Here is a 57,434-nt window from a genome sequence, read left to right as displayed (position 1 = left end):
CGGGTTTTGCACCACCATGTGTACGATGAAGAACCAGGTGTTGTTCCACAGTGCGTTCCAGAAACTATCCGCCCAGCGCTCGTCGCCGAACAGCGTGGCGAAATTTTTCAGGCCGACAAATATTTGCCGGTTGTCGACGGTGCTGAACAGGGAAAGCTGCAGCGTGCCGAACAGCGGAATGATCATCACCGCGGTGTAGATCAGCACGGCCGGCGCCAGGAACACGGCGATGTGCCAGCGGGTCGGTCTGCGGTCTGCGCGTTCGCCTGCCATGCGCCTGTCCCCCGGAGACGGGCCGCCCGGAGGCGGCCCGGAAGTTCAGTTTCGATCCGAGCCTATTTCTGCGGATCGTACCAGCTTGCGAGCCCCTTCTGCAGCTCGGCAGCGGCGGCTTCCGGCGTTTCGGTGCCGTTGATCACATTGGCCGATTTGACCCAGGTCTCGTTTTCGAGATTGGGGGTGCCACGCGACAGTATCTGGTAGGTCGAGCGAATCGTCGATTCGCAATTCTCACGCCAGGACACGAATTCCTGCGCCAGCGCGTCCTCCATCTCGACCGGGGTCGAGGACAAGGAAAAGAAGCCGGGCAGGGCGTTGGCGTAGATGGTCGCGAACTCGGGCGAGGCCACCCACGACAGGAAGGTCTTGGCCGCGTCGGCGTTCGGGCTGTTGGCGTTGAGGCCGATGGCGATGTCGTTGTGGTCGGAGATGTAGCAGGTGTCGCCGGCGGCCTTCACCGGAGGCGCGAACGCGCCCATCTCGAAATCGGCCTGGGTGTTGAACAACGAGATCTCCCACGAGCCGGCCGGGTAGATCGCCGCGCGGCCGAGCGTGAACAGGTTCTGGCTGTCGGGGTAGGACTGTGCCTCGAAGCCATCGCCGAGATAGTCCTTCCATTTGGCGAGCGCGGCGAACGGCTCAACCCATTGCGGGTCGGTCAGCTTCTGCTCGCCCTTGATGAGGGCCAGGCGGCCTTCCTCTCCCTTCCAGTAGCTGGGGCCGATGTTCTGGTAGCCCATGGTGGCGGCTTCCCAAAGATCCTTGGTGCCCATCGCCATCGGGATGTAGGTGCCGTCTTGCTTGAGCTTGTCGAGGGCGGCGAAGAATTCGCCTTCGGTCTTGGGAACCTCGACGCCGACTTCGGCGAAGGCGTCCTTGTTGTAGATGAAGCCGTGGATCACCGAGGCCATCGGCACGCAGAAGGTAGCGGCGCCGTCGTCGGTCGACCATGCCGATTTGGCGACGTCGGTGAAGTTTTCCATGCCCGCGAGGCCGGCGAGATCGGCGAGAAGGCCCTTATCATAAAGCTCGAGCGAGGCATCGAACGGCCGACAGGTGATCAGGTCGCCTGCCGAGCCGGCGTCGAGCTTGGCGTTCAGCGCGGCGTTGTATTCGGTCGGCGCCGACGGCGAGAACACCACCTTGATGCCGGGATTCTTGGCCTCGAAGGCCGGGATCAGCTTTTCCTGCCAGATGGCGAGATCGTCGTTGCGCCAGCTTTCGATGGTCAGCGTGGTGTCCTGGGCCTGCGCCTGCCCGGCAAGGCCGAAAATGCTCGTGCCGAGCAAAAATGCGGTCAATGTCTTGCGTGTCATGGATTATCCTCCCTGTTGGCCCTTTCAGGTTGCATGCTTGCGGGCGTGGGCTTCGCCCCTGAGCATCGAAAGCGCCGGTCGCAATCGCCAGCCGGAGCCTTCGAGCAAATCTTCAGCCGCCGCGCGCGACGCCGCGCCGGCCGCCAGAAGCGTGGCGATCTTGACCGAGCCGCCGGCCCGGTCGAGAAGAGCGCCCGCCTCGTCCTCGCCGCAGCCGGCGATCGTTGCCACGATGCGCGTGGCACGCGCCTGCAATTTGTGATTGTCGGCCTTCAGATTGACCATGAAACCGTCATGTACATGACCGAGCCGGATCGCCATCAGCGTCGACAGCATGTTGAGCGCGATCTTCTGCGCCGTGCCCGCGCCCATCCGGGTCGAACCGGCGACGATTTCCGGCGGTGTCGCGAGCACGATCGGGATGTCGGCGAGCCCGAAGGCCGGCGTTCCGGCATTGTTGGCGATGGCGATCGTGCGGACGCCGCGGGCGCGCGCCTCCTCGAGCGCGGCGAGCGCATAGGGTGTCGAGCCGCTCGCCGTGACCGCGATCAGGCAGTCGGCAGGGCCGAGACCGGCCTCGCGAACCGCCCGCCCGGCCTCGTCCCCGTCGTCCTCGGGGCCGCCCGCCAGGGTATGCAGGGCGGCGGCGCCGCCAGCGATCAACACCGCGATGCGCTCCGGCGCGATACCGAACGTGCCGGGCAATTCCAGCGCGTCGGCCAGCGCCATCAGGCCGGAACTGCCGGCGGCGGCATAGGCCAGCCGGCCGCCCTTTTCGATGGTTTCGGCGGCGAGCATAGCGGCCCGGGCGATCGGTTCGAGCGCGTCGCGGACGCTGGTCGCGGCGTCGAGTTGCGATTCCGCCAGCCGCGCAAGCACGTCCTCATCAGGCAACAGGTCGATCCCGTCAGCCTTGGGGTGCCGCTGTTCGGTCCGGCGAAGCGCCATCCAATCCTCCTCTTCGCGCTGACAATACCAAAAAAATACCACTTGTCCAGAAGATGTTAACGATTTTCTGGAGCCTTAAAACGAACTTTTCTATTATATCAATGAAAACAACATATTGCACGAATCACACCCGGTCCGGAAATTAAGCCTTGGATATTGGTATTTTATTGGTATTATATCGATCCAGGAGGACCATGGCGTGAAATGGGTGTTGGGCATTGACGGCGGCGGCACGAATTGCCGGGCGGGACTTGCCGCGGCGACCGGCGAGATTCTCGGCCGGGGCCAGAGCGGCGCGGCCAATGTAATGACCGATCTCGACGGCGCCTGCGCCAGCATCGTGGAGGCCGCGCACGCCGCGTTCGAGGCCGCCGGCCAAGTGCCCGCATTCGACCAGGCGGGCGCGGTCCTCGGCCTGGCCGGCGCCAATGTCGCCGATGTCGGACGGCGGCTCGCCACGCAGCTGCCATTCGGCGAAAGCCGCGTCGAGAGCGACGCGCTGATCGCGCTCGAAGGCGCGCTCGGCGGCCATGACGGCGCGATCGCCATCATCGGCACCGGGTCGGTGTTCATGGCGCGGCACGGCGAAACGATCAGATCGATCGGCGGGTGGGGTTTCCAGCTCGGCGATCTCGGCGGCGGCGCCCGCCTCGGCCGTCAATTGCTCGAGGAGACCCTGCTCGCCCATGACGGGATCCGCCCGCAAACGGCGCTGACGGCGGCCGTTCTTGCCCGTTTCGAGACAGATCCGCGCCGGCTGGTAACCTTCGCCGCCTCGGCCAGGCCGCGTGATTTCGGCGCCCTGGTCCCAATCGTTTTCGAGTTCGCGGACCAGGGCGATCCCCTGGCCAAAAGCCTGCTGGACGAGGTGGCGTCGCATGTCGAGGCGGCGCTGACCGCCCTTGGCCTGCGCCAGACCGACCGGCTTTGCCTGCTCGGCGGCCTCGGCGAACGCATCGCGGCAAGGCTGGGGGCACCATTGTCGGCAATGCTGCAGCCGCCGATCGCCGATGCGCTGGGCGGCGCCGTGGCGATGGCGGCGCGCCGCTTCGGCGCGGCGACGGGGCGCTAAGATGACCGCGCTGACCCGGCACATCCTGGCCGGCCTGCGCGCGGGCGAGGGGCAAGGCACGCCGCTCTACCTGCGGCTGCGGCGCAGCATCGAGGATGCGTTGAGCCACGGCGTCATCAGGCCCGGCGACGCCCTACCGTCGGAACGCGAGATCGCCGCGCGCACCGAGATGTCGCGCGTGACCGTGCGCAAGGCCGTACAGGACCTTGTCGCCAGCGGGCTTTTGATCCAGCGTCATGGCTCGGGCACCTTCGTGGCTCCGCGGGTCGACCGGGTCGAGCAATCGCTGTCGCGGCTGACCTCCTTTACGCAGGACATGGCGCGCCGCGGCATGACCGCGCATTCGGAGTGGATCGATCGCGGCATCTACCCGCCCTCGCCCGACGAAATGATGGTGCTGGGACTGTCCTCGCGAGAGCTCGTCGCACGGCTGTCGCGGTTGCGGCTTGCCAATGACACCCCGCTGGCGATCGAGCGCGCCACGCTGTCGAGCGACGTGTTGCCCGATCCGGGCACGGTGACGAGTTCGCTCTATACGGTGCTGCAAAGAACCGGCAAACGCCCGGTGCGCGCCGTCCAGCGCATTTCCGCAACCAATCTCGAGGAGGCCGACGCCGCGCTTCTGAGGGTGCCGGCCGGCGCGGCCGGTCTCAGCATCGAACGCATCTCCTACCTTGCCTCCGGGCGGGTGATCGAATTCACGCGCTCGATCTATCGCGGAGACACCTATGATTTCGTGGCCGAGTTGCGGCTGGCCGAAGCCGACGAGCCCGGCAGCACGGAGGCACGATGACCAGGCCGACCCATATGTGGCGGGAAATCCGCGAAATCCCGGGCGCCGCTGCGCACCTGCTGCGCGACGGCGAAAAGACCCTGACCGCGGCCGGAACCGCCCTCGCCGCGCATGATCCGCGCCTCCTGGCCACCGTCGCGCGCGGCTCGTCGGATCACGCGGCGTCGTTACTGAAATACGCTACCGAACTCACCGCCGGCGTCCCGGTCGCCTCGCTCGGCCCTTCCATCGCCTCGATCTACGGCGCCCGGCTGAGGCTGGCCGGGGCGGCCGCGATCGCGATTTCGCAATCGGGCAAGAGTCCCGACATCGTCGCCATGGCCGAGATGGCGCGCGCGGCGGGGGCGCTGACGATCGCCGTCACCAACACGGCCGGCGCGCCGATCGGCAGCCATTGCGACCACACCGTCGACATCCTGGCAGGCGAGGAACGCAGCGTCGCCGCCACCAAGACCTTCGTCAATTCCGCGCTTGCCGGCCTGTCGATCCTCGCGCACTGGACCGGTTCGGACGAACTTTCCGCCGCGTTGCGGTCGTTGCCGTCCCATCTCGAAAAGGCGGTCGGCTGCGACTGGACGCCGCTTGCCGCCGCCCTGCTGCGAAACGAATCGCTTTACATCCTCGGGCGCGGCCCAGGCATGGCGATCGCCCAGGAAGCGGCACTCAAATTCAAGGAGACCAGCGGCGTGCACGCGGAAGCCTATTCGGCGGCCGAAGTCATGCACGGGCCGATGGCGCTGGTGAAGCCCGGTTTTCCGGTCCTGGCGCTGGTCGTGCGCGACAAATCCGAACCGTCGATGCTGCAGGCGATCGAGAGCCTGGCCGCGCGCGGCGCCACCGTCTTCGCGACCAGCGAGAAGGCGGGCCGCGAGGCGGCGTTGCCGACCGCGCCGACCGGCCACCCGCTGACCGATCCGCTCGCCCTGATCGCGTCGTTCTACGGTTTCATCGAGGCCTTCGCCCGGGCGCGCGGCCTCGACCCCGACCAGCCGCCCAATCTGCGCAAGGTGACGGAAACCCTATGATGACGACGACCGCCTTTGTCGGGGCCGACATTTTCGACGGCGAGCGCCGCCGCCAGGGCATGGCTCTGATTGTCCGCGACGGCACAGTCGCCGACATCGTTGCGGACGGCGAGGTTCCAGCCGAGGCCGAAACCGTGCGGTTCGACGGCGGCCTGCTGGCACCCGGGTTCGTCGATCTTCAAGTCAATGGCGGCGGCGGCGTGATGCTCAACGACCGCCAGGATGTCGCGACGATCCGCGCCATCTGCGCCGCCCATGCCGGTTTCGGAACGACGGCGCTGCTGCCGACCCTGATCACCGATACGCCGGCGGTAAGCCGGGCAGCGGTCGACGCGGTGGTCGACGCCGTCGGAGACGGTGTGGCTGGCTTGATCGGGCTTCATCTGGAAGGCCCCCACCTGTCGTTGGCACGCAAGGGCGCGCACGACCCGGCGCTGATCCGGCCGATGAACGACAACGACGAAGCCTTCCTCGTCGAGACGCGGGAAAAACTGCCGGCATTGCTGGTGACGATGGCACCGGAGGCGGTCGCGCCCGAGCGGATCGCGCGGCTTACGCGGGCCGGCATTGTCGTCAGCCTCGGCCATTCCAACGCCACCTATCAGGCGGTGGCGGCGGCAACGGCGGCCGGTGCGAGCATGGTCACGCATCTGTTCAACGCGATGAGCCAGATCGCCAATCGCGAACCCGGCCTGGTGGGCGCCGCAATCGATCTCGGCGCCCTGTCGGCCGGGTTGATCGCCGACGGCATCCATGTCGATCCGGCCAATATCCGCACCGCAATCAAGGCCAAATCGATGCCGGGGCGCATCTTTCTGGTCACCGACGCCATGGCCACGATCGGCACGGCCATGGAAAGCTTCACGCTGAACGGCCGCACCATTCGCCGAAGCGAGGGACGGCTGACGCTGGAGGACGGTACACTCGCCGGCGCCGACCTCGACATGATCTCGGCGGTCCGGTTCATGCACAGGCGGATCGGATTGTCGCTCGAGGAAGCGTTGCGCATGGCCTCGCTCTATCCGGCCCAGGCGATGGGCGTCGGCGATCGTTACGGGCGGCTTGCCACCGGCGCGCGCGCCGATATGGTGCACCTCACCGACGCGTTGGAAATCGCCGGCGTGTGGATCGGCGGGCGTGCGGTCGGGCGCTGAACGCGCGGCGTATGCTTCCGCCTCGACCGCTCTTGCCGGCTCCTACCGCCTCACCCAATGTGACCTGGAGACTCCCAACGTGATGGAACCCGGCAGGCCGAGCCCAGCCCGCGCCACATTTCGGCCATAGCCGGCTTTCGAGAAAAATCGCCTGGGACAATCCACGTCAATGACATCGCGCATGAATTCATTCGCCGGACGCCTGATCGCCGGCGGCATCGCCGTTGCCGCGTCAACAGGTACGGCATCGGCCGATTGCGGGCGTGCCTCCTGGTATGCCCTCACCTCCAAGACCGCCTCGGGCGAACGCATGAACCCCGCGGCGATGACCGCCGCGCACCGCACCCTGCCGTTCGGCACCAGGCTGAAAGTGGTCAATCAGCGCAACGGCCGTTCGGTGGTGGTGCGGATCAACGACCGCGGCCCATTCATCCGCGGCCGGGTGCTCGACCTTTCCAAGGCCGCCGCCCGGCAGCTCGGCTTCATCAGCGCCGGCCACACCAAGATCTGCATGAAACGCGTCGGCTGATCGCCCGGGCGTTATCCGGCGCGAATACTGCCCGGATCAGGCGATCTTCACCTTGGGCTCGAAACGCCCACATACCGGCATGTCGATCAGAAACGTCTTGCCGGCGTCAGGCTCGGCCCCGCGCTGCCGTTCGCTCTTGCCCTTCCAGGCCGAGGTCGCGACGAGCCGCGACGCGTCGGCACCGGCAAAGGCCGGACATGTCGCCTGCGCGGCGGGAACGGCGATGGTGCGCAGCCGGCGCCCGTCCGGCGCCCAGGCATCCACGGCCCCGCCGGCCCAGCGCGCGTTCCACAACACCCCCTCGGCGTCGACCACCGAACCGTCGATGAAGCCGTCGCTGCCGCGCCAGTCGACGAAGACGGCCGGCTCGCCCACCGGCAGGCCGGTTTGGGGATCGCAATCGACCCGGTAGAGCAGGCCGCGCGGCGTGTCGGTGAAATAGGCGATGCGCCCGTCGGGCGAAAAACAGATCGAGTTGGGGATCGACAAGGGTCGATAGAGCGGGCGCAACTCGCCCCGGAAGAACCAGTAGATCGCGCCCCGGTCGCGGCTTTCGTCCTTGGCCATCGTGCCGATCCAGAACGCGCCGCACGGATGCACTCTGGAATCATTGGCCCGCGTCAGCGCGTTGTCGGCCTCGATCGGTTGCACGAGCGACAGCGCCCCGGTGGCCGCGTCACGCACATGCAGACCGTTTTCGGCGGCAAGGAGCTGCCGGCCGGCGTCGATGACGGCGATCGCGCTCGCCATGAAGGGCAGGTCGTGCACCACCGTCTCGCCGTCCGGAAACGGTTTTTCCAACAGCCTTTTTCCGGTGATGTCGAACCAGAACAACCGGTTGGTTGCGGGATCGTAGGACGGCCCCTCGCCGAGTTCGCAGGCGATGTCGCACAGGATCGAAACGTGGTCGGTCATCTGGTCGGCCCTTTCGGTTCCGCGTCGGATTGCAAAAAACGTCCGGGTATCTGACCCTAGAACCGTTATACTATTCGCGGAATCGCAGATCGGCTCTAACTTATTGTTTTAACGCGCCTGTGAACGGCGACCCGGCTTCCACTTCGCCTGGAAACGCTCTAAAGCGACCCCGCATCGACGATCAGCGTTTGGGCGGTCACCATGCGCGCGGCCGAGGAGGCGAGGAACAGGCACGGACCGACCATGTCGGCCGGCGCGATTTCCTGTTTCAGGCATTGTCGGTCGATATGCGCCTTGAGGCCGGCTTCCGTCACCCATAGGTCGCGCTGGCGTTTCGTCATCACCCATCCCGGCGCGATCGCGTTCACGCGGATGCCGAACGGGCCGAGCTCACCGGCGAGCCCCTTCGTCAGCCCGATCACGCCGGCCTTGGCGGCGGTATAGGAGGCAAAGCCGCCACCATTGATCATGTAGGAGGTTGAGGAGAAATTGACGATCGCGCCGCGGCCGGCGGCCTTCATCGCCGGCACCGCCGCCTGGATGGCGAAGAAGTGCGGCCTGAGATTGACCGCCTGGTTGGCGTCCCAGAACTCCGGCGTCACATCCTCGACCGCGTGGCGGTCGTCACGCGCGGCATTGTTGACGAGCACGGCGGCCGGACCGTGCGCGTCGGCCGCCTGCGCCACGGCCGCGCGCAGCGCAGCGACATCACGCAAATCGGCAGGAAGGAAAAGCGGCCGGCAGCCCGTCTCCTCCTCGAGACGCTCGCACAGGGCCCGGCTTTCGGCTTCGGCGATATCGAGGAAGGCGACCCGTGCGCCCTGGCGCGCGAAGCCTTCCGTCAGGCAGGCGCCGATCCCCGTCCCACCGCCGGTGATCACCACGGCGGCATCGCGCAAATCCGGAAAGATCGCATCGGTCATGGTCGCTCGTTTCCCTCTCCTGGCGGTCCGAGCGGCAGACTTTCGGCAATCGCGCGCCGCGTGACAAGCCCCGTATCTGGCTTCGTGGGGCGTGTAGCGAAATCCGCTTCGGCCTCGCACGAGAGCCATCCGCGGCGGGGTCCGCGCCGGTGGGTGCCGCCTTCAGCCGGGCGCGAGGCCGGTCACGTCAGGACGCTGCCGGCAGTTTGGCGAAGGTGGTCAGATGACGCATCGTGGCGGCGGCGGCGGCCGGCCTGCCAAAAAGATAACCCTGCCCGCCCCGGCATCCGAACTCGACCAGGCGGGCGGCCTGCTCCTCGGTTTCGATGCCCTCGGCCACCACTTCGATATCGAGGCCCTCGCACATCGCCAGGATCGCTCGAATGATGTGCTCGGAGGCGCGGTCGTCGAGAATGGAGGCGACGAAGGCCTGATCGATCTTCAGCTTGTCGAAATGGAATTCACGCAACCGGCCGAGGCTCGACTGTCCCGTGCCGAAATCGTCCAGTGAGATGCGCACCCCTTCGGCGCGCAGATCCTGGACGATCTTTTCCGCCGAGGCGGGATCGCTCATCATGCCGGTTTCGGTGATTTCGACCTCCAGCCGCCGCGGGTCGAACGAGGCGCGGGCGAGCGTGGTCAGGATGTGGTCTGCCGTATTCTGGTCGACCAGTTGCGACGGCGACAGGTTGAACGAGAGGAAGAGATCGCCGGGCCAGTCCTGGGCGGCGCGGCTCGCCTTGCGCAAAAGCAACTGCGAAAGCGCGCCAATGATGCCGCGTTCCTCGGCGATCGGAATGAAGACGCTTGGGGACACGAAGCCCAGATCGCGATCGGTCCAGCGCGCGAGCGCCTCGAAGCCGACGATCCGGCGCGTCGCCAGATCGACGATCGGCTGAAAGTAGGGCTGCACCTCCTCGGCCGAGACCGCACGCCGCAGCGCCTGCTCGATGCGTGTGTCGCGCTTGGCCGCATCCTCCATTTCCTGCGTGTAGACGACCACGCGGCCCCGGCCGTTGCGCTTGGCGTGGTAGAGCGCGGTTTCAGCCTTGCGGACCAGATCTTCCGCGCTCTCGCCGCCGACGTAAAACAGCGCACAGCCGACGGAGGCCGAAAGCCGCGCGCCGCGCTCACCCAGATCGTAGGGCGCCGACAGGATCTCGATCAGCATGCGCGCCTGCTCGGAGACCGCGGCCTCGCTGAAGGTCATCGGGAAGAGAAAGGCGAACTCGTCGGCCCCGATCCGAGTGATGGTGGAATGCTTGTCCATCGCCGCGTGAAGTCGCAACGCCACCTGCATGAGGATTTCGTCACCGGCGGCGCGTCCGAACAGATCGTTGATCGGCTTGAACCCGTCGAGATCGATGATGCCGATCGCGAACGGCGCCGGATCGTCGGCCCGCTCGCCGATCAGACGCTTGATCTTGGTAACGAAACGCCGGTTGTTGCCGAGCCCGGTCAAGGGATCGGTATACGCCAGATCGCCGCCGTCCCTGCTTTCATTGATGCCTGGCATCGGCCCGTTCATGAAACTTTCTAGCTTTAGACTTGCCTGATTGAGCGTATTCTTGCGTAAAACCGTTTAGGAAGCGTATCGCCCGCTTGGTCCCGGCCACAATCAAGACGCGTGGACCGGCGGATTGGCTTTCGCGCCGGAATTGGATAGATGGCTTCACCCCTTGTCGCCTTGGGGCCCAGACGCGGAGTCGCCGATGTCCTTGAAAATCGCCGTCCAGATGGACCATGTTTCGACCGTCACGATCGCGGGGGATACGAGCTTCGCCCTGGCGCTGGAAGCGCAACGGCGCGGCCACCAGCTTTTCCACTACACGCCCGATAGTCTGTCGATGCGCGACGGCGGCGTTTTCGCCTGGGCCGAGACGATGACGGTGCGCGACGTTGCCGGCGACCATTTTTCGCTCGGCGAACCGCGCCGCCTCGACCTTTCCGAGGTCGACGTGGTGCTCTTGCGCCAGGACCCGCCATTCGACATGAACTACATCACCACCACGCATATCCTGGAGCGTATCCATCCCGCGACCCTGGTGGTCAACGATCCAGCCTGGGTACGCAACAGTCCCGAAAAGATCTTCGTCACCGAATTCCCCGATTTGATGCCCGAAACGCTGATCACCAAGGATCCGCGCGAGGTCGCCGCGTTCCGGCGCGAACACGGCGACATCATCGTCAAGCCGCTCTACGGCAATGGCGGCGCCGGCATCTTCCACCTGCACGAGGCCGACCGCAATCTCGCCGCGCTGCTGGAGATGTTCGGCCAGATGTTCCGCGAACCCTATATCGTCCAGCGCTACCTCAAGGCGGTGCGCGCCGGCGACAAGCGCATCATCCTGATCGACGGCGAACCGGTCGGCGCCATCAACCGGGTGCCGGCCGAACATGATTCGCGATCCAACATGCATGTCGGCGGCCGGGCCGAACATGCCGAGCTGACCGAACGCGAGCGCGAGATCTGCGCGCGGATCGGCCCGGCGCTGAAGGAGCGCGGATTCCTCCTCGTCGGCATCGACGTGATCGGCGGCCTGCTGACGGAAATCAACGTCACCTCGCCGACCGGCGTGCGCGAGGTGAAGAAATTCGGCGGCGCCGACATCGCCGCCCTGTTCTGGGACGCGGTCGAGGCGCGACGGGCATAAGCGGTCGCGTTGCCGTTCCGTTCACGGCAATGCAACCAACTGCAACCTAGATACACGCGAAGCGCTAGGTTGTTCTCGTAATGTTCTTGCGAGCGATAGACATTTGTGCTTAATTCGGCGCGAGGGCGGCACCCGAACGAACGCATCGGTTGTATGCCGCTCCCGTGGTCGGGGAGAAGCGGAGATGGTTTCGCGGGTCAGCACCGTCGCCTTTCAGGGCATCGAGGCGGTTCCGGTCGACGTTCAGGTGATGATCGCGCCGGGCAAGATCAACATGCAGATCGTCGGCCTGCCCGACAAGGCGGTGGCCGAGAGCCGGGAACGGGTGCAGGCCGCGCTTCATGCCTCCGGCCTGTCGATGCCGCCCAAGAGAGTGACGGTTAATCTCGCGCCCGCCGACCTGCCCAAGGAGGGCAGCCATTACGATCTGCCGATCGCGCTCGGCCTGATGGCCGCGCTCGGCGCGGTGCCGGCCGACGCGCTGGAGGGTTTCGTCGTGCTCGGCGAATTGTCGCTCGACGGCACGATCGCGCATGTGCATGGGGCGCTGCCGGCCGCGATCGGCGCCAACGGTCTCGGAAAGGGGCTGATCTGCCCGCACGCCGCGGGGGCGGAGGCCGCCTGGGCCGACGGCGAGATGGAAATCCTGGCGCCGCGCAGTCTGATCGCGATCGCCAACCATTTTCGCGGGTCGCAGGTCCTGTCGCGTCCCATCGCCGAAATCCGCTCCGCCTCAGGAACCCTGCCGGACCTCGCCGACATCAAGGGCCAGGAGACGGCGAAGCGCGCGCTCGAAGTCGCGGCGGCCGGCGGCCACCATCTCTTGATGTGCGGACCGCCCGGCGCGGGCAAGTCGATGCTGGCCCAGCGCCTGCCGTCCATCCTGCCGCCGCTGGCGCCGCGCGAATTGCTGGAGGTCTCGATGATCCAGTCGATCGCCGGCGAACTCGCCGAGGGGCGCCTGTCGGATCGCCGGCCGTTTCGCGCGCCGCACCATTCCGCCTCGATGGCGGCGATGGTCGGCGGCGGCCTGCGGGTGCGTCCCGGCGAGGTGTCGCTCGCCCATAACGGCGTGCTTTTCCTGGACGAGCTGCCCGAATTCACGCCTGCCGTGCTGGATTCGCTGCGCCAGCCGATCGAATCGGGCCAGGCGGTGATCGCGCGTGCCAACAACCGCGTCTCCTATCCCGCCCGTGCGCAGCTCGTGGCGGCGATGAACCCGTGCCGGTGCGGGCGCGCCGGTGAGCCGGGCTATCGCTGCGCCCGCGGGCCGCGCTGTCGCAGCGACTACCAGGCGCGGATTTCCGGCCCGCTGCTCGACCGGATCGATTTGCGGATCGAGGTTCCGGCCGTGTCGCCGCACGAGCTCTTCCATATCCACGGCGGTGAAGCGAGCCAGGCTGTCGCCGGCCGCGTCGCCGCGGCGCGCGCGATCCAGCGCGACCGGTTCGCGCGCCTCGGCATGAAGGATATCGCAACGAACGCCCTGTGCTCGACCGGGCTGGTCGAGGAGATCGCGCGGCCGGACGAGGCAGGCGCGGCGCTTTTGCGCGATGCCAGCGAAAAGCTCGGCTTTTCGGCGCGCGCCTATCACCGCGTTTTGAAGGTCGCGCGCACCCTGGCCGACCTCGACGGCAAGGACGCGGTCGGCCGCATCCACCTAGCGGAGGCGATCTCGTACCGGATGGGCACAGACGGGTTCGCCCAGGCCGCTTGAACAGCCGACCTATCCCGACCAAAACCGAGCGACCCGCCTTTCTTCCGTCGGGCTCGCCGGCGGAGGAGGCGGTCCATGCGCGCGGCACGCCGCGGACGAACGAACCGGCCGAAATCAGCCAGGGCGCCCCCGGTATCCGACGGGCCGTCACACGCGGAAACCATCAGTGGCTATGTCCGGAACGGCGCGACAGTTGAAAAACGGTCTTCCAGCCTGCCGCCGCCCGCGCTATCGCTTTAAGCTCACAGGACGGTCAACCCAGATCATTCCCGGAGCGTTTCGTGGCCCCATCCTCAAGCAGACTGCGCATCGCCGTCTTGTTCGGCGGACGTTCCGCCGAGCATGACGTGTCGGTGCTTTCGGCAACCAATGTCATGCGCGCGCTCGCGCCGGCGCGCTACGATGTGGTGCCGATCTTCATCACCCGCGAGGGGCGATGGCTGTTGAGCAGCTTCGAGGATGGCGCGCCGGGGCAGCCGTCGCGCGGAACGCAGATTTGCCTGGTGCCGGGCGGAGAAGGACGGATACTGGCAATCCCGCCCGAGGGGGCGCCCTTCGCCCTGCCGAAGATCGACATGATTTTTCCCGTGCTGCACGGGCTTCATGGCGAGGACGGCGCGGTGCAGGGGCTGGCGGCGGTGGCGCGCGTGCCGCTGGCCGGCTGCGCTATTCTCGGCTCCGCGGTCGCACTCGACAAGGACATCACCAAACGCCTTCTCGCCGAAGCCGGGCTGCCGATCGCGCGATCCGTGACGATCGTCCGCGACGCCGTGCCGACTTTTGCCGAGCTGCGGCGAGCGTTCGGGCTTCCGCTTTTCGTCAAACCGGCGCGCCAGGGCTCTTCCGTCGGGGTGAGCAAGGTGGCGAGCGAGGAAGACTACCAGGCGGCGCTTACCGAAGGCTTCAACAACGACCGCACGCTGCTTGCCGAAGAGTTCATCGACGGCCGCGAGATCGAATGCAGCGTGCTGGAGGACGGGCAAGGCGACCTGTTCGTCTCGCGTCCCGGCGAGATCGTGACGGCGCGGAGCCACGGCTTTTACAACTACGAGGCAAAATATGTCGACGCGGACGGCGCGGTGCTGAAAGTGCCGGCGGAACTGCCGGACAGGATCGAAAGCGAAATCCGCGCGACGGCGGCCAGGGCCTTCCGCGTCGTCGGCTGCGACGGCATGGCGCGGGTGGATTTCTTCCTCACGCCGGACATGCGTTTCCTGATCAACGAGCTCAACACCATTCCCGGCTTCACCGACATCAGCATGTATTCCAAGGCGATGGCGGCAAGCGGCGTGAGCTATCCGGACATTCTCGACCGGCTGGTGGCGCACGGGCTGGCGCGAGCCGGCCGCGATGCGTAAGCTGCGGGCCAGCGCCGGGGCGACAAGCCCGTGGTGCCGGATGGAGGCGGCCCGGCGCCGGCGCAACGGTCGAGGCGCCTCGATCAGGAAACGTCACCGTGTTTCGGGTCTGCGATCGAACCCCGGATCGTGGCAAAGATGACCTCGCCGTTACGTCCCGGAACATGTCATTTGCGATTGCCCGACAAAAGATACTTCACCAGCGCCGCGGCGCCCAGCACAAGCACGATGACGACGAGGAGCCACACGAAGCCCATGCCCCACATCGCCATTCCGCCCATGCCGTCCATCATATTGCCTTGAGCGTTCATCATCGTATCAATCCTTTCGCGTTGTGACAGTTGATTTCCGTCCGCACCTTAACGGCGTGCGTAGACGCCGGTGATTTCGCCGGATTTCGAGATTTCGAGGATCTCGAACGCCGCCTCCTTCGTCCCGCCCATACCCGGAGAGCCGAGCGGCATGCCGGGCAGCGTCACACCCTTGATGTCAGGACGTTCGGTGAGCAGTCCCTTGACCACGTCGACGGGGACATGACCGCTCACCGCATAACCCTCGATCATCGACAGGTGACACCCCTGGACATCATTGGCCACGCCGGCCGCGCGGCTCATGGCCGCTAGTTCGTGGGTCGGTTCGACGGTGACCGTAAACCCGTTTTGCCGCAGATAGTCGGCATAGGCTTCGCAGCAGCCGCATTGCGGGTTCTTGTAGAGCATGACCGCCTGTGCCGCGGCCGGCCCCGGCGAAAGCAGGTAGGCCGCCGCGCCGCCGGTGATCAGGACGGTTGCCGCCAGAATGTGGATCGATCCGCGCATTGTCTTCTTCCTTTTTCGTTCCGTTCGGCGTCAGGCGACGCGAATGACGCCCATCATGCCCGACATCTGATGTTCGAGAATGTGGCAGTGGAACATCCAATCGCCGGGATTGTCGGCCACCAGAGCGATCTCCACCGTCTCGCGTGGCGCCATCAGCACCGTGTCCTGCCATTCCCGGTGGGTCGTCGGTTCGCCGTCGCGGGAAATCACGCGGAACGAGTGGCCGTGCAGGTGGATGGGATGAGGCCAGGCCGTGGCGTTGGTCATCGCCAGGACATGGCTCCGGCCGCGCTCAAGCGTCAGCATCGGGTCGAGCATGGGTCCCTCGGCCGCCACCCCGTTGACGAACCAGATGCCTTTGCCATGCATCATGCCCATCATCGAGCGCATGCCGCCCATCATGCCGCCACCGGAGCCGCCGCCCGCCATGCCTCTGGCCATGTCCTCCATTACCATTTGGCCCATCATGCCGCCGGTGAAGGTCACCGTATGACGGGTGGCGAGCGCGACATCGGGTTCGGCGAGCGGATTGGCGGGCAGGTCGAGCGGCCAGTCGGGCGGACCGTCCCGCAATGGCTGGTCGCCATAGGCGAGTTCGATCAGGCGGTATTCCAGCCCTTCGTAAAACCGGTCGACGACGGCGGCACGGCTGCCGACCGGGCCAGCCAGATCGAGGACGAGATCGACGCGCATGGCCGGACCGAGCACGACACGCCCATCGGCGGGCCGATGTGGCGTCACCGGCTGGCCGTCCAGCGCGACGACGACCGGCTCGTGGTCGGTGAAATCGAGCGCGAAGATCCTGGCATTGGCGGCGTTGATCAACCGCAGTCTGATGCGTTCGCCCTTGCGCACGGCGAAACTGTCCGGCACGCGGCCATTGATGGTGACCGTGTTGCCGACCCTGCCGCCATGCATCATGTCATGGCGGCCGCCGAAATCGTTCGTGATCGCGGCGTCGTCGCCAAGGCGCCAGTCGTCGATGACCCAGGTGACCTCCCGGTCGACGCGAAGCGGTTCGGCCTCTTCCACGATCAGCGGACCGTAGAGGCCGCGGCCCACCTGTTCGAAGCTTCGCTGGTGGGGATGATACCAGAAGGTTCCGGCATCGACGGCGTCGAACTCGTAGAGGAAGGTTTCGCCCGGGGCGATCGGAGGCTGGGTCAGATGGGGAACGCCGTCCATGGCGTTGGGCGTCCGCACGCCATGCCAGTGGACCGTCGTTTCCTCATCGAGCCCGTTTTCGACCGAAATACGCAGGCGTTCGCCCTGCCGCACGCGGATTTCCGGACCAGGAACTGTGGCGTTGAAGCTCCAGACGGGCGTCTGGCCATTGGGCGCGGGCAGGAGGCGGAACCGGCCCGGGGCGGCGCGCAAGGCGAAATCGCGAACGGGCAGTGCGCCGGCCAGGCCGCGTTTGGCAGGTAGGATCGAGGCAGCGGCGATACCCGCCATACCGGCGAGCAGGGTCCGACGCGTCAGCGTCGGCAGATGGAGGGGGGTCATGTTTTTCATCCCGAAAAGTGACTGAGATCGCGCAAGGCGGCGCAAGGGCCGCGTGTGCGACTTGATCACCGGCGGCGCTGACGCCGTCCGTGATCATATCGGCGGATCCGGACCAGGTCCGTTGCCGTCGGTTCGGGATGTTTATCGCGGAGGGTGCGGCTCGGGCGGTCCGGATCGACCGACAATCACACGCGCGATCGAGCGACCGATATCGGCGGCGAGACCATCCATCGACATGACTTGCGGCGCCGGGAGGGCGGTCAGCGACTGGACGCAGGCTTGGTCGCAATTCATGCCGGCGACATCCATGCCGGCCGCGTCCATCCCGACGCAACCCTGGCAGACGCCCACCTTGCCGTTCACGCCGACCGCCGACATGCCAAGCGACATCTCGGTCTTCATCGCCGCATTCGCGACGTTGCCCGCCGCGAAAGCGGCGAGCAGGAGAACGGCAAGCGTGCGCAGAAAACTTTGCATCGACGTGATGTTAGTGCGGCCGGCGCGAGCTGTCCACGGCTCGATTGCCGCAGGGCCGGGTCAGGCCTTGAGCGGACGCCTATAGAGCCACAATTGCGCCGGCGGCAGGTTGCGGACGATGAAATCCAGATGCTCGACCGTGTAATTGCCGCGTCGCGGCGGCACCGGCGATAGCGGGCCGTAAGTGATCTGCACCATCGGCCGGCCATCGGGAATCCGGTCAAGAACCTGCTCGACGAAGCTAATGCGCTGCTTGACCGGAAAATTGAGGAGAGGAACGCCGGACACGACAGCGTCGAACATCATCCCTGGATAAGGCGACAGCACGGTATCGAGGTCGAAGGCGTCGCCATGCAGGATATTCGCGGCGGGAAAGCGTGTGCGCAGATGCTCGACGAAATCGGCCGCGTATTCGACCGAGAACAAATCCTGCGGTTTGACGCCGCGGTCGATGATCGCCTTGGTGATGACACCGGTGCCGGCACCGAGTTCGAGAACCGGCAAGCCAGACCCGAGATCGATAACCGAAGCCATCTTGCGGGCGGTGACGGTGCTGGTTGGCACCACCGATCCGACGGCCTTGGGCTTGTCGATCCATCCCTTGAAAAAGCGGATCTCCTCGTCAAACCGTTCCGTCAGCGCCCTGCGCATATCTGAACCGCGCATCCTGTCTCCCATTCCCGGGCACGCCGGCCGCGCCCTAGCCATCTACATAATATATAATAGGTTGAAGCCGTAATCGAAACCTCGTTGCGACTTGGGGCGAAAACAATCGCGGCCGTTTCTCCCTAATCGCTGAAGGATTCGAAAAAATCCTTCATGCGCGCAAAAAAACCGCTCGACTGCGGACTGTTGTCCTTGGAGGAAAGCTGCTCGAATTCCTCGAGCAATTCGCGCTGTTTTTTGCTCAAATTCTGGGGCGTTTCCACCGAAACCTGGATGATGAGATCGCCCACGGCGGGCTGACGCAATACCGGCATGCCCTTGCCGCGCAGGCGGAAGCGGCGCCCGTTCTGTGTGCCCTCGGTCACTTTGACCCGGGCCTGGGAGCCGTCGAGCGTGGTGACCTCGAAGGCACCACCAAGCGCGGCCGTCGTCATCGAGATCGGCACGGTGCAATAGAGATTTTCACCGTCGCGTTGGAAAAATTCATGCGGCGTCACCGACAGGAAAATATAGAGGTCGCCGGATGGGCCGCCGCGCAAACCGGCCTCGCCCTCTCCGGCAAGCCGGATGCGGGTCCCGTCCTCGATGCCGGCGGGGATATTGACCGATAGCGAACGCTCTTCCACCACGCGACCCTGGCCCGAGCATTTCTTGCACGGATCGGCGATGGTCTGGCCGCGACCGTGGCAGGTCGGGCAGGTGCGCTCGATGGAGAAGAAACCCTGGGCGGCGCGCACGCGGCCAGAGCCCGAGCACATGGTGCAGGTGACGGGCTGGGTTCCCGGCTCGGCGCCGGTGCCCGAACAGTCGTCGCAGGCGACGGAGGACGGTACGCGGATCTGGGCCGTCTTGCCGCTGAAGGCTTCCTCGAGCGCGATCTCCATATTGTAGCGCAGATCGGCGCCGCGATCGCGGCCGCCGGACGAGCGCCGCTGACGCCCGCCCATCATCTCGCCGAAAATGTCCTCGAAAATGTCCGAAAAGCCGCCACCGCCGAAACCGGGCCCACCGCCGGCGCCGCCATTTTCGAAGGCGGCATGGCCGAAGCGATCGTAGGCGGCCCGCTTCTGCGGGTCCTTCAGGACCTCATAGGCCTCGTTGATCTCCTTGAAGCGACGCTCCGCCTCGTTGTCGTCCGGATTGCGATCGGGATGACACTGCATGGCCAGCTTGCGAAAGGCCGCCTTGAGGTCCTTTTCGTTGGCCTCTTTGCTGACTCCAAGGGTCTCGTAAAAATCGGCCTTCATTTCGTCCCGCGATTAATCCTGCTGACAAGCGTCGAGCGATGCTGCTGGTCTGACGGCGTGCCCCCGATTTAGTGAGGCTTGGCCGGCAGCGCCATAGCATGTCTGGCCTTGCATGCAAATTTTTCGCCGATCACGGGCCGGCGCCGCGGCCGGAACAGGTGGTACCCGAAAGACAAAACCCCCGAACCGCTCGGCTCCGGGGGTCTTGTCGTTGCGGCCGATCGGAAAAAGGTCTACTGCGCGCCCGTCTTCTGCGCGATCCAGTCGCGGAATTCGGACAGGCGGGTGTAGACGCCATAGGCGTTTTCATGCCCGCAGGCGATGTTGGAGCTCAACGGGCCCTCGCCCCAGCTCACGATACCGACCTGGGTCGGACCGCCATCGCCGGTCGTGAAAAGCGGGCCGCCGCTGTCGCCATTGCAGGCGTCGCGGGCGCCGCTCGGCACGCCCGCGCAAATCATGTTGCCGGTCAGCGGATCGGCCATCGTGCCGGCGATCAGCGAGGTCGCCCGTTCGATGCCGTCCTGCGAAATACGCATGCGCCGGCCATAGTCGCTCAGCACGAGCTTAAGGTCACGGGCGTAGATGTCCTTGATGCCGGCATTGCAGGCATCGTTGGAAAACAGCTCGACGTCGGCCTGCATCAGCGTGTCGGGAAAACCGCCATTTTCCATCTTGCCCCAACCGATCACCCGCGCCGCGCCGGTTTCGACATTCTCGCTCGTCATGCGGATCGGCGCCTGGGTTGCCGGTCGCGCAAGACGGATCAGGCCGACATCATTGTCGAAGGCCTGCGGATCGTAATTTTCATGCGCGACGATCTCGGCCACCTCGATACGCTCGCCGCCGACCAGCTCGGTCGCGCCGACCAGCGCGGTGACGCTGTCGGGTTTGACGAGTTCGCCGAACTGGAACAGGCAATGCGCCGCCGTCAAAACCCATTCCGGGGCGATCAGACTGCCACCGCAGAACTGAGCGTCGAGATGGGTCAGCGGGTTGGGATCGAGCAGACCGCTGCTCAGCAGCGCGACCTGGAACGGATAGGCGTCTTTTTCGGCCGCAGTGCCGCCGATCACGCGCGAATCCTCGCCGCTTTCGCGCTGGGCCTTGCGCAGATCCGGCACACGACCGATCGGCGAGGTTTCGGCTTTCGCGCCCGCCCGCGCGCCGTCCTGCCCAAAAGCCGGCCCCGCCGGCGACAATGCGGCCAGGGTCAACGCCGTGGCCGCGGCGAAAGCGAAAAATCCCTTATCGCGCTTCATTGTTATCTCCTGAGACGATCCGGCGCGCTGCCGGCAATTTCCAAACCCGGGCACATCTAAAGCGCGGGCCCGGCCAAACGAAAGCGATTTCTTGACCCGAACGAGGAAATATTACGGCGAAACGGGTGCTCGTCGCCGTCGCGTTGGCTGACGCCGAACGTCCGAAATCGGCGGCCAAACGATTGCACCATCATGATCACGATATAGACATTTTTTGTCTGTTGTGTTCGATTTCTCATTGGGCTTGGGAGCTTACTCAACATGACAAACAACATTATCGCAATTCTTGCCGGAACGTTCCTCGTGTCGGCAGGTCTACCGGCGGCCGCCTTTGCCGACACCGTATCCGGTGGCCAGGGCAACGGCGAATCCGCCCGCGGCGTATTGGACGAGATGCCGGATCTTTCCAGCCGCAGCATCGTCGACCTGAAACCGCCGCGCATCAAGACCGACGAGGCCAGCCGCGACTTCTCCATGCCAACGGAAGAGGAGTTGCAAAAGGCGTTCTCGACGCGCTCGCGCTCCGGCGACGGCGCGACAACCCCGCCGAGCGAGGAGCTGAAGGAGATCATCCGAGGCCTCGTCAACGGCGACGGCGCGGATGCCGGCGACAGCCGCGAACCGGCGGCCGATCCCATCCTGGACGAAGCGTCCCGGCAGGTGATCGGCGAAGACGACCGCGTCCAGATCACCGAGACGAAAAAATACCCCTTCAACGTGATCGGCCAGATCTGGTCGCAGACGAAGGCCGGCGACTGGGGCATCTGCACCGGCACGCTGATCGGCAAGCGCGCCGTCTTGACGGCGGCGCACTGCCTCTACAATCACGACGCCGGCGGCTGGCTCGCCAAATACGAGTTCTTTCCCGGCCTCAACGGCCAGAACGATGCGCCGTACGGGCGTTACAGCTTCGTCGACGCCTATATTCTGGAAGGCTACATCACCAACTATCAGGGCGTGTACGGCTCGGTCGTCCCGTGGGATCTGGGCATCCTGATCCTCGACAAGCCGGCCGGCGAGGAGATCGGCTGGCTCGGCTACGCCACCTACGATCCGCCGTATCCGTTCACCGCCAACATCATCGGCTATCCGGGCGACAAGCCGCAAAGCACGATGTGGCAGGCCAGTTGCGACGTCGATCCGGGCACCGCGTCGCAGAACAATTTTTCCTATCTGTGCGACACCTATCCGGGATCGAGCGGTAGTGCAGTCTACCACTATGACGGCAAGACCCAGGAGCGCTACATCGTCGGCGTCAACATTGCCGAAACCGAAAAGGAAAACATCGCCCTGCGGCTGAACGGCCCCTATTTCAACTGGGTGCGCAGCATCGCCCAGGAATAGGATTTCAGGACGAATTTTCGGTTCAAACGGGCGGCGGCCGCATCAAAGCGGCCGCCGTTTTCTTTCGCCGTCCGTCGGACCACAGGACACACAAGCCAGTTGCCTCCGATATCCGGAGCGGTCTTTAATAGGGCGCGATGCGGCGTATCGGGGGAACGAAACATGATCCGTGTGCGGATGGCGGGGTTCGCCACCTGTTTGTTTGTCGTATTGACCGCCACGCTGGCTGTCGCCGAGCCGCAACGGGGGCGCTGGAGCGAGCGGGCGCAGGTCTTTCTCGACAGCGCCACCGGCAGCGTCCACCGCGAAACCGTTCGGGTCTGGGACGCCCATCCTGAAAAGAATCTCGATTTTGTCTGGCAACCGGCCGCCGGCGCCGATGTCGCACTCGGCGAGGACGGCGCGGTCTTCGGGCGGGGCAAGCTCGTCTGGCGGGTGCGCGGCGCGGCCAGCTACGATCCGGCGGCCGTCTTCGCCAGCTATCAGGGCGCGATGGCCGGGGGCCGCCCACACGGCAGGGGACGTTTGGTCTACCGCAGCGGCGAACGCTTCGAAGGCATTTGGTCGAACGGCGTGCTCGAGGGAGCCGGCGTGCATGTCGACGAACGGGGCAACCGCTACGAGGGTGAGTTCCGTTCCGGTGTCCGGAACGGCAGCGGGCGCCTGCTTCTGGTGAACGGCGAAATCTACCAAGGGCCCTTCGCCGACGGCAAGCGCCATGGCGAAGGCCGCACCACCCTGCCCGGCGGCACCAGCTACACGTCGCTTTGGGAAGAAGGCCACGAGATCGGCGAGCGCCCGGACATGGTCGCCGACGCAGATACCGGCGGCCTCATCAAGGTGCAGACCGGCCAGGACGCGGCGGCGCGCGCCGACTTTGCGATCACGGTCGACGAACGCATGAACCAGCGCTCCGAGGCGCGTTATGTCCATTTGATGCGCGACGAGGATATCGCCATCTATCCCGAGGCGCAGGACATGAACGACGCCTGGAACGGGACCGGCGAGATCTCCGAGTTCGACCACTCGTTTACCAGCATCGACTGGGACAATTCGCCGGCCTTCGTAGAGGCCGAGCTTGCCACGACCGACAAGTCGCGCGTGCGCGTCGACACCATCGCGCTGGAGGTCGCCGACAGCCTCGCCTACCGCAAGCCGATGCTGGCGATCCAAAGTCATCGCGGCTGCGTCGGCTTCCGGCCGAGCTTCTCCTTCGTCAATCATGGCTGGGGCCGGGCCGAAAACGCCACGATCTCGGTGCGCTTCACCGAGGAAAAGAGCTACGCGGAAAACTCGCCGCCGCAAAAGACGACGCGGGAATTCACCGGCGAGATCGCCGATTTCGACGAGGGTGTGGACGTGTCGCTACGCGCCATGATGGCCGAGGCCGGGGTCGACGTGAACGCGCTCGAAACCGAACGCTTTTCCTGTCCGTCGATCGACAGCCTGGCCGTGTGCAAAAGCCAGGTGTTCAATTCGGTCGGTTTCGGCGAGCTGACCGACGTGGTGTGGGGCGACCGGTTCCTGTCGACCCGAGCCGTCGGCACCGTCAGCTACGACTGGTCGGACGATCGCGGCAACCGGCAGCGGGCGAGCGAGGCGTTTTCGGTGGACGTGTCACTGGCCGTCATCGAGATGGAGGAAAGCACGGCCGAATGCGGCGACGGTTTCGGCGGCTCGCCCGAAGCGTTGCGCTATATCGACGTCAAGCTTCCCGTCGAACAGCAGAATTACGCCATCGATATCCCGATGCGCGGCAATCGCAATCTGCGCAGCTACACCGCGCGGCTGAAGATGTCGGCCGAGATGTCGTCGCTGCACCAGTTCCGCGCCGTGGCGCATTTTGCCGACGGCAGCGTGCGGCGCAGCAAGCCGGTGTCGCTGTTTTATTTCCGGCCGCGCCAGGTCGACTATGTGCCGACGGTGCAAACGCCGGCCTGCTATCTGTCGGACGACGATTTGCCGTCCTGCTGAGCCCCGGCTTCGGCCCGCGCCAGCTCGAACAGGTTGGGCAAGGGCATCAGCCGGGCAAAGACGGTGCCCTGGTCGAAGGCGGTGAGCTCGACGAGCGCGCCGGACGCTTTGTCCGCGCCCTGGTCGAACAGGAAATTGCCGAGCGAATAAAGATGCAGCGTGTCGCCGCCGGCCAGCGCCTGCATGGCGGGGCTGGCGGCATGCGAATGACCACCGAACAGGCCTGCAACCCCGCGCCGCGACAGCTCGTCGGCGAGATAACGCTCCCGCGCGCCGGGATCGGTCGCATATTCGCGGCCCCAATGAACCAGCGCGACCAACGGCCGCTCGGCCGGCCGGCCCGACAGCCGGGCGAGCACGTCGGGCGTGATCAGGTCGTTGCGATAGGAGCCGTTGACGTCGAGGTCGGTCAGCGCCACCAGCTCGACATCTTCGATCACGGCCAGCTCGCCCTGGCCGAGAGCGACGATGCCGGCGGTTTCGAGCGCGCGTCTGGTTTCGGCGAGCCCGCCCTCGCCCAGATCGCGCGCGTGATTGTTGGCCAGGCTCACCGCCGCGACGTTCAGGCGTTTCAGCCAGGCAAGCGTCAAATCCTGCGGCATGGCGAGGGTCATGTGACCGAGCCCCTCCGGCAGGTTGGGCAGCACGACGCCCTCCAGATTGACGACCAGCGGCCGACCCTCGGTACGCTGCAGGATTTCGGTTTCGATGCGCGCGCTCGCCCGCTCGTCAAGCAGCGCCTTCATCATCGCGCGGCCGAAACTGGTATCGCCGCCGAGATAAAGATGCCGGGTGCCGCGCCGGGCGGGGGCCGGTTCGTCCTGAGGTATCGGGCCGAACAGCACCACCATGTAGCTGGTGGTCTCGTCGGCCGGCAGCGGATCGTATTGCTGCGAGTTTTCGTTGGCCACAACCAGCGCCGCCGCACCGTGGACCTCGCGCTGCAATTTGAGCTGGACATAAAGCGCACCGAGCGAATCGACATGCTCGGGCTGGCGCAGCCGCGCGATCTGGTCGAACGTGCCGGCGGCGATTAGGTTGAGCGTCTGCTGGTCGTGGCGGCGCGCGGCGTGGTGCGGCAAATAATGCGAAAAATCGGTCGACTGGACGATCAGCGTGTCGGCATCGGCGAGCGGACCGAGAGCGGCGGCGAGACGCTCCCAGTCCCGGCGGCGGCTCGCGATCGAGACCGCGACCGGCACGACGCGGACACCGGGCAGGAAATGGCGCAGGAAAGGCAGGATCGCCTGCAGGCCATGGTCGCGGCCAAACAGGCACGAGCGCGCGTCGATCACCTCGCCGCCCCGCGCGAGCAGACCGGCAACCGCCTCGCCGTCGATGGCGAGACGGCCGAAGACCGTGTCGAAATCGCGCCGAGTGGTCGCAAACATCGTTTCGGTGTCCCGGAAATGGTCCGGGAAGAGCACGACCGCGCGCTTGTAGCGCACACCCGACACCGCCTTGATGCCCTCGGCAATCAGATGGCCTGCCAGGAGATGGTGCGGCACCGTGACGCCGCTCAGCCGGCGAGGGGAAACGGACGCGTTTTCGGCATCGGCAAGCGCCTGCCGGAACAAGTCGTCGCGCTGGTAGAGCGAGGCGAAGGCCGGGCCGTCGCCGCCGCAATCTTCGTCCCCGGCATAGGCTCCCGACGACAGCGTTGCGACAAGCAGGCCGACAAGCAGCGGCAGAAAATCGCGCAGAAGACCCCTCGCGACCCTCACAGCGAGCCGGAGCACGGCGGCGCTCACGGCTTGGCCACGACGAAATTGTCGATCTTGGCGATATAATATTCCGGCACCTGGCGGGCATTGGTGAGCCGGCGCACCTCGCGGTCGATATAGTCGGCCAGCGCCAGGAGCCGCACGCCCTCGCCGGTGGGGTCGGCGCCGCCCTTCAGGCCGGCGAGCAGCGAGTGGGTGAAGACGCCATGGCCGAGTTCCGGCAGCTCGGCGGCGGTGTTGTTGGCCGCGGTCGCCGAAAACACGATGATGCGCGCGTCCTCGGCGTCCTTTTCCAGGCGCGGGTTGAACGCATTGGCCGCGTGGCAGGTGTCGAGCAGCATGAAGCGGCGCCCCTTGGCGCGCTCGACGCCGCGCTGAATCGTCTCCCAGTCGACCAGCGAGCTGCGGCGCCAGCGATCGTCGCGTTTGCGGCCGTCAGTGGGGATGAAATAATAATCCTCGTCGATATTGATGCCGTGACCGGCCACGAACACGATGGTGGTGTCCTGTGGCCCGGCCTGATCGAGAAAATCCTCGATCTCGTCGAGAATGGTGTCGCTTTCCGGCTCCAGCACCCTTGTGTCGGCGGGCAGCGCCGCAAGGGCGGCGTCGAGCTCCGGGCTTTCCTCCAGCACCGAGCGGTTGACGAAGAGCTGCGCCTTCATGCGCTCATAAAGCGGGGCGGCCTTTTCCGCGACCAGGCGCGCGAACTGGACCGCATCGTCGACCGGATAGGCGAGATCGCAGGCGCGCCCGCCGCAGGCCGTCGGCAACAGCGGATAGGTCTCGACCCCGATCGCCAGCAGGTAGAGCGTGCCGGCGCGCTCATTTGCCTGCGCCTTGCGGCCGACCGCCTTGACCGAACGTTCGGTCAAATAGCCATATTCGTTGACGCCCGAGATGACGATCTCGTTGTCGCCGTCCTCGACGGGAACCTCCACAACGATGGCGTCGCCGCCGCCCGCCGCCGAGCGGGTGGCGAAGGACGCGACCCGGCGCGCATTCGACAGGATCGCGAAATCGGCGACGCTGGTGCCGGCCTGCTCGGCGCCGCTGATTTCGATCGAGACAAAACCCTCGCGGGCCTCGTCCTGGTTGTCGACAAGCCGGACCTGGAATTCCGGCGGCTTGCGCGCAAGCAGCCGGTCGAGCTCGGCGTCGGTGCCGCGCAGTTCGCGGACGGCCGCGGCCGAATCGGCAAGCACGATGGCGCGGCGCACGATTTCGGGACTGAACAGATATTGCTTGAGCTGGCGCGCCCTGACGAAGCGGGCCTCGCTGTCAGGACCCTGGTTGACGTGCCAGCCGACCAGGGCGTCGCCGCCCGGCGAGGAATAATAATAGCCCTGCGGCACCCAGATGATCCATTCCGCCTCGGCGAAGAACATGCTGGCGATCAGCGTACGGGTCTTCAGGCTCCACAGGCGCACGGTCTGGTCGGCGCTGCCGGTCAAGAGAAGTCCGGCCTCGGCCGCCTCGGCGATGGCATGGATCTCGCCGGTATGGCCGTCCAGAAACTCGCCGCGATACCGGCCGGTCTGAAGCGCATAGTCGATCAGCGTACCGTCCGTGCCGCCGGTGACGAGCCCGGCACCGTCGGCCAGCAACGAGAAGGCGGCATGGGCGAAACCGGTGGTGGCGTCGTTCTCGATCCTGTGCTGCGCCGCACCGGCGCGCTCGATGTCGAGCACGGCGTTTGCAAGCTCGGCGTCGCCGCCGGCACTGGCGGAAAGCCGCCAGGCGCCGGCCTCGTGCACGGCGCGGGCAAACCGCGACAACGCCTCGCCGGCCGGCGCCGGCCGCTCGAAGAACCGGTCCCCGGTCGGCAAGAGGAGCCGGTCGGTCAGGTCGCCCTGCAGTTCGGGACAGGCGGTGCGATCGGGACAGGGATTGGCGTTGCCCCAGGCGATCTCGCCGCCGTCGCCGGTGATGCCGACCGCGGTGACCGGCCGGCCGCCACCCAGGAGCAGCGCCGCGACCTCGCCGCCTTGCGGATCCCAGACGTGGATTTCGTGGCGCGACCCGCCCGCGGTGGCGACCAGGCCGAGGGCCTGCGAGGCGGCGCTGGCATAGACGGTGCCGTCATGGCCGCGATAGTCGAACAGCGTCTCGCCAGTGCCGCGCGCGATCACCTGCTGGCCGTTGCGGCCGGCGCAACGGTAACCGCAGGAGACGACCAGCCGGGCGCCGTCGGGCGAAAAGGCCAGCGCGGCGACCAGATAGTCGCGCCGCGGCAGAGCACGCTCCAGACCGCCATCGACCGCGCGCCACAGATGGAGATCGCCGCCGTCGCTGCCGGTGGCAAAGCTGTTGCCATCGGGGGAGACGGCCAGTGCGCGCACCGGCACGTCGCGCAGCGCCTCGGCCTGTGTCGAGGCAAGCGTGACCTCGGAAAGATCGCCCATGTCCCACAGCCGAATGCCGTTGTCGGCCGTCGCCGCGATCAGGCGCGCGCCGCCCATGGCGAAGGCGATTTTTTCGATGCGGAAGGAATCGGCGTCGAGACGCGTTTCCGGCAGCCAGTCGCCCGCGTCTCCAGCCTTCCACAGATAGACGAACCCGTCCTGCCCGCCGGCGGCCAGACGTTTGCCATCGGGTGAAAAATCGAGGTCGTAGACGACATAGTCGTGGCCGGACAAAACCGCCGTCAGCGCGCCGCTCTTCAGGTCGAACACCCGCACATCGCCGAAAGGCGGTTCGGCGCCCGCGCTGTCGCCATACCAGCCCGCCACCGCCAGCGAGCCGCCGTCGGGCGAGATCGCCAGGGCGAAGTTCTTGCCGTCCTGTCCCGCGCCGATCTGACCGCGAATGGTGCGGACGGTCACGCCGGCGCGCCAGTCCCACACCCGCACGGTCTTGTCGTCGGACGCGCTGACCAGCAATTCGCCGTCGGGCGTGAAGGCCAGATCCTTGACGAAGGCGCGATGGCCGCCAGTGTCGAGATCGAGGAAGAATTCCGGCCGCTCCTGAGCCAAAAGCGGCGCGGCGACAAGGAGCATGATCGCCAGGCCGAGCACGAGCACGGCCGGCAACGTCGCGCCGGGCCCGACGGCCGCATGGACCGAAAGGCGAGAAGCGGCCCGTCTCGCCGCGCGCGCCATCGCGTTGTCACCCGCGTCCCTCACCGCGAGCCCCCCTATCGTTCGGTCGTCACATAGTCCTCGATGGCGCTGGCGAAGTTCGGCGCGCCGCGCCTGCGCTGTTCGGCCACGAAGCCGCCGAAATAACCCCAGAACGATTTGGCGAAATCGAGGAAATAGGCATCGGCGACCGCCTGCGAGCATAGATTGCCCTCGACGCAGAACGACAGCCGGTTGAGAAAATAGACCAGCCGGTCGAAAGCCTCGCGGAATTCCTCGAGCGGCATCTCGCCGCCGCCGGCCTTCATTGCCTCGATACCGATGCGGTCGTAATAGATCGCGATCTCGGCTTGGCTCGGGCTCTTGCCGAGCAGGCCTGCATGTTTTTCGTTGAGCGCGCTCAACCGCTGCTTGAGCGCGCGCTGGGCATCCTGATATTCGGGCCGTTCCCACAGTTCGACCAGCTGTAGCGTGCGCTCGATGCGCTGTTCCTCGCGCGCCTGCATGTATTGGTAGACCGAAAAGATCGCCGCGAGCACCAGAACGATACGCAGCGCAAAACCGGTCCAGGCATAACCCAGCATGCGCCAGTCGGGATCGTTGAAGGGGTTCGGCTCCTCCTTCAACTCGTGCGCCGGCACGTCGGGAAAGGCTGTGACCGTTTCCGGCAGTTTCCTGCGCTTCTTGCGGCCTTCGCCGCCCCCCCCGGTCTCGCTCATCCGCACGTGTCCAGATCGATCCGCGTCACGGGATCGCGCACCAGTCCGGGCTCTTCCAGCCTGCTCTTCAGGCAATCGAGTTGCGGGCGCGACAGCATGAATTTCAGGTCCGGCTCGTCGGGTTCGCCGCCGACCGCCGGCAGCGCCTCGACGATGCCGCGCTCGGTTTCGCAATCGCTCAGGTCGACGGCGATCACGCCATTGCCGCTGGTGGCGAGCGTGGCGTAGCGGTCGAGCAGGCATTGCGCCAGCGGCGGATTGATCGCCACGGCCGCCGCGCACAGGCCGCAGGGCTCGGCCGCGGGCGCGGGCCCGACGGCGACGAACCCGGCAAGCAGCGCCGCGGCCAGCCCAAGCCGCGAGGCGGCGCTGCACGCGCCAACCCGGTTCGACCCCTTGTCGATCATCGCGGCAAGCATCGCCTCAGCCCTTGGGCACGGTCAGCACCGGAAAGAAGCGGACCGAACCTCTCGCCTTGCGGCTTTGCGTGCCGCCGACCGCCTTGGCCGCGCGGGTGGCGCCGCCCATGCCCATCTCCCGGATCGCGTCGGCGATCGAAGCACCGCCGCCGCGCATGGTCTGTTTCAGGCCGTCCTGGCCCAGGAAGCCGAGATCCTCGGTCTGGGTGCCGTCGAACGCCTCGGTGAAAATGGCGACCATGGTCTCGCGACCGAAACTCTCGTCGGTGAATTCCAAAAACACCTCGTCATAGGTCGCGGACGGCTGCAGCCGCTCCTTGGCCATGTGGGTGATGGAATAGTCGCTGCCGATGTAGAGAATGTTCAGGTCGACCAGATTGTCGGTGTTGTTGGTCGCCGTCACCCGAACGCGATCCTGCGGCACGGCGCGCGGGGCGGCCGTCGCGCTGATCAGTTCCTCCTTGCCGCTCGCCATGCGCTGCAAGGTGAAATCCACCGTCACCTCGTCGGGGCCGTAGTCGGAGCCCTCGCTGATACGGGCGAGATTGGTCGCGCGATAGATGCGCGACAGATAGTAGGCCAGGGCCTCGCCGACCGCGTCGTCGTCGCCGCTTTGCATGATGATCGAGGGCGGACGCCGGCCGTCCTCCAGCGTCATGGTGCCGGCCTCGGGCAGGAACCACAGGCCGGGTGCGGCGCTGGCGTCGAAAGCCGCGTCCGGCAGGCTCGCCTCCGAAAACACGGCCAGCCTCAGATCGGCCGGCTGGCCGGGATCGACCAGTTCGACGCTCATCTGCCGCGTGTCGTCGCCGGCGATGTCGTCGAGCAGCGCATTGACGCTGGCGACCGCTTCGGGGAATTCGTCCGACAGACCCGGACGGGCGACCCTGAGCACGAAATCGAACCGGGTCTCGACCAGCCGCGCGAAGGCGTTTTCGGGAATTTCCGAAACGGTCCTGATCAGGGCACGTCCGGTCTCGTCGGCGGTTTCGGCCGTCGCCGTCATGTCGCTGGTGTCGGCGGCCTCGTCCGCGTCGTCCGGACCGGCGATGGCAAGCCGGCTCTTGAACGTGTCGAGCGACGACACCTCGAGATAGCCGATCGCCTCCTCCTCGCTCGCGCCCGGCTTGTCGAGGATCGCCAGCCGCGCGCCCTCGGTCAGACCGTGGATGCGCCCGGCCGGTATCTCCACGCCGCGTTCGCCGATCGCGATCGGCCACTGCGGAATGAAGTCGTCGAGTTCGGTGCCGAACACCGGCGCGTCAAGGTCGCCTTCGAAAAGCGGCGTCGTCGAAGACCGGTTGATGGCCGCATAATGCTGCAGGATGCCCTGAGCGAGCTGGCGGTAGCTGACATTGGGATTGGCGCCGAGCTCAGAAAACAGCGTGTGGGTGAACAGCCCGTATTTCGGCGCGCCCTTCGCGCCGCGCGGCAGCGGCATTTCGGGCGTGGTCTCGTCGGTCTGCGCGGCGAAGAAGGCGACCATGCCGCCCATCTCGGCCGTCTCGGACGGCGCCATGTCGATCTCCATCGGCGCGGCCGCGGCCGCCTCGCCCGACAGGCTGCGCGAACCATCGGCCGGGATCAGGATTTCGGCCGGCATCCCGACCGCCTCGGGATCGATCTTGCGTTCCTGGACGTCGTCTCCAGGCGCGGCGCGGGTGGCGGTGCCGGAATGGCAGGCGTCGAACACCACCCAGACGAAGGCGCCCTTGGCGCGGATCTTGGTCAGCGCCTTGCCGACCTCGTCGTCGACCAGCGCGTTGGGCATGCCCTTGGCCCGGTCGACCCAGCGTCCGGTGTCCTTGGGCAGGAAAATCTCGTCGAGCCCGTCGGTCTCGGTGCTCGGATCGGCCGCCGTCTGCTGAAACCCGTGGCCGGAAAACTGCAGATAGACGAAATCGTCGGGGCCGGCCTTTTCGGCGATCTCGTCGAGCGATCCCAAAATGCCGGCAAGCGTCGGTTCCCTGCCGCCCTTGACGTCGTCGGCCAGCACGAACACGTTCTGCGGCTCGAAGGGCACATGCGCCTGGGTGGTCAGAAAGTCGCGCACCAGAAGCGCGTCGTTGCGCGGCCCGACCAGCCAGTTTCGCTTCGGCAGGTTTGGATAGGCCGTCACGCCGACGACCATGGCATAGTTGGTGCGCGCCAGCGCCTGGCCGATGCCAGCCGTGAACACGGCCACCAATGCCGCCGTGCCGGCGGCAAGCAGCGTCGCGCGATGCAATATCCGCTTCATCAAACTTCTCCCAAGCCCAGTCCCTCGCCCACAGAGGTCGCCCAACAATGGGGCGGTTTTTGGAAAACTACTCAAGCTGCGTCCAAGAACAAGCAAAACCCGCGGGGACGGGCCGCTACCGGGGACGACAGGCGTCCGACGGACCGTGCCGTGTTGACACGGAGTGCGCGCCGCTGCAATCCGGTTCGCATTGTTCCAGCGGCCGCAAAAAAGGATGTCGCACCATGCCGATGAAGTCGATCATTGCCCCTTCGGTGCTGTCCGCCGATTTTTCGCGGCTCGGCGAGGAGGTGGAAGCCGTCGCAGCGGCCGGCGCGGACTGGATCCATCTCGACGTGATGGACGGCCATTTCGTGCCCAACATCACCTTCGGACCGCCTGTCATCAAGGCGGTGCGCGCGCGTACCGACAAGGTGTTCGACTGCCATTTGATGATCGCGCCCGCAGACGCCTATCTGGCGGCCTTCGCCGAGGCGGGCTGCGACATCATTACCGTCCACGCCGAGGCGGGCCCGCATCTCGACCGGTCGCTGCAGGCGATCAAGGCGCTGGGCAAGAAGGCAGGCGTCTCCCTCAACCCGTCGACGCCGGAAAGCGTGATCGAATACGTCCTCGACCGCCTCGATCTCATCCTTTTGATGACCGTCAATCCCGGGTTCGGCGGCCAGGCATTCATCCCGGCCGTGGTCGAAAAGATCCGCCGGATCAAGGCGATGATCGGCGACCGGCCGATCGATATCGAGGTCGATGGCGGTGTGACGCCGCAGACGGCGCCGCTGGTGGCGGCGGCCGGCGCCACCGTGCTGGTCGCCGGCTCGGCGGTGTTCAAGGGCGGCACCCAGGCCGCCTATCGCGACAATATCGACGCCATCCGCAGCGCCGCCGACGCCGCACTTGCCAAGGCGGCGTGACAGGACGCGCCCGCCTGGGGCATGATCGGCCGAACCGACGGCCTGGCCGCACACGCAGACCGGGCCGCGACGCGGCAACACGGCACAGCGCGAGCGCACCGGGAGCTGTCCCGCCCGAGCAAGGAGACTATCCCATGGCTGCGATACCCCCCGTTTGCGAATTCGGCTGGCCGGCCGTCGATGCGATCCTGCCGGGAACCGACGGCAACAAGCACCAGCTTTCCGACCTGGCCGGGCCGGGCGGTCTGGTTGTGGCCTTCATCTGCAACCATTGCCCCTACGTGAAGGCGGTGATCGGACGCATCGTGCGCGACGCCAGCGACCTGCGCGACAACGGGATCGGCTTCGTCGCGATCAATTCCAACGACGCCACGAGCCATCCCGAGGATTCCTTCGAGAACATGAAACGGTTCGCCGAAAAACACCGGTTCTCCTTCCCCTATCTGCACGACGAGGACCAGTCGGTCGCGCGTGCCTATGGCGCGGCCTGCACGCCGGACTTTTTCGGCTTCAACGCCGACCTGAAACTGCAATATCGCGGCCGGCTGGACGCCTCGCGGCGCGAGGAGGGACCGGCCGATCTGCGCCGCGACCTTTACGAAGCCATGCTGCAGGTCGCCCGCACCGGCGAGGGCCCGCGCGAGCAGATCGCCTCGATCGGCTGCTCGATCAAGTGGAGGGACGCCGCGTGAGGCGCAACGGCAAGCCAGCCGGCAGTCTTGCCGTGCTGTTCGATCTCGACGGCACGCTGATCGATTCGGTGGCGGATCTTACCGCCGCCGTGAATACAGTGCTGGTCGCACACGGCGCGCAGCCGCTCGATGTCGCCGCGGTGCGCGGCATGGTCGGCAACGGCGTCGCCAAGCTGGTGCAACGCGCCTTCCAGGCACGCGGCCGGCCGCTCGACGCTGCCGGCCGGGCCACGGCCACCGACGCCATGATGGCGGCCTATCGCGACGGCCTGACCGCGCAGACCGCACTGATGGCGGGCGCGCCGACGGTTCTCGCGCAGTTGCGCGCCATGGGCGCCGAGCTCGCCGTCGTAACCAACAAGCCGCAGGACGCGACGGAGGCGATCCTTAATCATTTCGGCCTGTCAAAGGCGTTCGGCGCCGTGGTCGGCAGCCGGCCGGGCCTGGCGAGCAAGCCGGCGCCCGACATGCTGTTTGCCGCCTTGGACGCGATCGGCGCCTCGGCGGAAACGGCGGTGATGGTCGGCGACAGCGCCGTCGATGCCGAGGCGGCGCGCGCCGCCGGCCTGCCCTGCGTGCTGGTGCGTGGCGGTTATGCCAGGCAAGCGCTGGAAACGCTCGGCGCCGACGCGATCGTCGACGATCTTTCCGGCCTCGCCGACGCCATTGCGGGCCTGCGCATGGCAGCGGCCACGGGCTGACGGGACGCCGGCGACTTGCACCCGAAGCGCGGCTGGCGCACAAAGTGGGCCATACGGCAGGATATGAGATGAACGCCAAGGCAGAGCTCACCCGCAACCAGGCACTCGTTCTCGAAAAGCTCGAGGGCGCGGCAGGGCCGCTCAGTGCCTACGCGCTGCTCGACCTGTTGCGCGACGACGGCTTTCGCGCGCCGCTGCAGGTCTATCGCGCGCTCGACCGGCTGATGAAAGACGGGCTGGTGCACCGTCTCGAAAGCCTCAATTCCTTCGTCGCCTGCACCGGCGACCATGCCCATGTGCACGGCATTACCGCTTTCGCGATCTGCGAGAAATGCGGCCAGGTGGCCGAATTCGCCGATCCGGTGGTCGGCAAGCGGCTGGAAAGCTGGGTGGCCGAAAGCGGCTTCCGGCCGAACAAGGCCGTGATCGAGTTTCGCGGCCTGTGCGCGGCCTGTGCGGCGGCCGAACCCGACGAGCGCCTGCGCGGCAAAGCCGGCTAGCACCGTTCATCCTTAGATCGAATTGTTTGACCGACGGGATTTCGCGGCCTGATCAGCAGCGTGCAACGATGCGGCGCCTGCACCGTCAGCCGCGCGCGACGCCGTAAGAGGCGAAAGACCAGGGTCGGCGATTGCGGTTTTGAAGATGAACGGCTTTAGCGCGCGGTCGACCAGCCGAACCACACGGCGACCAGCGCAAGCAGCCCCGACAGGACCCGGCGGGCCAGACGCTCGCGCCGCGCATCGTTGAGTACCGGCTCGAGCGCGCCGGCGAGCGTGACGATCAGCACGTGCACCAGTGTCGCCACGACAACATAGGCCGTCGTCAGGCTCAGCGTTTGCGCCAGGGGCGGACGCCCCGCTTCCAGAAAGGTCGGTAGGACGGCGACGTAGAAAACGGCCGCCTTGGGGTTGAGCAGGTTGGTGATCAGACCGCGAGCGAAATATTTTTCCCCGGCAGCGGACCGCCCCGCCTCGGCGACGACGTCCACGCCGCCACGCCAGCCGTCCCAGGCCAGAAAGAGCAGGAACACGACACCGGCCCAGCGCAACCCCTCATAAAGCAGGGGCGACGCCTGGACGAGTTCGGCGACACCGAAAGCGGCGGCAAAGCCGATAACCGCCAGACCGAGCGCGACACCGGCCACGGTGGCATAGCCCTTGCGCCGGCCCTCCTGCGCGGCGACCAGCGCCAGATAGGTCATGTTGGGACCCGGCGTGAGTTCGATCAGCAACGAGGCCAGAGTGAACGACACCAAGGTGGCGGCCGAGACCGGCAGCAAGCCCTCCAACTAATGCGCCTCGTCCCAGTTGTCGGCCGCGCGCGCGTCGACATGCAGGGGCACCGCCATCGACACCGCCGGCATGGCCGCGTTTTCCATAACGTCGCGGATCACAGGAATCGCGGCCGCGACATCGTTCTTCGGCGCCTCGAAAATCAACTCGTCATGCACCTGCAACAGCATCTGCACGCTGTCGAGGCCGGCATCGGCCAAGGCCTTTTCCATGCGCACCATCGCGCGGCGGATGATGTCGGCCGCCGATCCCTGGATCGGCGCGTTGATGGCCGCGCGTTCGTTGAAGGAGCGCTGATGCGGGTTGGGAGAGCGGATTTCGGGATAATGCGCGCGCCGGCCGAAAATGGTTTCGACATAGCCGTTCTCGCGAACCTGCGCCTTGGTCTTGTCCATGTAATCGCGAATGCCGGGGAAGCGCTCGAAATATTTCTTGATATAGCTGCTCGCCTCCTCGCGCGGGATCGAGAGCTGGTTTGCCAGCCCGAAGGCGGAGATGCCGTAGATGATGCCGAAATTGATCGCCTTGGCGCGCCTGCGCACCTCGGACGGCATGCCCTCGACCGGCACGCCGAACATTTCCGACGCCGTCATGGCGTGAATGTCGATGCCGTCGGCGAAGGCCTGCCTGAGCTGGGGAATGTCGGCGATATGGGCCAGCACCCGGAGCTCGATCTGGCTGTAGTCGGCCGAGATCAGCTTGCGGCCGGGTTCGGCGATGAAGGCGGTGCGGATCTTCCGGCCCTCGACGGTGCGGATCGGGATGTTCTGCAGGTTCGGATCCGACGAAGACAGCCGCCCAGTCGAGGTCGAGGCGAGCGCGTAGGAGGTGTGGACGCGTTTGGTCTCGGGGTTGATGAAGCCGGGCAGCGCGTCGGTATAGGTCGATTTCAGCTTGGTGAGCTGACGCCAGCCGACGATCTTGCGCGGCAATTCATGCCCCTCGGCTGCCAGATCCTCGAGGATCTGAGCCGAAGTCGACCATTGGCCGGTGGCGGTCTTGCGCGCGCCCTCCAGCCCCATCTTACCGAACAATATGTCGCCGAGCTGCTTGGGCGAGGCGATGTTGAAGCGTTCGCCGGCAAGCTCGTAAATCTCCTCCTCGACGCTGGCGGCAGCCTGCGAAAAATCGCCGGAAAGCCGCGACAGTATCTGGCGGTCGACGGAAATGCCGCGCGCTTCCATGCGGCCGATGACGTCGATCAGCGGGCGTTCGAGGCGCTCATAGACGCTGACCAGGCCCTCGGCGGCCAGGCGCGGTTTCAACACCCGCCACAGTCTCAAGGTGATGTCGGCGTCCTCGGCCGCATAGGCAGTAGCCCTGTCAATATCGACCATGTCGAAGGTGACGGCGTTGCGCCCGGAACCGGCCACCTCCTTGTAGGGGATCGGTACGTGGCCGAGCCAGCGTTCCGACAGCGCGTCCATGCCCTGGCCGCCCTTGCCGGCATCGAGAACGTAGGAAATCAGCATCGTGTCGTCGACCGGCGCGACAGCGATGCCGTGCTGGTAGAGCAACAGCCAGTCATATTTGATGTTCTGGCCGATCTTGAGCACCGCTGGATCGGTCAACAGCCCGCCGATCGCCTGCAACGCCTCGTCGAACGGAATCTGGCCCTCGGCCAGCCCGCCGCCCAGAAGGTCGCCGGCGCCCTGCTTGTGGCCGACCGGCACATAGGCCGCCCGTCCCGGAGCAGTCGCGAGCGAAAAACCGACCAGTTCGGCCTGCATAGGATCAAGCGAGGTCGTTTCGGTGTCGAAACCGACAATGCCGGCCTCCCGCGCCTCGGCGATCCAGGCCCGCAAGGTCTCCATGTCGCGGATGGTGACATAGGCGGACCGGTCGATCGCTTCGGCGGCCGCCGCCTCAGCCCGTTTGGCGGCGAGCGCGGCGGGGCTCGGCTCGTCGGCGCCGCCGACGGCGGTTTGTTCCCCTTTATCGTCCCCGGCCTGACCGGCCGGCGTTTGCCCGGCGCCAGCATCCAGGTCCGGGCCGCGGGCGCGCGCCGGTGCGTCAACCTCGACGGAGGCCGCCTCCACCTCGGCCGCGTCGGCGCCGGTCGCCTCCGCGACCCGGCGCGTCAGCGTGGTAAATTCCAGCGCCTTCAAAAAGGCGATCAGCCTGGGCCCGTCGGGCGGCTGCAGAACCAGCTCGTCGAGCGCCTCGCCGACCGGCACGTCGTCGCGCAGGCGCACCAGATCGCGCGATATCCGCGCCTTGTCGGCATTGGCGATGATCGATTCGCGGCGCTTGTTCTGCTTGATCTCGGAGGCCCGCTCCAAAAGCGTGTCGAGATCGCCGTATTCTTCCAGCAACTGCGCCGCGGTCTTCGGCCCGATGCCGGGAACGCCCGGGACGTTGTCGACCGAATCGCCGGTCAGCGCCTGCAGGTCGATCATCTTTTCGGGCGGCACGCCCCATTTCTCGATCACTTCGGCAACGCGGATCTCGCGGTCCTTCATCGGGTCGTACATCGTCACCTTGTCGCCGACGAGCTGCATCAGGTCCTTGTCGGAGGAGATAATGGTGGCGTCCGCGCCGGCCTCGCGGGCGAGGCGGGCATAGGTGGCGATCAGATCGTCGGCCTCGAACCCCTGCATCTCGATACAGGGCAGGTCGAACGCCTTCGTCGCCTGGCGGATCAGCCCGAATTGCGGCACCAGATCCTCCGGCGGCTCCGACCGGTTGGCCTTGTATTCGGGATAAAGCTCGCTGCGGAACGTCTTGGCCGAATGATCGAAAATCACCGCGAAATGGCTCGGGGTCACGCCAACGGAGGTGTCGCGCGCGCTTTGCATCAGCTTCCACAGCATGTTGCAAAAACCCGACACCGCGCCGATCGGCAGACCGTCGGATTTGCGCGTCAGCGGCGGCAATGCGTGGTAGGCCCGGAAGATGTAACCGGAGCCGTCGACAAGGAACAGATGATCGCCTTTTTTCATGGCGAGAAGGGATAGCGCGGGCGGGCCGCGAAATCCATGTGAAAGACACGTGTCAAACAAGCTGCTGCCACCGGCCAGCGACTTCGGAACGCTCTCACGGGTTTGTTACAGACTTGTAATCTTCGTGCCCTTGAATCGCCATTTTCAAAAACCATCTTCAATGCATCGGCAGTTTTTGCCGAGTTCGGTCAAAGGCCCGTCCCCCGCCTCGCCGGACAATGCGGCAGCCGCATCCCCCCTCTCCGGGCTGCCGCACGTAACAGGCCACCGTGGTTCCCCCCTCCACCACGGTGGCCGTTTTCTTTCGCATTCCGCACTTCCCCCATCGATATCACCGGACCAGACCCGTTCTGCTTTTCGCGGAATCGCAGACCGGCTCTAACTTATTGTTTTGACGCGTTTCCGAACGGCGAACCGGCTTCCACTTCGCCTGGAAACGCTCTAGGTTGCGCGGCGAACGCGTTTCCAGGGAAAACCCATGTCCAATCTCGATTCCGTCCTCGGCGCCATCGACGCCGATCTCGACAACAGCCTGTCGCGGCTCTTCGAGCTGCTGCGCATCCGCTCGATCTCCACCGATCCGGCCTACAAGGCGGATTGCCGCCAGGCGGCCGACTGGCTGGTCAAGGATCTGGCATCGTTCGGCTTCCAGGCCTCGGTGCGCGACACGGCCGGCCACCCGATGGTGGTCGCCCATCACCAAGGCGCCAGCGCGGACGCGCCGCATGTGCTGTTTTACGGCCATTACGACGTGCAGCCGGTCGACCCACTGGATCTGTGGCACGACGACCCGTTCGCCCCGGCGGTCAAGACCGGCGAAACCGGCCGCAAGATCATCACCGGGCGCGGCGCCGCCGACGACAAAGGCCAGTTGATGACCTTCGTGGAGGCGTGCCGGGCCTGGAAGGCCGCGACCGGCGGCCTGCCATGCAAGGTGACGATCCTGTTCGAGGGCGAGGAAGAATCCGGTTCGCCGTCGCTGAAACCCTTCCTGAAGGCCAATCAAGCGGAGCTGAAGGCCGATTTTGCGCTGGTGTGCGACACCGGCATGTGGGATGTCGAGACCCCGGCGATCTCGACCGCCCTGCGTGGGCTGGTCGGCGACGAAATCACGGTCAGGGCGGCCGACCGCGATCTTCATTCCGGCCTCTATGGCGGCGCAGCGGCCAACCCGATCCATATCCTGGCCAAAATTCTGGCCGATCTGCACGACGATAGCGGCCGCGTCACCATTCCGGGCTTTTACGACGGGGTGGAGGAAACGCCCGCCGATGTGCGCGCGACCTGGGAAAAGCTCGGCCGCGGCGCCGACACGTTCCTGTCGGATATCGGCCTGTCGATCCCGGCCGGCGAAAAGGGCCGCTCGGTGCTCGAACTGACCTGGGCGCGGCCGACGGCCGAGGTCAACGGGATTTCCGGCGGTTACGAGGGCGAGGGCTTCAAGACGGTGATCGCGGCCGAGGCCTCGGCCAAGGTTTCCTTCCGGCTCGTCCACAGCCAGGACCCGGTCAAGATCCGCGCCGGGTTCCGCGATTTCGTGCGCGCCCGCATCCCGGCCGACTGTTCGGTGGAATTTACCGAGCACGGCTCCTCGCCGGCGATCCACCTGCCTTACGATTCGCCGCTTCTGCAAAAGGCCAAGACCGCGCTGTCGGAGGAATGGCCGAACGAGGCGGTGATGATCGCCATGGGCGGCTCGATCCCGATCGTCGGCGACTTCCAGAAGATGCTGGGCATGGACTCGCTGCTGGTCGGCTTCGGCCTGCCGGACGATCGCGTGCATTCGCCCAACGAGAAATACGAGATGTCCTCCTTCCATGGCGGCCAGCGCTCCTGGGCGCGGATTCTCGACGCCCTCGCCCGCTGACCCGCCGGAGACCATCATGACGATCCGTTTTCACCGCAACGACCTTGCCGACCTGTCCAACTACGATGTCGACGCGATCGCCATCGACACCGAGACGCTGGGCCTCAATCCGCATCGCGACCGGTTATGCGTGGTGCAATTGTCGCCGGGCGACGGCACCGCCGACGTGATCCAGATCGACAAGGGGCAGAAAAAGGCGCCCAATCTGGTCAGCCTGCTGAAGAACCGCAAGATCACCAAGATATTCCATTTCGCGCGTTTCGATCTGGCGGTTTTGTCGCACGCGCTCGGTGCGATGCCGCAGCCGGTGTTCTGCACCAAGATCGCCTCGCGGCTGACCCGCACCTATACCGATCGGCACGGGCTGAAGGACATCTCATCCGAACTGCTCGGCGTCTCGATGTCGAAGGCGCAACAGAGCTCGGATTGGGCGGCCGAGACGCTGACGGAAGAGCAGTTGGAATATGCCGCCTCCGACGTGCTTTACCTGCATCGGCTGCGTGACGTTCTGGTCGAACGTCTTCAACGCGAGGACCGCGTCACGGAGGCCGAGGCCTGTTTCCGTTTTCTACCGACGCGGGCCCGGCTCGACCTGATGGGCTGGCCGGAGGCCGACATCTTCGCCCATAGCTGACCGTGTCGCGACGGGCGCCCGGCCGTCCGCCGCGCCCGCTTAACCCGACCTTAAACCGCGACGCCTAATTTTCCGTCCCAAGCCCGAGGGACCGGGCGGCGCGGACACCTGATGGCCAGACCCAAGAAACCCAGACGGATCGAACCGACCTTCGGCGAGACGAAGGCTCGGTCCCGCGCGTCCGGCACCGGAACGCGCGGTACGGGGGCAGCCAAAAAGCCGGGCCCGCGGAAAAAGAAATCCGTTCCGTCCAAATCCAGCGCCCGACGCAGGCCGGCCGCCGGCAAGGCGCGCCGGCGGCGGCGCGGCGCGCTGTTTTCGCTGCTGCGCGGTGGCGCCTACTGGTCGCTGGTGCTGTCGATCTGGGTCGGAATCGCCGGTGTCGGCCTGATCGCCTTTTATGGCGCACGACTTCCGAGCGCTACGACCTGGTCGATTCCCGACCGGCCGCCCAACGTCAAGATCCTGTCGGTGAAGGACGAACTGATCGCCAATCGCGGCATGACCGGCGGCGAGGCCGTCGGGCTGCACGAAATGTCGCCCTATATCCCGCAGGCGGTGATCGCGATCGAGGACCGGCGCTATTATTCCCATTTCGGCGTCGACCCGATCGGGCTCGCGCGCGCCATGCTGGCCAATCTGGTGCAGGGCCGGCTCGTCCAGGGTGGGTCCACGCTCACCCAGCAGCTCGCCAAAAACCTGTTTCTGCAACCTGACCGCACGATAGAGCGCAAGGTCCAGGAAGTGCTTTTGGCACTATGGCTGGAGCAGCGCCACACCAAGGCGCAGATCCTGGAAATGTATCTCAACCGGGTCTATTTCGGCTCCGGCTCCTATGGCGTCGAGGCCGCATCGCGCCGCTATTTCGGCAAGGCGGCGCGCGAGGTCAGCCTGCCCGAAGCGGCGCTGCTGGCCGGCCTGCTCAAGGCGCCGTCGCGGCTTTCGCCGGCCCGCGATCCCAAGGCGGCCGAGGAACGCGCGCAGATCGTGCTTTCCGCGATGAACGAACAGGGCATGATCAACGGCCGCGAAATGACCACCGCGATGAGCGCGCCGGCGACGAGGGCGGCGGCCTATTGGTCGGGCGCGGAGCACTACGTCGCCGACCGGGTGATGGAGGAACTGCCCAGCCTGATCGGCGACGTGCGCGCCGACGTCATCGTGGAAACGACGGTCGACCTCACGCTGCAGAAACTCGCCGAACGCTCGATCCGGCGTCTGATCGGCGAAAACGGCGCCAAGCTCAGGGTCAGCCAGGGCGCGCTCGTATCGATCGACGGCACCGGTGCGGTGCGCGCCATGGTCGGTGGCTATGATTACGCCAACAGCCAGTTCGACCGCGCTTCCGAAGCCCGCCGCCAGCCGGGCTCGGCCTTCAAACCCTTCGTCTTCCTGGCCGCGCTGGAACAGGGCCGCACGCCCGAAAGTACGCGCAACGACGCGCCGGTGCGGATCGGCAAATGGACGCCCGACAATTACAAGGGCAAATATTACGGGCAGGTGAGCTTGAAGACGGCGCTGGCGAAATCGCTGAATTCCGTCGCCGCGCAACTTGCCATGGAGGTCGGCCCGCGCGCCGTGGTCGAGGCCGCCCATCGGCTCGGCGTGGAATCGCGGCTTTCCGCCAACACCTCGATCGCGCTCGGCACGTCGGAGGTCACCCCGCTCGAGATCACCGCCGCCTATGTGCCGTTCGCCAATGGCGGCTATCGTCCGGAAATCCATCTCGTGCGCCGCGTACGCACCGTCGGCGGCAAGGTGCTCTACGAGCACAGGTCGGGGGCGGTGCCGAGGGTGCTCAAGCCGGACATCGTCGCGATGATGAACGCCATGATGGCCGAGACAGTTCGTTCGGGGACCGCGCGCAAGGCCGCTTTCGGCTGGCCGGCCGCAGGCAAGACCGGCACCAGCCAGAACGCGCGCGACGCCTGGTTCATCGGCTACACGGCCAATCTGACGACGGGTGTGTGGTTCGGCAACGACGACGGCACGCCGACGAAAAACGTCACCGGCGGCACCCTGCCCGTGCTTGCCTGGCGTGAATTCATGGAGGCCGCGCATCGCGGTGTGCCGGTGAAGATGCTTCCCGGCGCCGGCTGGCGGCGCGCACCGGCTCCGGATCAGCCACCGAGGCCGGCGCTGCCGGTCGCCGCCACGCAGGACGGCGCCGGCGAACCCTCCGTGCCCGCGGTCGAGAAAACCAGCACGGCGTCGATCCGGCGGCCGAAGGCCGAGCTCGGCGCGTCGCGCGAGGGCTCGCCGCGTTCGATCGTCGACATCATCCTGGGCCGCTGACCGCCGCGGAGCGGCGTTTTCCATACGTTCCCACCAGCGGTCCGATGCCTGCAGTGCTCAATGCGGCATGCCGCTCAGGCCGGCGAGCAACTCGGCCACGTTGGCGGCGTGGTATTTCTTCAAAAGCCGGGCGCGATGCGCCTCAACCGTGCGCGGCGAGATCGACAAGAGCCGGGCGATATCCTTGCTGGTGCGGCCTTCGCCGAGATGCATGACGATCTGGCGTTCACGCGTCGTCAGCCGCGTGACCGGACGCGAGGCCGAAAGGTCGGCGAAGGTCCAGACCGCGCGCGCCAGCGGTTCGTTTCGGGTGAAGGAATGGCCGCGCACGCGACACCAGAACAGGGAGGAATTTTTGCGCGCCATGATCCGCTCGTCCGAATAGCGGTTGCTCGTGCGCAGCGGTTCCACACCGACATCGCGGATACGCACAAACTCCTCGAAAGAGGGGTAGAGAATGGCGAAGGACTGGTCGACCAACTCGCCCCGACCATAGCCGAACATGGCGGCGAAGGTGACGTTGCAGGCGCGGATGACGCGGTTTTCCGTCAACACGATTCCCACCGGCGCATGCTCGAAGGCCAGTTCCCGCAGCGTGTCTTCGCGATCGATCATGCGTATTTGTACGATATTGCACCAAGTCCCGGCCAGTCGGATAGTACCAAGGCGCGCGGCTTCGCAACACAAGAATGGCTCGCAGCCGTATTTTGCGCGCGCTTGGGAGGAAAACCGGCATGAACCTGGCCACCTGGCTGGTCAGAACCGCTCGCTTGTGCCCGGACCGGCCCGCGCTGATGCGCGGCACGGCGTCGCTGGCGGATTATCGCGTTTTCGCGCGATCTGCGGCGGCACTCGGACGGGCGCTTGGCCACCGCTACAAAATCGCGCCGGGTGACCGCGTCGCGATTTTCGCGGCCAACACGCCGGACTATCTCATCGCCCTTTACGGAATCTGGTTCGCCGGCGCGGCGGCGGTGCCGATCAACGCCAAGCTGCATGCGCGCGAGGCGGCCTGGATCGTCGAGGATTCGGGCGCGAGGCTGGCGTTCGTCACCGAAAAGCCGGGCGCGGCCCTGGCACCACTCCTGCCGGCCTCGTGCGGCACCGTCATCGAACTGGGATCGCCGGATTTCCAGGCCGATTGCGGCGGCGACGCGCTCGCCGAACCGGTCGCGCGCCAGCGCGACGACCTGGCCTGGCTGTTCTACACGTCCGGCACCACCGGTCGGCCCAAGGGCGTGATGATCTCCAACGGTAATATTCACGCCATGGTCTTTGCCTATGTCGTCGACGTGGACGCTGTCAACGCGCGCGACGCCGCCCTCTACGCCGCGCCGATGAGCCATGGAGCGGGGCTCTACAACGTCCAGCACGTCTTGAAGGGCGCGCGGCACGTGGTGCCTGAATCCGGCGGTTTCGATCCGGCCGAAATCCTGGAGAGTGCCGCGCTGCTGCGCGACGTGCACATGTTCGCCGCCCCCACCATGGTACGCCGCCTCGTCGACGCGGCCAGGACCGCCGGCACCAATGGCGACGGCATTCGCACCGTCATCTATGGCGGCGGGCCGATGTATCTCGCCGACATTATCGACGCGGTTGACGTGATGGGGCCGCGCTTTTGCCAGATCTACGGCCAGGGCGAGAGCCCGATGACGATCACTGCCCTCGGGCGCGATCTGGTCGCCGACCGCGCCCATCCGCGCTGGCGCGAAAGGCTGGCCTCGGTCGGTACGGCGCAGTCCTGCGTCGCCGTCCGCACGCTGGACGGCGAAGGCCGGCCAGTGCCCGTTGGCGAAGCCGGCGAGGTGGCGGTGCGCGGCGCTTCGGTCATGTCCGGCTACTGGAACAATCCCGCCGCTACCGTCGACACTCTGCGCGACGGCTGGCTGCGGACCGGCGATATCGGCGCCTTCGACGCCGACGGCTTCCTGACGCTCAAAGACCGGTCGAAGGACGTCATCATTTCCGGCGGCGCCAATATCTATCCACGTGAGGTCGAGGAGGTGCTTTTGACGCATCCCGCCATTCGCGAGGTTTCGGTGGTGGGGCAACGGGATGCGCAATGGGGCGAGGCGGTGATCGCCTTCGTCGTGGCCGCGCCCGACGCAGCGATCGACGCTGGCGAACTCGACCGGTACTGCCTCGACCGCATCGCCCGCTTCAAGCGGCCCAAGACCTACCGCTTCGTCGCAGAACTACCGAAGAACAATTACGGCAAAGTCTTGAAGACCGAATTGCGCGCCATACTGGCCGAAACCCCCGAAGGGGAAGAGGTCTGAACGCGTATCGACCAATCCGGAATCCACAGGAGGAACCCCGATGAAAAAGATACTATCCGCCTTATCCCTCGCCACGGCGCTGGCCGTGGCCGGTGTGGCTAACGCGCCCGCCCAGGAGGACCCCGTCAAGATCGCGCTCGTGCACGGCCTGTCCGGCTCGCCGCTCGAGGCGTTTTCCAAACAGACCACCAACGGCTTCACTCTCGGTCTCGAATACGCCACCAACGGCACGATGGAGATCAAGGGCCGCAAGATCGAGGTGATCGAGAAGGACACCCAGTTCAAGCCCGACGTCGCCCGCTCGGTGCTGGCCGAAGCCTATGGCGACGACGGGGTTCTGATCGCCGTCGGCGGCACCTCCTCGGGCGTGACCACCGCCATGCTGCCGATCGCGGCCGAATATGAGCGCCTCCTGCTGGTCGAGCCGGCGGTCGCCGATTCGCTCACCGGCCCGGACTCCAACCGCTACGTGTTCAAGACCTCGCGCAACTCGTCGATGGACATGCAGGCCCAGGCGCTGGCGCTGAAACCCGACGAGACCCTCTCCGTGGCGACGCTCGCCGAGGACTACGCTTTCGGCAAGGACGGCATCGCCGCCTTCAAGACGGCGCTCGAAGGCACCGGCGCGACCATCGTGGCGGAGGAATACGTGCCGCTGAAGACCACCGACTACACGGCGACTATCGAGCGGCTGTTCAACGCGCTCAAGGACAAGGATGGCCGCAAGGTGGTGCTGATCTACGTCGCCGGCTCCGGCGACCCGATGGGGGCGCTGGTGTCGGCCGATCCGTCGCGCTACGGCATCGAGATCTCGACCGGCGGCCACATCCTGCCGGTGCTGCCGACCTATAAGCGCGTGCCCGGCATGGAAGGCGCGATCTACTATTATTACGAAAACCCGGACAACGCGATCAACGACTGGCTGGTGGCAGAGCACAAGAAGCGCTTCGACGCGCCGCCGGACTTCTTCACCGCCGGTGGCATGGCGGCGGCGCTCGCCATCGTCAAGGCGCTGGAAACGGCCGACGACTGGGAGACCGAGACGCTGATCGCGACCATGGAAGGCATGAGCTGGGACACGCCGAAGGGCATGATGACCTTCCGTCCAGAAGACCACCAGGCGCTGCAGTCCATGTACCACTTCAAAATCAAGGTCGACGATGCCGTCGACTGGGCGATCCCGGAACTGGTCCGCGAGATCAAGCCGGAGGAAATGAACATTCCGATCGGCCGCAACAACCAGGAGTGACGGGTTTGCGTTCCCCGTTCGCGGGGAGCGGCACCGATTATGGGGGGCGCGGACATGCCGGCGACGATCTGCCCGCGCCCCTTCCTCCGTCCCCACCCAAGCAGCATGCCAGCCTGACGTCAGGACCCCTTATCGATGTCTGACAGTTTCTCCCTGCGAACCGAAGACCTGACGATCCGGTTCGGCGGCCACGCCGCCGTCGACGGCGTGAGCTGTGCCTTTCGTCCCGGCGAGCTGACCGTCATCGTCGGCCCCAACGGCGCCGGCAAGACGACATGGTTCAACCTGGTCTCGGGCCAGCTTCATCCTACGGCGGGTCGTGTCTACAAGGACGGGCGCGACATCACCGCGCTGTCGCCGTCGGCGCGGGCCAAGGCCGGGATCGGCCGCGCCTTCCAGCTTACCAATCTGTTTCCGCAGCTCTCCGTGCTGGAAAATGTCCGCCTGGCGGTGCAGGCGCGCCAGGGCGCCGGGCCGAGCATCTTCCGCCGGGCGGCCGGCCTGGATGCTATCCGCGAGGAGGCAGCACAGCATCTAACAAGCGCAAGGCTTTCGGCCGTCGCCGACTATCCAGCCGCCGCCCTGCCGCATGGCGACCAGCGCAAGCTCGAAGTGGCGATGCTGATCGCCATGCAGCCCGACATCTACATGTTCGACGAACCGACCGCCGGCATGTCGGTCGACGAGGCGCCGGCGATCCTCGACCTGATCGCCGAGATCAAGAAAGATACGACCAAGACGGTGCTTCTGGTGGAGCACAAGATGGACGTGGTGCGCGCGCTCGCCGACCGCATCGTCGTGCTTCACAACGGCGAACTGGTCGCCGACGGCGCGCCTGACGCGGTGATGACGCTGCCGATCGTGCGCGAGATCTATCTCGGCGTCGGCGCCGACGACGAAGAGGAGGTGGCCTGATGAGCGACGCCATCCTGCGCCTCGACGACGTGCACACCGATATCGGCCAGTATCATATTCTGCACGGCGTCTCCTTCGACGTCCCGGAAGGCGGCGTGCATGTGCTTTTGGGCCGCAACGGCGCCGGCAAGACGACGACGCTGCGCACCGTCATGGGGCTGTGGCGCGCGCGCAAGGGCGCGATCGTGTTTCGCCATCACGACATCACCGCCCTGGCGACACCGGACATCGCCCGCCTCGGCATCGCCTACGTGCCGGAGAACATGGGCATATTCGGCGGGCTGACGGTCGAGGAGAACATGCGGCTTGCCACCGGATCGGGCCAGTTCGACAAGGACCGGCTCGACCGGGTCTTCGCGCTGTTTCCGGCGATGGAAAAATTCTGGACCAAGCAGGCCTTCGCGCTGTCGGGCGGCCAGAAGCAGATGCTGGCGATCTCGCGCGCGATCATCGAAAAGCGCGAAATGATCCTGATCGACGAGCCGACCAAGGGTCTGGCGCCGGCGATCATCCGCGCGATGATCGCCGCCTTCCGCGAGATCGCCGCCGATACCACCATCCTGCTGGTCGAGCAGAATTTTCTGTTCGCCCGCGCACTGGGGCGCGGCGTGACGGTGATCGACGACGGCCGCATCGTGCATGACGGCGACATGGCCGCGCTCGCCGCAGACGAGGGCCTGCAGACGAAACTTCTGTCGCTCAGCCTGGACGCACATCAGTAGGACGATCATGACCGCGATTTCCTCACATCTGAACCGGCTCGGCGGCGTCTACCTGCTGCCGGTCGCCATTGCCGCGCTCGCCTTCGCGCTGATCGGCGTGCCGTCGACATGGGTGACGCTGACGGTTGCGGGGCTCGCCATGGGCATGATGATCTTTCTGATGGCATCGGGCCTGTCGCTGATCTTCGGGCTGATGGACGTGTTGAATTTCGGCCATTCGGCCTTCGTCTCCTTCGGCGCGTTCATCGCCGCGTCCACGCTCGCCGCGCTGGCGGGCTGGGTGGCCGGCGACAGCGCCATCCTCAACATCGCCGCCCTGCTGCTCGCGGTGGCGGCGGCCACCGCTTTCGGCGCGGCGGCCGGCTGGTTCTTCGAGCGTGTCATCGTCAAGCCGGTCTACAAGGACCATCTGCGCCAGATCCTGATCACCATCGGCGCGCTGATCGTGGCCGAGCAATTGCTGCTGGCGATCTGGGGCGGGGCGCCGGTGGCCGTGCCGCGCCCGAAAGTGCTCGAGGGCTCGCTGATCATCGGCGACGTGGCCATCGAGATCTACCGCGTGTTCGCCTTCCTGCTCGGGCTCGCCGTCTATGTGGCGATGCATTTCGCGCTCAACCGGACCCGCATCGGCCTTTTGATCCGCGCCGGGGTGGAAAACCGCGAGATGGTCGAGGCGCTCGGCTTCCGCATCGACCGGCTGTTCATCGGCGTGTTCATGGCCGGCTCGGCGCTGGCGGCGATGGGCGGCGCGATGTGGGCCGGCTATCAGGGGCTGATCACGCCGGCGCTGGGCGGCGAACTGATGATTTTGGTGTTCATCGTCGTCATCATCGGCGGGCTGGGCTCGATCGAGGGCTCGCTGCTCGGCGCCATTCTGGTCGGGCTCCTGGCCAATTACGTCGCCTTCCTGTTTCCCAAACTGTCGCTCGCCTCCAACATGCTGCTGATGATGATCATCCTTTTGTGGCGTCCGTTCGGCCTCAAGCCGGCGATCAAGGGGTAAGCGCCATGTCGGACCAGTCGATCACTGCCCCTTCGGCCACATCCAGCGAGCGCCGGCGTGTGCCGGCCGGCCGGCTCCTCGTCTACGCCGTCGCGCTGGCAATCGCGCTCTGCCTCGCCTTCGCGCCGTTCCTGTTTCCCGACGTGCGCGCCCAGGAAGTCGCCGCGCGCATCTGCGTGTTCATCGTGCTGGTCGCCAGCTACGATCTTCTGATCGGCTATACCGGCATCGTCTCCTTCGCCCACACGATGTTTTTCGGGCTCGGCGCCTACGGCACGGCGATGATGCTGAAGGCCTGGGGGCCGGGTTTCGACGCGATCCTGGTCGGCGGCGGGCTCGGCGTCGCCGCCGCCCTGGTGCTGGCGGTGCTGATCGGGATGCTGTCGCTCCGGGTCAAGGCGATCTTTTTCGCCATGGTGACGCTGGCCGCGGCCTCGGTGATGATGGTGCTCGCCAACCAGCTCTCCGACTTCACCGGCGGCGAGGACGGTTTCACCTACCAGGTCCCGCGCCTGTTCTCGCCGGCCTTCAAGCTCGTCACCGACGCCGACGGCAAGGTGCTCAGGCTGTTCGACGTGCCGCTGAACGGCAAGATCGCGGCCTATTATTTCGTCTTTCTGGGCTGCCTGGTGCTGTTTCTGGCGATGATGCGCATCGTCGCCTCGCCGATGGGCACCGTGCTGCAGGCGGTCCGCGAGAACGAATTGCGCGCCGAGGCGATCGGCTATCGCGTCGTCAGCTACCGCACCGCGATCTTCTGCATTTCGGCGGTGATCGCCGCGCTGGCCGGCGTGCTGCGGGCGGTGTGGCTGAAATATGTCGGCCCGGAAGTGGTGCTGTCGTTCGCGATCATGATCGACATCCTGTTGATGGTCGTCATCGGCGGCATGGGCACGCTGGTCGGTGCGCTGATCGGCGTCGTCCTGATGAGCCTGGCGCAGTTCTACCTGAAGGATGTGATGGAGATCGCGGCCGAGGCGACGGCCGGTGTGCCGCTCTTGCCCGATCTGCTCAATCCGGACCGCTGGCTCTTGTGGCTCGGACTGCTCTTCATCCTGCTCGTCTATTTCTTCCCCGCCGGGATTGCGGGAACCCTCATGAAAAAGGGACACCATCGATGACCAGCCCCCGCTCGACCTACGTCGCCGCCGGCGGCCACGAACTGCATGTGAGCGAATGGGGCGATCCCGGCCGGCCGGCGCTCGTCATGTGGCACGGGCTGGCCCGCACGGGCCGCGATTTCGACGAGGCCGCCGAAGCGCTGAGCGACAGCTATTTCGTGCTGTGTCCGGACACGCTCGGGCGCGGGCTGTCGAGCTGGTCGCGGCCGGGCGGCGCCGACTATTCCTACAAGAGCTTCGGCGAGACCGCGCTTGCCATGCTCGACCACTACCAAATCGACAGGCTGCGCTGGGTCGGCACGTCGATGGGCGGGCTGATCGGCGTGACGCTGGCGGCCGGCGCGCTGAAGGAGCGCATGAGCCACCTGGTCATCAACGATATCGGCCCCGACATTCCGCAGGCCGGCAGCGGCCGGATCGTCTCCTATGTCGGCAACCCGCCGGTTTACGACACGGTCGGCGAGCTCGAGGCCTGGCTGCGGACCAACTATGCGCCCTTCGGCCGCAACACGGACGCCTTCTGGCGGCGCATGGCCGATACCTCGATGCGCCGCACCGACGACGGCAAGGTGACCGTGCATTACGACCCGGCGATCGTCACCCAGTTCACCCTGCACAAGGGCGACCTCGACGTGTGGGACAAATACGACGCGGTCACCGCCAAAACCCTGCTTCTGCGCGGCGAAGCCTCCGACGTGCTGTCGCCGGAGGTGGCCGAGACGATGACCCGGCGCGGTCCGGCGCCCGAACTCGTCACCTTCGCCGATTGCGGCCACGCCCCGACCCTGGCAAGCGAGCGCGAAATCGCGCTGTTGCGCGATTTCCTCGCCGGGTAGCCGTTCAGTCCTCCATCAGCACCTTCTCGATGTCGTCGAGCGCGTGGTTGGTAAGCGTTTTGGCCACCTCCGCCGTGACGCGGGCGCTGACGTCCTTGTGCAAGCTCTTGCGAATTTCGCCCAGCACGTGCGGCTGCGCGACCAGGACGATCCGCTTGAACGCGTCCTTCTGTGCCAGCCGGTAAAGCTTGTCCGCAATCTCGTCGGCGAAACGCTCCTTGGCGATACGGTGCCAATCGGTGTCGGCGACTGCGCTGCGATGCCGGTTCGGCCCGTCATTGAACCGCCCCGGCCGGTCCGTGCCCTGGTCGCGGGTGGCCGGATTGTCCTGCCGGGCCTCGTCGACCACCACCAGCGCCGGCTCGAAAGCCGTGCCCTCATTGCATAGGAACAGTGCCTTTTCGCCGTCCGCCACCAGCACCCAGGTTCCGCGTTGCAGTTTCGTGAGGGTCATCGAAATCTCCTGTTGCTTGGTCGAGGGCATTTGCAGCCGAACCGCCGTCCGAAAAGGCCGCGATCGCAATTGCTTCCGGCCGAGCACAACGTATCGCGAAGCATCACGTTCCCGATAGGGCAGTCTCGTCCCGCATTTCGGGGAATTTTATTCCGCAGCCAGCCACGGTCGTAAAAAAGCGATTGCGCGCCATGGCGGGGCGCGCGAGCCCATTTCTTCTGATTTGGTGCCGACGGGCGGAGAATTGCGATAACCCAAATGGAGATTGGCCGTAATGGCTGCGTATGCCGGCAAGCTCAACACTTTTCCCGTGTTCATGCGGGTCAAGGACCGGACCGTCGTGATTGTCGGCGGCGGCGAGGAAGCGCTCGCCAAGGCCCGGCTGGTCGCGCAATGCGACACCGCGATCCGCATCGTCGCCGACGCCCCCGTGCCGGTGCTCGCCGCCTTCGCCGCCGAGCAGGGCGCGGAGCTGCTGCGCGCGCCCTACGAGGCGGCGCAGATCGACGGCGCCGTGCTGGTGTTTGCCGCCACCGGCGAAGAAGCGCAGGACGCACGGGTGATCGCCGACGCCCGGGCGCGCAACATTCCCGCCAACGCCGTCGACCGGCCGCAGCTTTGCGACTTCCTGACGCCCGCAATCGTCAACCGCGCCCCGGTCACCGTAGCGATCGGCACCGAAGGCGCCGGCCCGGTGCTGGCGCAAATCATCCGCGCCCGGATCGAGCGGATGCTTTCGCCCGCACTTGGACCGCTGGCCGGGCTTGCGGCCGGGCTGCGCGAGACGGTCGACCGGCTGGTGCCGCGCGGCAGCGCGCGCCGGCGCTTTTGGACCGATTTTTTCGACGGCGAGCCGGCCAGGCTGATGGAGATCGGCGACATCTCGGAAGCGCGCGCGGCGGCCGAGCGCCTGCTCGGACAGGCGGCGCCGGTACGCGGCCATGTCGCCTTGATCGGTGCCGGGCCGGGCGCCGAAGACCTGTTGACGCTGCGCGCGCAACGCCTGTTGATGCAGGCCGACGTGATCCTGTTCGATGCGCTGGTGCCGCAGCCGATCGTGGAGATGGGGCGCCGCGACGCCGAGCGGATCGCGGTCGGCAAGCGCAAGGGCTGCCATTCCAAGGCGCAGGGCGAGATCAACGCGCTGCTGGTCGAGCTCGCCGCGGCAGGCAAACGCGTCGTCAGGCTGAAAAGCGGCGACCCGCTGATCTTCGGCCGGGCCGGCGAGGAAATGTGGGCGCTGCGCGACGCCGGCATCGCCTACGAGATCGTGCCGGGCGTGACCGCCGCCTTCGCCGCGGCGGCCGATTTCGAACTGCCTTTGACGCTGCGCGGCGTGTCGTCGTCGATGGTGTTCACCACCGGCCACGACCTCAAGGGATCGACCCTGCCGGACTGGGCGCGGCTTGCCATCGGCGGGGCGACGGTCGCCGTCTATATGGGCCGCTCCGTGGCCGCGGAGGTGGCCGGACGCCTGATCGAGGCCGGACTGTCGCCGGAGACCGCAGTGGCGGTGGTCGAAAACGCCAGCCTGCCCGGCCGCCGGCTTTTCCACGGCACGCTCGCCGACCTGCCGGCGCTTCAGCGACGCGAGGAACTGGCCGGACCGGTGATGACGATTATCGGCGATGCCGTCGCCGGCGCCAATTTCGACCGCTCGCAGCCGCTCGCAGCCGCCGCGGCGACGGCGCTTGCCGCGTAATGCACATGATCGGGACCCAGCCATGAAGATCTTGACCGCCAACCGCCTGCATGACGGCGAAGCCGTTTGGTTCGGAACCAACGGACACTGGAACGAGGCGCTCGCCGGCGCCGCGATCGCTGTCGACGACGAGACCGTGACCGCGCTCAAGCGCATCGGCGCAGAGGCGTTCGAAAACAACCAGGTGGTCGATGTCGAACTGATCGACGTCGAACTCGCCGACGGGCAGATCCTGCCGAAAAGGCTGCGCGAACGCATCCGCGCCGCCGGCCCGACCAACCGCAACGATCTGGGCAAGCAGGCCCGCCCGGCAATTTCGCGCGCCGCCTGAGGCGGGTCGCGCCGGCCAACGAGAACCGAAGCCATGTATCGCTACGACGAATTCGACCGCAGTTTCGTGAATGCCCGCGTGGCCCAGTTCAGCGACCAGGTCGAGCGCCGGCTGGCCGGCGAGATCACCGAGGACCAGTTCAAGCCGCTCAGGCTGATGAACGGCGTCTACCTGCAGCTTCATGCCTATATGCTGCGCATCGCGGTGCCTTACGGCACCTTGAACGGCCGCCAGATGCGCAAGCTGGCCCATGTCGCGCGCACCTACGACAAGGGCTATGGCCATTTCACCACACGGCAGAACATCCAGTTCAACTGGCCCGCCCTGTCGGACATTCCCGCGATCCTGGAAGAACTGGCGAGCGTGGAGATGCACGCCATCCAGACGTCCGGCAACTGCATCCGTAACGTCACGGCCGATCATTTCGCCGGCGCCGCCGCCGACGAGGTCGCCGACCCGCGCCCCTATGCCGAGATCCTCAGGCAATGGTCATCGGTGCACCCGGAATTTTCCTATCTGCCACGCAAATTCAAGATCGCGGTGACCGGTGCCGGACGCGACCGCGCCGCGATCCAGGTGCACGATATCGGCCTGCATCTGAAGAAGGATGCGGATGGCCGGCTCGGGTTCGCCGTCTATGTCGGCGGCGGTCAGGGCCGCACGCCGATGATCGCCAAAAAAATCCGCGACTTCCTGCCCGAGGAGGATCTGCTGTCCTATACGACGGCGATCGTGCGCGTTTACAATCTTCACGGCCGTCGCGACAACAAATTCAAGGCGCGCATCAAGATCCTCGTGCACGAGACCGGCACGGAGGAACTGACCAAACAGATCGAAGCGGAATTCGCCGCGCTGCGCGATGGCGAACTCAAACTGCCGGATAAAGACATCCGCGCCATCGAAACCTATTTCGCGCCGCCGCCGCTGACGCCGCGCCCCGAGGGCGACGACGCCGTGCGCCTGGCGCGGCTGGATTCGAAGGATTTCGCCGACTGGCTGGGCCAGAACGTAACCACCCACAAACACGCCGACTACGCGGCGGTGACGATTTCGCTGAAAGCCATCGGCGAGGCGCCGGGCGACGCCACCGACCAGCAGATGGAGGCCGTCGCCGCCCTCGCCGAGCAATACGGTTTCGACGAGATCCGGGTGAGCCACGAACAGAATCTGGTGCTGCCGCATGTTGCGCGCGCCGACCTGAAAGCCGTCTACGACCGGCTGGTGGAGACCGGCCTGGCGACGGCGAACTCCAATTTGATCAGCGACATCATCGCCTGCCCCGGGCTCGACTATTGCGCGCTCGCCAATGCGCGCTCGATCCCGGTCGCGCAGGAGATTTCGCGCCGTTTCGCCTCGCTGGAGCGGCAGCGCGAGATCGGCGAGCTGAAGCTGAAGATCTCCGGCTGCATCAATGCCTGCGGCCACCACCATGTCGGCCATATCGGCATTCTGGGGGTCGAGAAGAAGGGCAGCGAGCTTTACCAAATCACGCTCGGAGGCTCGGGCGACGAGACGAGCTCGATCGGCGAGATCGTCGGCCGCGGCTTCGCGCCCGACGCGATCACCGACGCCGTCGAAACGGTGGTCGAGACCTATCTCGGCCTGCGCAACGACCCGTCCGAACGCTTCATCGACGCCTATCGCCGGGTCGGGCCGGCGCCGTTCAAGGAGGCGCTTTATGGTCGCGAAGCCAGGGCGGCCTGAGGCCGAGGCGCGCGCCCTCGCCGCCGAGCTCGAGGCACACCATGGTGGGCTTGCGCCGATCGCGGTCGTGGAGAAGGCGGCGCACCAGCTTTTTGCCGGCGAGATCGCGGCGGTCTCCTCCTTCGGCGCCGATTCGGCGGTGCTTTTGCACATGCTGGCGGCGGTCGATCCGACCGTGCCGGTGCTGTTTCTCGATACCGGCAAGCATTTTTCCGAGACGATCGCTTATCGCGACCTGCTGGCCGACGATCTCGGTCTCGCCGATCTCAGGGTGATCACGCCGCGCGACGATCTGCTTGCGGCGCGCGATCCGGACGGCACGCTGCACCGGCGCGACACGGATGCCTGCTGCGACATCCGCAAGGTCGAACCGATGGCCCGCGCCGTTGCGCCATTTGCGGCCTGGCTGACCGGGCGCAAGCGCTTCCAGGCAAGCTCGCGCGCCGGTCTGCCGGTGTTCGAAGCGGTGGGAACGCGGATCCGCATCAACCCGCTCGCGTCGTGGACCACGCATGATCTCGCCGCCTATATGCGCGCCAACGACCTGCGCGAAAACCCGCTCATCGCCTATGGCTATCTGTCGATCGGCTGTTTCCCGTGCACGCAGCCGGTCAAACCCGGCGAGGACGCGCGCAGCGGGCGTTGGGCCGGTTCGGCCAAGACCGAATGCGGCATTCACCTTCCCGGCATGAGCGCGGCTTCCGGCGCCGCCGATCCCCGATTTCGAGGCTGAGAATGAACGACCAGGCATCCGCTTCCAATTGCCGGCTGTGGACACCGGACGGGTTTCGCGACGATTTCTGGCGCCATTCGGACAGCGCCGAGGCGCTTGCCGGCAATGACAGCGTGATCCTGCCGCTGGCGGCGTGGCTGGCGCTGGATGCGACCACGCGCCGGGCCGAAAGCGGCCGCCTCGGCGTCGCGCTCGCCCCCGGCGACGACATCGCCGCGATCGTCGACATGCTTGCCGACATTCCCCTCGTCGCGCTCGCCTTTCCCGGCTTCGCCGACGGCCGCTCCTATTCGAAGGCCGCGCTGCTGCGGCAGCGCCATGGCTATCGCGGGCGGCTGCGGGCGACGGGGCAGGTGCTGATCGACCAGATCGCCCTGATGCTGCGCACCGGCTTCGACGAATTCGAGGTCTCGCACCCGACCGCGCTGGCGCGGCTTGAAGCCGGTCGCGTCGGCGGGCTGCCCGTGCACTACCAGCCGGCGGCAAAGGGCGCACCGGTCGCGGCCGGTTATGCCTGGCGGCGCCTGCCGGCGGCCTCGTAACCGCCGCGCGCCCGCTTTACAGCGCGCCACCGACTTGCTCATATCCTTCAAAGCCGGGAAACCGGCGCGCGGGAGGACGCGGGCATGGCTTACGACTATGTGATCGCCGGCGGCGGCTCGGCCGGCGCCACCCTGGCGGCACGGCTTTCAGAGGATCCCGCCATCTCGGTGTGCCTGGTCGAGGCCGGCGGCGACGGGCGCGACCTTTTCATCCGGGCGCCGGCCGGGGTGGTCGCGCTTTTGCCGGGACGACCGAAACTCAACAACTGGGCGTTCGAGACCGTCCCGCAGGCGGGCCTTGCCGGCCGCCGGGGATACCAGCCGCGCGGCAAGGCGCTTGGCGGATCG

52 protein-coding genes (2 of these 52 cut by a window edge) are annotated in these 57,434 nt (G+C 66.3%); 30 read left to right on the top strand and 22 right to left on the bottom strand.

Annotated features, from left to right (window positions below; genetic code table 11):
• The 3 genes from GN330_RS06060 to GN330_RS06050 form a co-directional block, all read right to left on the bottom strand.
• On the bottom strand, positions 1–273 hold the start of the coding sequence (locus GN330_RS06060; protein WP_156711711.1) for a carbohydrate ABC transporter permease. It extends 657 nt beyond the left edge of the window; only the first 273 of its 930 coding nucleotides appear in the window; the start codon lies at positions 271–273; the stop codon falls past the left edge of the window.
• Between the two features lie 62 nt (positions 274–335).
• Entirely contained in the window at positions 336–1,595 is a 1,260-nt protein-coding gene (locus GN330_RS06055) for an ABC transporter substrate-binding protein (RefSeq protein ID WP_156711710.1), read from the bottom strand.
• A 24-nt stretch (positions 1,596–1,619) separates the two neighbouring features.
• Positions 1,620–2,543 (bottom strand): N-acetylmuramic acid 6-phosphate etherase, encoded by a 924-nt coding sequence (locus GN330_RS06050; protein ID WP_156711709.1) that lies wholly within the window; start codon positions 2,541–2,543, stop codon positions 1,620–1,622.
• A gap of 199 nt (positions 2,544–2,742) precedes the next feature.
• Here GN330_RS06050 and GN330_RS06045 point away from each other — a divergent pair, with 199 nt between their 5' ends.
• From GN330_RS06045 to GN330_RS06025, 5 genes are all read left to right on the top strand, one after another.
• On the top strand, positions 2,743–3,615 hold the full coding sequence (locus GN330_RS06045; protein WP_343040313.1) for a glucosamine kinase nucleotide-binding domain-containing protein: 873 nt from the start codon (positions 2,743–2,745) through the stop codon (positions 3,613–3,615).
• Between the two features lies 1 nt (position 3,616).
• A complete protein-coding gene (locus GN330_RS06040) occupies positions 3,617–4,408 on the top strand; it encodes a GntR family transcriptional regulator (RefSeq protein WP_156711707.1) in 792 nt (263 codons plus the stop codon).
• On the top strand, positions 4,405–5,433 hold the full coding sequence (locus tag GN330_RS06035) for an SIS domain-containing protein (protein ID WP_246188509.1): 1,029 nt from the start codon (positions 4,405–4,407) through the stop codon (positions 5,431–5,433). The genes GN330_RS06040 and GN330_RS06035 overlap by 4 nt, the downstream gene beginning before the upstream one ends.
• Positions 5,430–6,587 (top strand): N-acetylglucosamine-6-phosphate deacetylase, encoded by a 1,158-nt coding sequence (nagA, locus tag GN330_RS06030; protein ID WP_156711706.1) that lies wholly within the window; start codon positions 5,430–5,432, stop codon positions 6,585–6,587. Before GN330_RS06035 ends, nagA begins: the two co-directional genes overlap by 4 nt.
• Before the next feature lie 181 nt (positions 6,588–6,768).
• Positions 6,769–7,116, top strand: coding sequence for a septal ring lytic transglycosylase RlpA family protein (locus GN330_RS06025; RefSeq protein ID WP_246188507.1), 348 nt, complete (start codon positions 6,769–6,771; stop codon positions 7,114–7,116).
• 36 nt (positions 7,117–7,152) lie between these two features.
• Here the strand turns inward: GN330_RS06025 and GN330_RS06020 are convergent, their stop codons facing one another.
• The 3 genes from GN330_RS06020 to GN330_RS06010 all read right to left on the bottom strand — a co-directional run bounded on the left by GN330_RS06020 (position 7,153) and on the right by GN330_RS06010 (position 10,470).
• Entirely contained in the window at positions 7,153–8,031 is an 879-nt protein-coding gene (locus GN330_RS06020) for an SMP-30/gluconolactonase/LRE family protein (RefSeq protein ID WP_156711704.1), read from the bottom strand.
• A gap of 158 nt (positions 8,032–8,189) precedes the next feature.
• A complete protein-coding gene (locus tag GN330_RS06015; RefSeq protein ID WP_156711703.1) occupies positions 8,190–8,954 on the bottom strand; it encodes an SDR family NAD(P)-dependent oxidoreductase in 765 nt (254 codons plus the stop codon).
• Between the two features lie 187 nt (positions 8,955–9,141).
• Positions 9,142–10,470, bottom strand: coding sequence for a putative bifunctional diguanylate cyclase/phosphodiesterase (locus GN330_RS06010; RefSeq protein ID WP_156711702.1), 1,329 nt, complete (start codon positions 10,468–10,470; stop codon positions 9,142–9,144).
• A gap of 196 nt (positions 10,471–10,666) precedes the next feature.
• Between GN330_RS06010 and gshB the strand changes: the two genes are divergently transcribed.
• The 3 genes from gshB (at position 10,667) to GN330_RS05995 (ending at position 14,683) form a co-directional block, all read left to right on the top strand.
• Entirely contained in the window at positions 10,667–11,608 is a 942-nt protein-coding gene (gene gshB, locus GN330_RS06005) for a glutathione synthase (protein WP_156711701.1), read from the top strand.
• Between the two features lie 184 nt (positions 11,609–11,792).
• On the top strand, positions 11,793–13,325 hold the full coding sequence (locus GN330_RS06000) for a YifB family Mg chelatase-like AAA ATPase (protein ID WP_156711700.1): 1,533 nt from the start codon (positions 11,793–11,795) through the stop codon (positions 13,323–13,325).
• Positions 13,326–13,606: 281 nt separating this feature from the next.
• Positions 13,607–14,683 carry a D-alanine--D-alanine ligase family protein gene (locus tag GN330_RS05995; protein ID WP_343040312.1) on the top strand — a complete coding sequence of 359 codons (1,077 nt, stop codon included), beginning with the start codon at positions 13,607–13,609 and terminating at the stop codon, positions 14,681–14,683.
• A 167-nt stretch (positions 14,684–14,850) separates the two neighbouring features.
• Here the strand turns inward: GN330_RS05995 and GN330_RS05990 are convergent, their stop codons facing one another.
• From GN330_RS05990 to GN330_RS05960, 7 genes are all read right to left on the bottom strand, one after another.
• Positions 14,851–14,997 carry a hypothetical protein gene (locus GN330_RS05990; protein WP_156711699.1) on the bottom strand — a complete coding sequence of 49 codons (147 nt, stop codon included), beginning with the start codon at positions 14,995–14,997 and terminating at the stop codon, positions 14,851–14,853.
• Positions 14,998–15,042: 45 nt separating this feature from the next.
• Entirely contained in the window at positions 15,043–15,501 is a 459-nt protein-coding gene (locus tag GN330_RS05985) for a DUF411 domain-containing protein (RefSeq protein WP_156711698.1), read from the bottom strand.
• A gap of 30 nt (positions 15,502–15,531) precedes the next feature.
• Positions 15,532–17,007 carry a multicopper oxidase family protein gene (locus GN330_RS05980; RefSeq protein WP_156711697.1) on the bottom strand — a complete coding sequence of 492 codons (1,476 nt, stop codon included), beginning with the start codon at positions 17,005–17,007 and terminating at the stop codon, positions 15,532–15,534.
• A gap of 141 nt (positions 17,008–17,148) precedes the next feature.
• Complete coding sequence (locus GN330_RS05975; RefSeq protein ID WP_156711696.1) at positions 17,149–17,484, bottom strand: hypothetical protein; 336 nt, start codon at positions 17,482–17,484, stop codon at positions 17,149–17,151.
• 60 nt (positions 17,485–17,544) lie between these two features.
• Positions 17,545–18,150 (bottom strand): phospholipid N-methyltransferase PmtA, encoded by a 606-nt coding sequence (pmtA, locus tag GN330_RS05970; protein ID WP_246188506.1) that lies wholly within the window; start codon positions 18,148–18,150, stop codon positions 17,545–17,547.
• A 122-nt stretch (positions 18,151–18,272) separates the two neighbouring features.
• Positions 18,273–19,397: a molecular chaperone DnaJ gene (gene dnaJ / locus GN330_RS05965; protein WP_156711695.1), complete on the bottom strand. Its 1,125-nt coding sequence runs from the start codon at positions 19,395–19,397 to the stop codon at positions 18,273–18,275.
• 233 nt (positions 19,398–19,630) lie between these two features.
• Entirely contained in the window at positions 19,631–20,659 is a 1,029-nt protein-coding gene (locus GN330_RS05960; RefSeq protein ID WP_156711694.1) for a serine protease, read from the bottom strand.
• 261 nt (positions 20,660–20,920) lie between these two features.
• On the opposite strand from GN330_RS05960, the gene GN330_RS05955 reads away from it, so the two are divergent.
• Together GN330_RS05955 and GN330_RS05950 are read left to right on the top strand one after the other, a co-directional pair.
• Positions 20,921–22,003 carry a trypsin-like serine peptidase gene (locus GN330_RS05955; RefSeq protein ID WP_156711693.1) on the top strand — a complete coding sequence of 361 codons (1,083 nt, stop codon included), beginning with the start codon at positions 20,921–20,923 and terminating at the stop codon, positions 22,001–22,003.
• Between the two features lie 162 nt (positions 22,004–22,165).
• The gene (locus GN330_RS05950; RefSeq protein ID WP_156711692.1) at positions 22,166–23,977 is read left to right on the top strand and encodes an MORN repeat-containing protein; all 1,812 of its coding nucleotides are present in this window, start codon (positions 22,166–22,168) and stop codon (positions 23,975–23,977) included.
• On the opposite strand, the gene amrB is transcribed toward GN330_RS05950, so the two are convergent.
• From amrB to GN330_RS05925, 5 genes are read right to left on the bottom strand one after another with little or no spacing between them, the layout of a single operon-like run.
• Positions 23,944–25,728 carry an AmmeMemoRadiSam system protein B gene (amrB, locus tag GN330_RS05945; protein ID WP_156711691.1) on the bottom strand — a complete coding sequence of 595 codons (1,785 nt, stop codon included), beginning with the start codon at positions 25,726–25,728 and terminating at the stop codon, positions 23,944–23,946. The genes GN330_RS05950 and amrB overlap by 34 nt on opposite strands.
• Complete coding sequence (locus GN330_RS05940; protein ID WP_343040309.1) at positions 25,725–28,826, bottom strand: caspase family protein; 3,102 nt, start codon at positions 28,824–28,826, stop codon at positions 25,725–25,727. The genes amrB and GN330_RS05940 overlap by 4 nt, the downstream gene beginning before the upstream one ends.
• A gap of 11 nt (positions 28,827–28,837) precedes the next feature.
• On the bottom strand, positions 28,838–29,500 hold the full coding sequence (locus GN330_RS05935; RefSeq protein ID WP_156711690.1) for a DUF4760 domain-containing protein: 663 nt from the start codon (positions 29,498–29,500) through the stop codon (positions 28,838–28,840).
• Entirely contained in the window at positions 29,497–29,919 is a 423-nt protein-coding gene (locus GN330_RS05930) for a hypothetical protein (RefSeq protein WP_246188505.1), read from the bottom strand. Before GN330_RS05930 ends, GN330_RS05935 begins: the two co-directional genes overlap by 4 nt.
• A 4-nt stretch (positions 29,920–29,923) precedes the next feature.
• A complete protein-coding gene (locus GN330_RS05925; protein WP_156711689.1) occupies positions 29,924–32,158 on the bottom strand; it encodes a caspase family protein in 2,235 nt (744 codons plus the stop codon).
• 224 nt (positions 32,159–32,382) lie between these two features.
• On the opposite strand from GN330_RS05925, the gene rpe reads away from it, so the two are divergent.
• From rpe to GN330_RS05905, 4 genes are all read left to right on the top strand, one after another.
• On the top strand, positions 32,383–33,069 hold the full coding sequence (rpe, locus tag GN330_RS05920; protein WP_156711688.1) for a ribulose-phosphate 3-epimerase: 687 nt from the start codon (positions 32,383–32,385) through the stop codon (positions 33,067–33,069).
• A 134-nt stretch (positions 33,070–33,203) separates the two neighbouring features.
• Positions 33,204–33,761 (top strand): thioredoxin family protein, encoded by a 558-nt coding sequence (locus tag GN330_RS05915; protein ID WP_156711687.1) that lies wholly within the window; start codon positions 33,204–33,206, stop codon positions 33,759–33,761.
• A complete protein-coding gene (locus GN330_RS05910; protein WP_343040306.1) occupies positions 33,758–34,462 on the top strand; it encodes an HAD family hydrolase in 705 nt (234 codons plus the stop codon). The genes GN330_RS05915 and GN330_RS05910 overlap by 4 nt, the downstream gene beginning before the upstream one ends.
• A 68-nt stretch (positions 34,463–34,530) precedes the next feature.
• Positions 34,531–34,962: a Fur family transcriptional regulator gene (locus GN330_RS05905; protein WP_156711686.1), complete on the top strand. Its 432-nt coding sequence runs from the start codon at positions 34,531–34,533 to the stop codon at positions 34,960–34,962.
• A gap of 155 nt (positions 34,963–35,117) precedes the next feature.
• On the opposite strand, the gene GN330_RS05900 is transcribed toward GN330_RS05905, so the two are convergent.
• Positions 35,118–35,753, bottom strand: coding sequence for a LysE family translocator (locus GN330_RS05900; protein WP_156711685.1), 636 nt, complete (start codon positions 35,751–35,753; stop codon positions 35,118–35,120).
• Positions 35,754–38,699, bottom strand: coding sequence for a DNA polymerase I (polA, locus tag GN330_RS05895; RefSeq protein WP_156711684.1), 2,946 nt, complete (start codon positions 38,697–38,699; stop codon positions 35,754–35,756).
• A gap of 478 nt (positions 38,700–39,177) precedes the next feature.
• Between polA and GN330_RS05890 the strand changes: the two genes are divergently transcribed.
• The 3 genes from GN330_RS05890 to GN330_RS05880 all read left to right on the top strand — a co-directional run bounded on the left by GN330_RS05890 (position 39,178) and on the right by GN330_RS05880 (position 43,495).
• Positions 39,178–40,566, top strand: coding sequence for a dipeptidase (locus GN330_RS05890; RefSeq protein WP_156711683.1), 1,389 nt, complete (start codon positions 39,178–39,180; stop codon positions 40,564–40,566).
• A 16-nt stretch (positions 40,567–40,582) separates the two neighbouring features.
• The gene (locus GN330_RS05885) at positions 40,583–41,200 is read left to right on the top strand and encodes a ribonuclease D (RefSeq protein ID WP_156711682.1); all 618 of its coding nucleotides are present in this window, start codon (positions 40,583–40,585) and stop codon (positions 41,198–41,200) included.
• 111 nt (positions 41,201–41,311) lie between these two features.
• Positions 41,312–43,495, top strand: coding sequence for a transglycosylase domain-containing protein (locus tag GN330_RS05880; RefSeq protein WP_156711681.1), 2,184 nt, complete (start codon positions 41,312–41,314; stop codon positions 43,493–43,495).
• A gap of 57 nt (positions 43,496–43,552) precedes the next feature.
• Here the strand turns inward: GN330_RS05880 and GN330_RS23730 are convergent, their stop codons facing one another.
• Positions 43,553–44,110 carry a LuxR C-terminal-related transcriptional regulator gene (locus tag GN330_RS23730; RefSeq protein WP_156711680.1) on the bottom strand — a complete coding sequence of 186 codons (558 nt, stop codon included), beginning with the start codon at positions 44,108–44,110 and terminating at the stop codon, positions 43,553–43,555.
• 119 nt (positions 44,111–44,229) lie between these two features.
• Here GN330_RS23730 and GN330_RS05870 point away from each other — a divergent pair, with 119 nt between their 5' ends.
• The 7 genes from GN330_RS05870 (at position 44,230) to GN330_RS05840 (ending at position 51,620) form a co-directional block, all read left to right on the top strand.
• Positions 44,230–45,774, top strand: coding sequence for an AMP-binding protein (locus tag GN330_RS05870; RefSeq protein WP_156711679.1), 1,545 nt, complete (start codon positions 44,230–44,232; stop codon positions 45,772–45,774).
• 40 nt (positions 45,775–45,814) lie between these two features.
• Positions 45,815–47,023: a substrate-binding domain-containing protein gene (locus GN330_RS05865; RefSeq protein ID WP_156711678.1), complete on the top strand. Its 1,209-nt coding sequence runs from the start codon at positions 45,815–45,817 to the stop codon at positions 47,021–47,023.
• Between the two features lie 135 nt (positions 47,024–47,158).
• Positions 47,159–47,938, top strand: a complete 780-nt coding sequence (locus GN330_RS05860; RefSeq protein WP_156711677.1) for an ABC transporter ATP-binding protein — start codon at positions 47,159–47,161, stop codon at positions 47,936–47,938.
• The gene (locus tag GN330_RS05855; RefSeq protein ID WP_156711676.1) at positions 47,938–48,660 is read left to right on the top strand and encodes an ABC transporter ATP-binding protein; all 723 of its coding nucleotides are present in this window, start codon (positions 47,938–47,940) and stop codon (positions 48,658–48,660) included. The genes GN330_RS05860 and GN330_RS05855 overlap by 1 nt, the downstream gene beginning before the upstream one ends.
• A 7-nt stretch (positions 48,661–48,667) precedes the next feature.
• Complete coding sequence (locus GN330_RS05850) at positions 48,668–49,663, top strand: branched-chain amino acid ABC transporter permease (protein ID WP_156711675.1); 996 nt, start codon at positions 48,668–48,670, stop codon at positions 49,661–49,663.
• A 5-nt stretch (positions 49,664–49,668) separates the two neighbouring features.
• Complete coding sequence (locus GN330_RS05845) at positions 49,669–50,784, top strand: branched-chain amino acid ABC transporter permease (protein WP_156711674.1); 1,116 nt, start codon at positions 49,669–49,671, stop codon at positions 50,782–50,784.
• Positions 50,781–51,620, top strand: a complete 840-nt coding sequence (locus GN330_RS05840; RefSeq protein WP_156711673.1) for an alpha/beta fold hydrolase — start codon at positions 50,781–50,783, stop codon at positions 51,618–51,620. Before GN330_RS05845 ends, GN330_RS05840 begins: the two co-directional genes overlap by 4 nt.
• 4 nt (positions 51,621–51,624) lie before the next feature.
• On the opposite strand, the gene GN330_RS05835 is transcribed toward GN330_RS05840, so the two are convergent.
• A complete protein-coding gene (locus GN330_RS05835) occupies positions 51,625–52,074 on the bottom strand; it encodes a baeRF12 domain-containing protein (protein WP_156711672.1) in 450 nt (149 codons plus the stop codon).
• A gap of 274 nt (positions 52,075–52,348) precedes the next feature.
• On the opposite strand from GN330_RS05835, the gene cysG reads away from it, so the two are divergent.
• From cysG to GN330_RS05805, 6 genes are all read left to right on the top strand, one after another.
• Positions 52,349–53,776, top strand: a complete 1,428-nt coding sequence (cysG, locus tag GN330_RS05830; RefSeq protein WP_156711671.1) for a siroheme synthase CysG — start codon at positions 52,349–52,351, stop codon at positions 53,774–53,776.
• Positions 53,777–53,798: 22 nt separating this feature from the next.
• Positions 53,799–54,107, top strand: coding sequence for a DUF2849 domain-containing protein (locus GN330_RS05825; RefSeq protein ID WP_156711670.1), 309 nt, complete (start codon positions 53,799–53,801; stop codon positions 54,105–54,107).
• Between the two features lie 33 nt (positions 54,108–54,140).
• Positions 54,141–55,811, top strand: a complete 1,671-nt coding sequence (locus GN330_RS05820) for a nitrite/sulfite reductase (RefSeq protein WP_156711669.1) — start codon at positions 54,141–54,143, stop codon at positions 55,809–55,811.
• A complete protein-coding gene (locus GN330_RS05815) occupies positions 55,786–56,544 on the top strand; it encodes a phosphoadenylyl-sulfate reductase (protein ID WP_156711668.1) in 759 nt (252 codons plus the stop codon). Before GN330_RS05820 ends, GN330_RS05815 begins: the two co-directional genes overlap by 26 nt.
• Before the next feature lie 2 nt (positions 56,545–56,546).
• Entirely contained in the window at positions 56,547–57,086 is a 540-nt protein-coding gene (locus tag GN330_RS05810) for a DUF934 domain-containing protein (protein WP_156711667.1), read from the top strand.
• An 84-nt stretch (positions 57,087–57,170) separates the two neighbouring features.
• Positions 57,171–57,434 carry the 5' end (the start) of a GMC family oxidoreductase gene (locus GN330_RS05805; protein ID WP_156711666.1) on the top strand. 1,347 nt of this gene lie beyond the right edge of the window, so the window shows 264 of its 1,611 coding nt (coding positions 1–264); its start codon is at positions 57,171–57,173; its stop codon lies beyond the right edge, outside the window.

It is taken from the genome of Nitratireductor arenosus (assembly GCF_009742725.1).
Taxonomy (GTDB): Bacteria; Pseudomonadota; Alphaproteobacteria; order Rhizobiales; family Rhizobiaceae; genus Mangrovimarina; species Mangrovimarina arenosa.
This window is presented reverse-complemented; position numbering and strand designations above follow the sequence as displayed.

Excerpts from the sequence above, each read along its gene's own strand:
- GN330_RS05865 (WP_156711678.1), top strand. The coding sequence starts at position 45,815 with ATGAAAAAGATACTATCCGCCTTATCCCTCGCCACGGCGCTGGCCGTG.
- GN330_RS06040 (WP_156711707.1), top strand. The coding sequence starts at position 3,617 with ATGACCGCGCTGACCCGGCACATCCTGGCCGGCCTGCGCGCGGGCGAG.
- GN330_RS05840 (WP_156711673.1), top strand. The coding sequence starts at position 50,781 with ATGACCAGCCCCCGCTCGACCTACGTCGCCGCCGGCGGCCACGAACTG.
- GN330_RS05880 (WP_156711681.1), top strand. The coding sequence starts at position 41,312 with ATGGCCAGACCCAAGAAACCCAGACGGATCGAACCGACCTTCGGCGAG.
- GN330_RS06015 (WP_156711703.1), bottom strand. The coding sequence starts at position 8,954 with ATGACCGATGCGATCTTTCCGGATTTGCGCGATGCCGCCGTGGTGATC.
- GN330_RS05935 (WP_156711690.1), bottom strand. The coding sequence starts at position 29,500 with ATGAGCGAGACCGGGGGGGGCGGCGAAGGCCGCAAGAAGCGCAGGAAA.
- GN330_RS05925 (WP_156711689.1), bottom strand. The coding sequence starts at position 32,158 with ATGAAGCGGATATTGCATCGCGCGACGCTGCTTGCCGCCGGCACGGCG.
- rpe (WP_156711688.1), top strand. The coding sequence starts at position 32,383 with ATGCCGATGAAGTCGATCATTGCCCCTTCGGTGCTGTCCGCCGATTTT.
- GN330_RS05885 (WP_156711682.1), top strand. The coding sequence starts at position 40,583 with ATGACGATCCGTTTTCACCGCAACGACCTTGCCGACCTGTCCAACTAC.
- GN330_RS05890 (WP_156711683.1), top strand. The coding sequence starts at position 39,178 with ATGTCCAATCTCGATTCCGTCCTCGGCGCCATCGACGCCGATCTCGAC.
- nagA (WP_156711706.1), top strand. The coding sequence starts at position 5,430 with ATGATGACGACGACCGCCTTTGTCGGGGCCGACATTTTCGACGGCGAG.
- GN330_RS05930 (WP_246188505.1), bottom strand. The coding sequence starts at position 29,919 with ATGCTTGCCGCGATGATCGACAAGGGGTCGAACCGGGTTGGCGCGTGC.
- GN330_RS06025 (WP_246188507.1), top strand. The coding sequence starts at position 6,769 with ATGAATTCATTCGCCGGACGCCTGATCGCCGGCGGCATCGCCGTTGCC.
- polA (WP_156711684.1), bottom strand. The coding sequence starts at position 38,699 with ATGAAAAAAGGCGATCATCTGTTCCTTGTCGACGGCTCCGGTTACATC.
- GN330_RS05825 (WP_156711670.1), top strand. The coding sequence starts at position 53,799 with ATGAAGATCTTGACCGCCAACCGCCTGCATGACGGCGAAGCCGTTTGG.
- GN330_RS06000 (WP_156711700.1), top strand. The coding sequence starts at position 11,793 with ATGGTTTCGCGGGTCAGCACCGTCGCCTTTCAGGGCATCGAGGCGGTT.
- GN330_RS05855 (WP_156711676.1), top strand. The coding sequence starts at position 47,938 with ATGAGCGACGCCATCCTGCGCCTCGACGACGTGCACACCGATATCGGC.
- GN330_RS05815 (WP_156711668.1), top strand. The coding sequence starts at position 55,786 with ATGGTCGCGAAGCCAGGGCGGCCTGAGGCCGAGGCGCGCGCCCTCGCC.
- GN330_RS05860 (WP_156711677.1), top strand. The coding sequence starts at position 47,159 with ATGTCTGACAGTTTCTCCCTGCGAACCGAAGACCTGACGATCCGGTTC.
- GN330_RS06050 (WP_156711709.1), bottom strand. The coding sequence starts at position 2,543 with ATGGCGCTTCGCCGGACCGAACAGCGGCACCCCAAGGCTGACGGGATC.
- GN330_RS05810 (WP_156711667.1), top strand. The coding sequence starts at position 56,547 with ATGAACGACCAGGCATCCGCTTCCAATTGCCGGCTGTGGACACCGGAC.
- GN330_RS05985 (WP_156711698.1), bottom strand. The coding sequence starts at position 15,501 with ATGCGCGGATCGATCCACATTCTGGCGGCAACCGTCCTGATCACCGGC.
- pmtA (WP_246188506.1), bottom strand. The coding sequence starts at position 18,150 with ATGCGCGGTTCAGATATGCGCAGGGCGCTGACGGAACGGTTTGACGAG.
- GN330_RS05835 (WP_156711672.1), bottom strand. The coding sequence starts at position 52,074 with ATGACCCTCACGAAACTGCAACGCGGAACCTGGGTGCTGGTGGCGGAC.
- GN330_RS23730 (WP_156711680.1), bottom strand. The coding sequence starts at position 44,110 with ATGATCGATCGCGAAGACACGCTGCGGGAACTGGCCTTCGAGCATGCG.
- GN330_RS05870 (WP_156711679.1), top strand. The coding sequence starts at position 44,230 with ATGAACCTGGCCACCTGGCTGGTCAGAACCGCTCGCTTGTGCCCGGAC.
- GN330_RS05960 (WP_156711694.1), bottom strand. The coding sequence starts at position 20,659 with ATGAAGCGCGATAAGGGATTTTTCGCTTTCGCCGCGGCCACGGCGTTG.
- GN330_RS05845 (WP_156711674.1), top strand. The coding sequence starts at position 49,669 with ATGTCGGACCAGTCGATCACTGCCCCTTCGGCCACATCCAGCGAGCGC.
- dnaJ (WP_156711695.1), bottom strand. The coding sequence starts at position 19,397 with ATGAAGGCCGATTTTTACGAGACCCTTGGAGTCAGCAAAGAGGCCAAC.
- GN330_RS05980 (WP_156711697.1), bottom strand. The coding sequence starts at position 17,007 with ATGACCCCCCTCCATCTGCCGACGCTGACGCGTCGGACCCTGCTCGCC.
- GN330_RS05990 (WP_156711699.1), bottom strand. The coding sequence starts at position 14,997 with ATGATGAACGCTCAAGGCAATATGATGGACGGCATGGGCGGAATGGCG.
- GN330_RS06010 (WP_156711702.1), bottom strand. The coding sequence starts at position 10,470 with ATGCCAGGCATCAATGAAAGCAGGGACGGCGGCGATCTGGCGTATACC.
- GN330_RS05950 (WP_156711692.1), top strand. The coding sequence starts at position 22,166 with ATGATCCGTGTGCGGATGGCGGGGTTCGCCACCTGTTTGTTTGTCGTA.
- cysG (WP_156711671.1), top strand. The coding sequence starts at position 52,349 with ATGGCTGCGTATGCCGGCAAGCTCAACACTTTTCCCGTGTTCATGCGG.
- GN330_RS05850 (WP_156711675.1), top strand. The coding sequence starts at position 48,668 with ATGACCGCGATTTCCTCACATCTGAACCGGCTCGGCGGCGTCTACCTG.
- GN330_RS05820 (WP_156711669.1), top strand. The coding sequence starts at position 54,141 with ATGTATCGCTACGACGAATTCGACCGCAGTTTCGTGAATGCCCGCGTG.
- GN330_RS05955 (WP_156711693.1), top strand. The coding sequence starts at position 20,921 with ATGACAAACAACATTATCGCAATTCTTGCCGGAACGTTCCTCGTGTCG.
- GN330_RS06055 (WP_156711710.1), bottom strand. The coding sequence starts at position 1,595 with ATGACACGCAAGACATTGACCGCATTTTTGCTCGGCACGAGCATTTTC.
- GN330_RS06035 (WP_246188509.1), top strand. The coding sequence starts at position 4,405 with ATGACCAGGCCGACCCATATGTGGCGGGAAATCCGCGAAATCCCGGGC.
- GN330_RS05905 (WP_156711686.1), top strand. The coding sequence starts at position 34,531 with ATGAACGCCAAGGCAGAGCTCACCCGCAACCAGGCACTCGTTCTCGAA.
- gshB (WP_156711701.1), top strand. The coding sequence starts at position 10,667 with ATGTCCTTGAAAATCGCCGTCCAGATGGACCATGTTTCGACCGTCACG.
- GN330_RS06020 (WP_156711704.1), bottom strand. The coding sequence starts at position 8,031 with ATGACCGACCACGTTTCGATCCTGTGCGACATCGCCTGCGAACTCGGC.
- GN330_RS05975 (WP_156711696.1), bottom strand. The coding sequence starts at position 17,484 with ATGCAAAGTTTTCTGCGCACGCTTGCCGTTCTCCTGCTCGCCGCTTTC.
- GN330_RS05915 (WP_156711687.1), top strand. The coding sequence starts at position 33,204 with ATGGCTGCGATACCCCCCGTTTGCGAATTCGGCTGGCCGGCCGTCGAT.